Origin of the sequence: Nonomuraea soli, from assembly GCF_013761175.1 — a bacterium.
Classification (GTDB): domain Bacteria; phylum Actinomycetota; class Actinomycetes; order Streptosporangiales; family Streptosporangiaceae; genus Nonomuraea; species Nonomuraea soli.
Window position 1 is genome coordinate 199,875 of the sequence record NZ_JACDUR010000008.1, and the last position, 57,671, is coordinate 257,545.

Consider the following 57,671-nt stretch of genomic DNA (forward strand, 5'->3'; position numbering starts at 1 on the left):
TGTCGCGACGGCGATGCCGTGTCCGGGTGGCCGGGCCGGGCCGGGGGTGGCGTCAGCGGAAGGCCTGGACGGCGCGGAGCATGCGCGCAGCCGCCTCCAGGCTCCTGGCGCCCTCCAGGGCGCGGCCGGCGGCGGTGGCGAAGCGGCCGAGCAGGTGCTCGTCGATGTCGTCGAACGCCCGCCCCGCCACCCACAGGTAGGCCTGCGCGTGCGTGGCCAGCGGCATCGGCACCGCCAGGAAGCCCGGCTCACCGAACTCCGGGTCGGCGCCCAGCCGTACCGCGCCGCAGGCGGTGGCGAGCGTCTTGAGCGCGCCCGACTCGGCCAGCCAGCGCCGTACCCGCTGCGGATCACCCGGCGGCACGTGCACCCGCACCGGCCACGCGCAGTCCTGCAGCGGGTCCACTTCCACGAATCCGGCGCAGCCGGCGCCCGTGATCGCGGCCGCCACGCGCGCCATGCGGTCGAGCAGCTGCTCGGCGTTCACGCGCGACAGCTCGGCGACCAGGCCGCCGACGCCGGAGGCGGCGCACACGCTCGGCGGCGCCGTGGCCTGGGCCTGCGACGTGGCCTGTGCCTGCGACGTGGCCTGTGCCTGCGCCGTGGCCTGGGCCTGCGACGTGGCCTGTGCCTGCGACATGGCCTGCGCCTGCGCCGTCGTGCCCGGGAGGGAGGTGCCGCCGCCCGGGCGAGGGGCGGCCGGCGACGGGGCCGATGCGGGCATGGCGGAAGGGACGGACAAGGGCATGGTCATGGGCGATCCTCTCGGCGGCACGCCGGTTGATCACTGGAACCTCATGGGCGGTGACTCAGAGTCTTCTATGCCGATTCGCCCTTGCCTAGCCCCGAACCGGAAATTCGGATTTTTCACATGTTCTCGTCATTCTTCGGTCGAAGCCGCAGCCATGACAGGTCATCCGACCGTTTCCCGTCCTCGCGCGGGAACAGCTCCCGCTCGACGAACTCCCGCGTGAACCCCGCCCGCTCCAGCACCCGGTGCGAGGCCGTGTTCGCCGTGTCCGTGCCCGCGATGACCCGATGCAGCGGCGTGGCCTCGAAGGCCCACTCCACCAGCATCCGCACCGCACGCGTCATGAACCCGCGCCCGCGGAAGGCGGGCATCAGGCTGTAACCGACCATCGCCTGGCCGAGCGGCTGGGCCACGTTTGCGAGCTGGATGTGCCCGGCGAACGCGCCGCTCGCGGCGTCGCGCACGGCCAGCTCCACCCGCTGGCCGGTCGCCCACCAGAATCCGGTGCTCCGCAGCCGCCGCAGCAGCCCCTCCATGGGCGGCACCGGGAAGACGGAGAACCGCGCGGTCTGCTCGTCCTCCAGCAGCGCCTTGAACAGCTCCGCGTCGTCCGGCCCGATCGGCTCCAGTCGCACCACGCCGTCGTCGAGCGCGTCGAAGAAGGGCAGATAGGGCTTGGTGTCGGGCACCGGCTCACCGGCCAGCCTGGCGAAGCCCGCCCAGTCGGCCCAGCGCCCGTCGCGCAGCCGCTTGGCCTCGCGCTGCACCCCTTCCAGCGTGAACCCCGCCGCCAGCGCCGTCCTGATCGAGGCCACGTTCTCGATCTCGGCCTTCAGCCCCACCCGGTGCAGGCCCTGATCGAACAGCCAGTCCGTCACCGCCCTGGACGCCCGCGCGGCCACACCCCTCCCGCGGGCCCAGGGGGCCACCAGGTAGCCGATCTCCACCACACCCCACCGGTCGGGCCGGGGCACGCCGACGGCCCCCAGATAGCCCCCAGAGGCGTCGGAGATCACGAAGTCGGCCCCGCCCTCGTCCCACCGGTCCCGGGTCTTCTTGATCCACTCACGCGCGTCCTGGGCCGTGTACGGCTGGGGCAGCAGGGGCAGGAATCGGGCGGTCACCGGGTCGTTGGAGGCGCGCACCACCGCCTCGGCGTCGTCGTCGGAGGGAGCGCGCAGGATCAGGTCTCCGGTGGAGATCACGTCACGGGGCAGCATGGGAGTATTGCTACCAGGCGGACGGCCCGGCCACGCAACCGGTTACCGCACGGGACACCCCCGATTTGGCCCTAGCCTTTACGCCATGGGTTTCCGCAGGCACGGGCCGTTCCAGCCCGGGGATCAGGTGCAGCTCACCGATCCCAAGAACAAGCGCCACACGATCACGCTCAAGGAAGACGGGATCTTCCACACCCACAAGGGGGCGATCCCGCACGCCGACCTGATCGGGCAGCCCGAAGGGTCCGTGGTGCGCTCGTCGGGCGGCACGCAGTACCTGGCCTTCCGTCACCTGCTTCAGGACTACACCCTGGCGATGCCGCGCGGTGCGGCCGTGATCTACCCGAAGGACGCGGCGCAGATCGTCGGCATGGCCGACATCTTCCCCGGCGCCCGGGTGATCGAGGCCGGCGTCGGCTCCGGCGCGCTGACCTGCTCGCTGCTGCGCGCGGTCGGACCCGAGGGTCACGTCACCAGCTACGAGCGCCGCCAGGACTTCGCCGACATCGCGCGCAAGAACGTCACCAACTTCTTCGGGCCCATGGACGACAACTGGCGCCTGGTCGTCGGCGACCTGGTCACCGAGATCGACGAGGTCGACGTCGACCGGGTCATCCTCGACATGCTGGCTCCGTGGGAGTGCGTCGACGCCGTCTCCAAGGCGCTCACGCCGGGCGGAGTGATCTGCGTATACGTGGCCACAACCACCCAGATGTCGAAGACGGTCGAGACGATTCGGGATCATGGAAGTTTCACCGAGCCCCACGCGTGGGAGACCCTGAGTCGCGACTGGCATGTCGAAGGACTCGCGGTCCGGCCCGATCACCGGATGATCGGCCACACGGGTTTCCTCGTCATGGCCCGCCGCATGGCGGACGGGGTCACCCCGCCGCCGCGCCGCCGCCGTCCGAAGGGGACCACTGAAGAACTGTGACAATTCGGCCACGAGAGCGTATAGATCCACTACGCGGGAACAGATCACATCCCGCGTACGCTGCAAGGACTAAACGCTCTTATGGGGATTAATTACCGAATACTTAGTGTCATTGTACGAATACTGCCCGGCCAGGTTACGGAGGGGCCCGAGATAGGTAAGGTCCTTAGTAGTCGCCCTCGACTGGGAAGGAGGTGACGGGGCGTGGCAGCTCGCGATGATGAGGCTAGGCACGCGCAGCGCGATCGGGAGGTCGCTGACCTCAACACACAGGTCTCCTTCCTCCAAGAGGAGATCACCGCGCTGAGGCGGAAGCTCGCAGAATCTCCCCGTCAGGCCAGGGTTCTCGAAGAGCGTCTTCACGAGACACAGGCGAATCTCGCTGCGATCACTTCGCAGAACGAGCGCCTGGTGTCGACGCTCAAAGAGGCCAGAGACCAGATCGTCGCCCTGAAGGAAGAAGTCGACCGGCTGGCCCAGCCGCCCTCCGGTTTCGGCGTCTTCCTCGAAGCGCGTGAAGACGGCACCGTGGAGGTGTTCACCGGCGGCCGCAAGCTGCGCGTGAACGTCAGCCCCGCCGTCGATGTCGACAACCTCAAGCGTGGCCAGGAGGTCATGCTCAACGAGGCGCTCAACGTGGTCGAGGCGCTCGGCTACGAGGATCTCGGCGAGATCGTGATGATGAAGGAGCTGCTCGAAGACGGGCAGCGGGCCCTGGTCATCTCCCACGCCGACGAGGAGCGGGTCGTCAGGCTCGCCGAATCGCTGCTCGACCAGCCGATTCGGGCCGGCGACTCGTTGCTGCTGGAGCCCCGCTCCGGCTACGTCTACGAACGCATTCCCAAGTCCGAGGTCGAAGAGCTCGTGCTCGAAGAGGTCCCCGACATCTCCTACGAGGAGATCGGCGGCCTCATGCGGCAGATCGAGCAGATCAGGGACGCCATCGAGCTGCCCTACCTGCACGCCGACCTGTTCCGCGAGCACAAGCTGCGGCCCCCCAAGGGCGTGCTGCTGTACGGCCCGCCCGGTTGCGGCAAGACGCTCATCGCCAAGGCCGTCGCCAACTCCCTGGCCAAGCAGGTCGCGGAGAAGACCGGCCAGTCCGGCAAGAGCTTCTTCCTCAACATCAAGGGTCCGGAGCTGCTCAACAAGTACGTCGGTGAGACCGAGCGGCACATCCGCCTGGTCTTCCAGCGGGCCCGTGAGAAGGCCTCCGAAGGCACCCCGGTGATCGTGTTCTTCGACGAGATGGACTCGATCTTCCGTACCCGTGGCTCGGGCGTCTCCTCCGACGTCGAGAACACCATCGTCCCGCAGCTGCTCAGCGAGATCGACGGTGTCGAGGGCCTGGAGAACGTCATCGTCATCGGCGCCTCCAACCGCGAAGACATGATCGACCCGGCGATCCTGCGGCCCGGCCGCCTGGACGTCAAGATCAAGATCGAGCGGCCGGACGCCGAGGCGGCCAAGGACATCTTCTCCAAGTACCTCATCTCCGACCTGCCGCTCCACCCCGACGACCTGGCCGAGCACTCCGACTCGCGCGAGGGCACCATCCACGGCATGATCCAGAGCGTCGTGGAGCGTATGTACACCGAGAGCGAGGAGAACCGCTTCCTCGAGGTGACCTACGCCAACGGCGACAAGGAAGTCCTGTACTTCAAGGACTTCAACTCCGGCGCGATGATCCAGAACATCGTCGACCGGGCCAAGAAGATGGCGATCAAGCAGTTCCTGGAGAGCGGCACCAAGGGCCTGCGGGTGCAGCACCTGCTGTCGGCCTGCGTCGACGAGTTCTCCGAGAACGAAGACCTGCCCAACACCACCAACCCCGACGACTGGGCCCGCATCTCCGGCAAGAAGGGCGAGCGGATCGTCTACATCCGCACGCTGGTCTCCGGCAAGACGGGCACCGAGGCGGGGCGCTCGATCGACACCGTCGCCAACACCGGTCAGTACCTCTGACACAGCTTCACGAGAAGGCCCCGCGCTCATCCCGAGCGCGGGGCCTTTCTTTCGCGCCGGTCGAAAGCCGCTTTCCGCAACCGGGCCATTTCGTGCCCGAGCCGCCTTCCGCAACCGGGCCGTTTCCGTGCCCGAGCCGCTTAACGTGGCTGGGCCGTTTTCCGCGCCTGGCCCGTTCCCGCGCCTGGCCCGTTCCCGCGCCTGGCCCGTTCCCGCGCCTGGCCCGTTCCCGCGCCTGGCCCGTTCCCGCGCCTGGCCCGTTCCCGCGCCTGGCCCGTTTCCGGGCCCGGGCCGCTTTCCGCGCCCACGGCGGCGTCGTTAGCGTGACCCCATGCGACTGCGGCACCTGGCCCTCCCGGTACACGACCGGGAGCGATCACGCACGTTCTACGAGACCTACTTCGGCTTCGACGGCGGCCCCGCCTCCGACTACCCCGACGGCACCCTGATCATCCGCACCGCCGACGGCTTCGACCTCGCCCTGCACCCCGACCCCCAGCACGGCCCCGCCCCCGCCTTCCTCCACTTCGGCTTCACCTGCGCCGGACGCGACGAGGTGACCCGCGCCAAGGCCCACCTGCGCTCCGGCGGCGTAGAGATCGTCGAGGAGGACGACGAGGACGATCTGGTGAGCTTCAAATGCCTCGACCCCGACGGCTACCGCATCGAGGTGTACTGGGAAAGCGTCTGAGCCCGGCCGGACCAACAGCCGCCACATAAGTCACAAAAGCTGTCACACTGGTCTCTCCTGTCACAGCAGTCCCAGGGAGAACGGTGACCGACCAGCCGCGCCTGCGCGAGCTCGACGCCCTGCGCTTCCTCGCCGCCTTCGCGGTGATGGCCTTCCACTACCTGTCGGCGTTCAAGTCGATCTGGGTGACCGAGCCGAACCACATCTTCGCCCCCGTCGCCCCGGTGACCACCCTCGGCATCCTCGGCGTCGAACTGTTCTTCCTCATCAGCGGATTCGTCATCCTGATGAGCGCCTGGGGCAGGACCCTCGGCGGCTTCGCCGTCTCCCGCTTCGCCCGGCTCTACCCCGCCTACTGGTTCACCGTCCTGGCCATCTGGGCGCTGTACTCCTTCACCGACGTGCAAGGCTTCCGGCCCAAGTTCGAGCTCTCCGACTACCTGTGGAACCTCACCATGTTCCAGTCGGCGGCCAAGGTCGGCCACGCCTCCGGCGTCTTCTGGTCCCTCTGGGCCGAACTACGCTTCTACATCCTCATGGCGATCTTCGTCATCATCGGGATCACGCTCAAACGCTGCTACGCCTTCATGGGCCTGTGGTCCCTCGGCGCGCTCGCCGCCGAATTCACCACCAAGACCTGGCTCGTCGACCTCTTCGGCATCACCCCCGAGCGCTGGCTCGTCAAAACCAACGAATGGCTCACCCTCATCTTCATGCCACGGCAGATGCCGTACTTCATCGCCGGCATGAGCTTCTTCCTCCTGTGGCGCTACGGCCACTCCTTCCTGTCGTGGTTCTTCGTCGCCCTCAGCTTCTACCCGGCCGTCTGGGTAGCCCTGGAGAGGGTCGGCAGCCGCGTCAAATCCAAGGGATACGAGGACTTCCCCGCCTCCGACATCGGCGTCGTCATCGCCATCACGCTCATCTACCTCCTCATCGCCGCCGTCACACTCGGCTGGCTGAAATGGATGACCTGGAAGGGCCTGACCATCCTCGGCGCCCTCACCTACCCGCTCTACCTGGTGCACCAGACCCTCGCGGCCATCGTCATCCCGCCGCTGAAGGACTCGATGAACCCCTGGCTGCTCGCCGCGCTCACCATGGTGATCGCCATCGCCGTCTCCTACCTCGTCTACGCGCTCATCGACAAGCCCGGCCAACGCCTCCTGCGCAAACTGATGCCCCGCGACAAGACCCGCGGACGACGACGTAAGCCCTCGTCGGAGCCCATTCCGGAGATGTCTCCGCGAACGCATCAGGCATCTGTGCCATAACGGAGTGCTGGCCGGGCATCAAGAAAGGGCTAGGCTCGGGAACGAACGGACTGCCGCTAGACATGGGGTGCGCATGACGGTGCGTCGGGTGATGGGCATCGAGACCGAGTACGGAATCTCCGTACCCGGCCAGCCAGGCGCCAACGCGATGGTGACATCGTCACAGGTCGTCAACGCCTACCTGGCCGCTTCGGCCGCCAGGGCGCGCAGAGCGCGCTGGGACTTCGAGGAGGAGAATCCGCTGCGCGACGCGCGCGGCTTCGATCTCGCCCGGGAGGTCGCCGACCCCAGCCAGCTGACCGACGAGGACCTGGGGCTGGCCAACGTCATCCTCACCAACGGCGCGCGGCTCTACGTCGACCACGCCCACCCGGAATACTCCACGCCCGAGTGCACCAACCCTCGCGCGGCGGTCATCTGGGACAAGGCCGGCGAACGCGTCATGTACGACGCCGCCGTACGCGCCTCGGCGATCCCCACCAACGCGCCCATCCAGCTCTACAAGAACAACACCGACGCCAAGGGCGCCTCCTACGGCTGCCACGAGAACTACCTCATGCGCCGGGCCACCCCGTTCGCCGACATCGTGCGGCACCTGACGCCCTTCTTCGTCTCCCGCCAGGTCGTCGTCGGCGCCGGCAAGGTCGGCATCGGGCAGGACTCCCGCAGCGAAGGCTTCCAGATCAGCCAGCGCGCCGACTTCTTCGAAGTCGAGGTCGGCCTCGAGACCACGCTCAAGCGGCCGATCATCAACACCCGCGACGAGCCGCACGCCGACCCCGAGAAGTACCGGCGCCTGCACGTCATCATCGGCGACGCCAACATGTCGGAGATCTCCACCTACCTCAAGCTCGGCACCACCGCGCTCGTCCTGGCGATGATCGAGGACAACTTCCTCACCCGCGACCTCACCGTCGACAACCCCGTCCAGGCCCTGCGCGCCGTCTCCCATGACCCCACCTGCCGCTACGAGATCGCCATGCGCGACGGGCGCAAGCTCACCGCCATCCAGCTGCAGATGGAATACCTGGAGCAGGCCCGCAAGTACGTCGAGGAACGCGGCACCGCCCAGGAGGAGATGACCAAGGACGTCCTCGACCGGTGGGAATCCGTGCTCACCCGCCTGGCCGACGACCCCATGCAGCTGTCACGCGAACTCGACTGGGTCGCCAAGCTCGAACTCCTCGAGGGCTACCGCACCCGCGACAGCCTGCCCTGGTCCCACCCCCGCCTGCAGCTCGTCGACCTCCAGTACTCCGACATCCGCCCCGACCGCGGCCTGTACAACCGGCTCGTCGCCCGCGGGCGCATGCAGCGCCTGGTCACCGAGGAGCAGGTCCTGCGGGCGGTGGAGAACCCTCCCAACGACACCCGCGCCTACTTCCGCGGCCGCTGCCTGGCGCAGTACTCCGAGTCCGTCGCCGCCGCCTCCTGGGACTCGGTCATCTTCGACATCCCCGGCCGCGAGTCGCTGCAGCGCGTGCCCACCCTCGAGCCGCTGCGCGGCACCAAGGCCCACGTGGGCGAGCTGTTCGACCGCTGCCGCACCGCCGCCGACCTCGTCGCCGCCCTCACCGGCGGCGAATGACCCCGGCCCCCCGCTCCGCCGTACCCATCCCGGTACGGCGGAGCTGTACGGCCGAGCTGGGAATCTACAAAGTAAAGGCGCTGGGCTCTTAGCGACCCTGGGGCTCCAGGTTTCTCCGGTCCGGTGCTTCCCCGGGCCTGTCTGACCTCGATGGCGGCAGCATCCCGGGAAGTGGCGAAGATCGCCGGGTCGTCCGCGCGAAATGTCGGCCGGTTCGGGGAAGATATAGGTCAGAGGCAGTTCCCCCAACCGGAGGTAAGAGATGGCAGCGAAGGACACGGGCGGCCAGAAGCAGGCCGGTCGGCGCGAGGGCGAGGTCGAGGAGGTCGAGGCGACCGCCGGGGCCGACGTCCAGGAGCGGCACGAGAAGCTCACGGACGACGTCGACGCAATTCTGGACGAAATCGACGAAGTTCTCGAAGAGAACGCAGAGGAATTTGTCAGAGGTTACGTGCAAAAGGGCGGAGAGTAGGGCAAAAGGGACATTGAAAATCGGGTTAAACCGGTGGAAAGTGCTCCTGGGGTGAAGTGGTGCCCGGATTGTGGGGAGGCTAAGGCCGTCTCGGAGTTCGGGCTCAACAAGCGTATGCCCGATGGGCGGGCGCGCTACTGCAAGGCCTGTTTCGGAGTTCGCTCGAAGAAGAGTTACCGCAAGCGGGCGGCCGAGCAGGGGCGAAGTGTACGCGAGCGGGTTGAGGCTCCGGAGGGCCACAAGTACTGCCCGCGTTGTCAGGAGATCAAGCCGACTGCCGAGTTCGGTAGGAATCGGTCGGACAAGTCGGATGGGCTCACGTCCTACTGCAAGCCGTGCCACACCTTGGTGGGGCGAGAGAACCGCGTCAAGAACCACGGTAGCGAACGCAACTACAAGCTCAAGTATCTGTACGGCATCACCGAAGACGACTACGAGCGCATGCTCGCCCAGCAGGGCGGGCTCTGCGCCGTCTGCCGGGAGAACGCCGGCACTCATGTCGACCACTGCCACAGCACCGGCCGGGTGCGTGGCATTCTCTGTTTCAACTGCAACAACGGCCTAGGGCACTTCCGTGACGACCTGACGGGTCTGGCCCTGGCCGCGGCGTATCTGTGGGATGTGGAGGTCTGGGCCGACCGGCCCGCGGTGCCGGGGCCGCGGCGGGCGGAGGTGGCGCCGACGCGTTCCTCCCACCTGTCCCAGCGGTACGGCCTGCGTCATGCCGACGTGGAGCGGATGATCGAGGCGCAGTCGGGGCTGTGCGCGGCCTGCTGGGAGCGGGAGCCGGAGCATGTCGATCACTGTCATGGCACCGGTGAGGTGAGGAAGGCGCTGTGCCTGCCGTGCAACACCGGGATCGGCCAGTTCCGCGATGACGCCCGGTTCGTGTGGCGGGCCCTGGAGTATTTGGCGCCGCCGATCGCGTGGGAGGATTACCTGGCTCTGGTCACGCATGGTTAACAGGGGTAGGCGCGGTCATGCTGATTCGTCATCGGGGTCATGAGCCGAAGGTCGACCCGAGTGCTTTCGTGGCGCCGACGGCGACGTTGGTGGGGCGGGTGAGTGTCGGGCCGCGTGCGAGGGTGATGTACGGGGCGGTGCTCGACGCCGAGGACGGGGCGATCGAGGTGGGGGAGTCGTCGATCGTCTGCGAGAACGCCGTGTTGCGTGGTGACGTGTCGTTGGGTGATCACGTGTTCGTGGGGCCGCAGTCGACGTTGCTGGGGTGCCGGGTGGGGCGGTGCTCGTATCTGGCGACCGGGGTGACGGTGTTGCAGGAGGCGGTCGTGGGGGCGGGCGCCGTGGTGGCGATCGGGGCGGCCGTTCACGCGCGGGCGGTGGTGGCGGAGGAGTTCTTCGTGCCGCCGATGACGGTGCTGGTGGGGGAGCGGGTTTTCGCGCCGGGGGATCCTGGGTTGCCGGAGGCGATCAAGGAGGTGGGGTTCGCGAAGGTGGCTTTCGGGGTGGAGGCTGACTGGGAGGATCGCATTTCCCGGTATGAGCGGATCGCTGAGGTGCGCTCGGCGCAGTTCGCCGCCCACGCGGACGACGAGATCGTGGGCTGAGGGTTCCGGGACGAGGCGCCTCGGGTGCGCGGCGCGTGCGTCGGGTGTGCAGCGCGTACGCGGCTGTGAGGCGTCTGCGCTGCGGTTGTGAGGGAGGCGCCAGGCCCGCGAGAAGGGAACTCACCAGTCAGCGGGGCAGCGGGGCGAATTCGACCGCGACCCCGATGAGCCGCACAGGCCGTCGTAGGTCGAAGCGGTCGAGGAGGTCCACGGCCGTGGTGGCGATGACGTCGGGGTCGGTGGTGGGCTGGGCGAGTTTGGCCTGGCGGGTGCGGGTGAAGAAGCTGCTGAGGCGGATCTTGACGACGACGCGCACCGCCGTACGTCCTTCGTCGCGGGTCTCGGCGGCCAGGGTGCGGGCGAGGGTGTCGACGTGGGCGTCGATGGTGGCGCGGTCGGTCACGTCGTCGGCGAGGGTGATCTCGTGGCTGCGGCTGCGCGGCACCCAGGGCGCGTCGGTGACGCTCTCCTCGCCCTTGCCGAGCGCCAGGTAGCGCAGCCAGGGCCCGTTGGTGGGCCCGAAGGTCTTGGCGAGCAGGTCGACGTCGGCGGCGGCGAGGTGGGCGACGGTGTCGATGCCGAGGGTGGCGAGTTTGGCGGCGGTGCGGCTGCCGATGCCCCACAGGGCGGTGACGGGGCGTTCGTTCATGATGTGCGCCCAGTCGGCGGAGGTGAGCCGGTTGACGCCGGAGGGTTTGTCGAAGGCGGCGGCGAGTTTGGCCTGGTGTTTGTTGTCGCCGATGCCGACCGAGCAGGTGAGGCCGGTCTGTTCGGTGAGGGTCTGCTGGATGGTGTGGGCGAGGGTGAAGGGGTCGTTGTCGTAGCCGTCGCCGTTCCAGCCGAGGAAGGCCTCGTCGAGGCCCCAGACCTCGACGATGACGGGGAAGGTGCGCAGGACGCGCATGACCTGGGCGGAGGCTTGCTCGTAGAAGGCGAGGTCGCGGGGGATGAAGACGGCGTCGGGGCAGGCGCGCATGGCGGCGCGGATGGGCATGCCGGAGTGCACGCCGTGGGCGCGGGCTTCGTAGGAGGCGGTGGCGACGACGGTGCGGGCCTGGGTGGGTTCGGCGCCGGTGCCGACGATGACGGGTTGCCCGCGCAGGTCGGGGTTGCGCACGATCTCGACGGCGGCCATGAAGAAGTCGAGGTCGATGTGGATGACCCAGGTCTTCATCCCACCAGTGTGTCATCGGCGTAGAGGAGGGCGCGCCGCTGGCGGGGTACGGCCCAGGCGCGGCTGCCGATGGGGGGTTCGTCGCCTTCGGGGACGAGGACCTGGATGAGGCGGTCGCGGGCTTCGAGGGTGACGAGGGTGGCGGTGCCGAGGTTCTCCAGGACGGCGACGGTGCCGGGGAAGCCGTCTTCGCGTTCGTCGAGGGCGAGGTCGGCGTATTCGGGCCGCATGCCGTACAGGATCTCGCTGCCGTCGGGGAGGGCGCCGGCGGGCAGGACGGCTCCGGCGACGTGCAGGGCGCCTCCGGTGACCTTGCCGGGCAGCAGGTTCATGGGGGTGGAGCCGATGAAGGAGGCGACGAAGGGGGTGGCGGGCCGCTGGAAGATCTCGGCGGGGGTGCCGACCTGGATCATGCGGCCGTGGTCCATGACGGCGATGCGGTCGGCCAGGGCGAGGGCTTCGGCCTGGTCGTGGGTGACGAAGACGGTGGTGACGGCGAGTTCGCGTTGCAGGCGTTTGAGGAAGGTGCGGGCTTCGAGGCGCAGGCGGGCGTCGAGGTTGGACAGGGGTTCGTCGAAGAGGAAGGCGGTGGGGTGGCAGGCGATGGCGCGGGCGAGGGCGACGCGTTGCTGCTGGCCGCCGGAGAGCTGGCTGGGGCGGCGTTCGAGCAGGTCGCCGAGGGAGAGCCGGGTGGCGACCTCGCGGGCTTTGGCGAGGCGTTCGGCTTTGGCGATCTTCTTGATGCGCAGGGGGTAGGCGATGTTGTCGGCGACGCTCATGTGGGGGAAGATCGCGTAGTCCTGGAAGACCATGGCCACGTCGCGTTCGCCGGGCTGGCGGGTGGTGACGTCGGTGGTGTTGATGGCGATGGTGCCCGTGGTGGGGGTCTCGAGGCCGGCGATGGTGCGCAGGAGGGTGGTCTTGCCGCAGCCGGAGGGGCCGAGCAGGGCGAAGAATTCGCCGTCGCCGATGGTCAGGTCGATGCCGTCGAGGGCTCGTACGCCGCCGGGGAAGGTCTTGGTGAGGTCGCGCAGAGAGATCATCGTTTGATGCCTCCGTGGAAGCGGAAGCCGTAGCGCTGGCTGACCAGCAGGTACATGGCCACCACCGGCAGCGAGTAGAGCAGGGAGAAGGTGGAGATCAGGTCGAGCTTGGGTGCGCCGCCTTCGGTGTAGAGGGTGTAGAGGATCACCGAGCCCGGCAGTTTCTCGGGGTCGCGCAGGAGGATGAACTGGAACAGGAAGCCGCCCCAGACGGAGGCCATGGCCCAGACGCCGATGGTGGACAGGCCGGGCCGGACGAGGGGGATGACGATGTGGCGCAGGATCTGCAGGGGTGTGGCGCCGAAGACGCGCGCGGACTCCTCGTAGGAGGTGGGCGTCTCGTCCATGAAGTCCTTGAGGATGAAGATCGCCGCGGGGAGCAGGCCGCCGGAGACGACGAGGATGACGCCGAGGTGGGTGTCGATGAGGCCGAGTCTGGTGGCCAGTTCGAAGATGGGGACCATGGCGGCGGTGCCGGTGACGACGCTCGACATCAGCAGGAGCAGGTAGAGGAGCAGGTCGCGGCCTGGCACGTGGACGCGTGAGAGGGCGTAGGCGGCCAGGGCGGCCAGGACGACGACGAGGACGGCGGCGCCGCCCGCCTGCAGCAGCGAGTTGACGATGGATCCGGCGGCGTAGGGGTTGTCGAGGATGGCCTGGAAGTTGCCGAGGGTGAACTGGGGGATGGAGACGGTGATGGTCGGTGTGTCGTCGAAGGGGGCGGCGGCCAGCCAGAGCATGGGGAGGGTGAAGAAGCCGATGACGACGGCGATGAAGGCGGTGGCGGCCAGGCGGCCGAGTACGTGCCGGGTCATGCCGGTGGTCCTCCCGCGGCGGCTTCCTGGCTGCGGCGCCGGCCGCGTAGCAGGCGCAGGTAGGCCAGGGCCATGATGAGGTTGATCAGCAGGATGAGGAAGGAGATGGCGGCGCCGGCGCCGAGTGAGCCTCCGCGCAGGGCGACGTTGTAGACGTAGACGGGCAGGATCTCCGAGCGCCCTTCCGGCCCGCCCGCGGTGAGCAGGAACGGGGTGAAGTCGTTGAACGTCCACAGGCTGATGAGCAGCAGGTTCGTCAGGATGTGGCGGCGCAGCAGGGGGAAGACGACGTCGCGCAGCTGTTGCGGCACGCTGGCCCCGGCCAGGCGGGCGGTCTCCAAGTGGGAGGGCGGCACGTTCTCGAGGGCGGCGGAGTAGAGCATCATCGAGAAGGCGGTGCCGCGCCAGGTGTTGAAGACGATGATGCTGAGCATCGGGTAGTCGAGCAGCCAGGCGAAGCCGGGGGTGCCGAGCAGGGCGTTGAGGGTGCCGCCGCTGCGGTCGAGCAGGGCGATCCACAGGAACGCCACGACGGAGCTGGGCAGGATCCACGACAGCAGGACGACGCCTTCGACGAGGCGGCGTACGGGGCCGCGGCGGCTGCGCAGGATCCAGGCGATGGTGAAGCCGAGGACGGCCTGGCCGGCGATGGCGGAGCCGCCGACGAACAGCACGGTCAGCCAGAGCGAGGTGTGGAAGCGGGTGTCGGCCAGGGCGCCGGTGTAGTTGTCGACGCCGACGAGGCGGGGTTGCGCGGCGGCCAGGCCGGTGAGGCGGTAGTCGGTCAGGCCGAGGTAGATGGTCCAGAGGGCGGGGAAGATCAGGAAGACGGCGATGAGGGCCAGGGCGGGCAGGACGAAGGCGCTGGCCCTGGCCTTGCCGAGCCCGGCGGCGTCGGTGGTCATGGGGGCGCCGCCCTGCCGTGGTACGGCACGCGTCTGCGGATGGTCGGGGTGCGTGCCGTACGGGTGGACGGTGCGCGTGCCGTGCCGCCGGTGGGGTCAGCCCGCGATGTTGGCCGCGCCACCGACGAGTCCCTCCAGTTTGCTCTGGTAGGCCGCGGCGGCCGCGTCGGGTGCCTGGCCGCTGACGATGGCCGCGGTGGCCTCCTGGAGCGTGGTCGACACCTGCGGGTAGACGGCCAGGGGCGGCCGGTAGGCGGTGATCGGCAGGACCTCCTCGGCGACGAACTTCAGCATCGGGTCGGCCGTCAGCACCTCGGCGTTGACGTCGTCGCGTGAGCTGATGCGCACCTGCCCGGCCAGCTGTGACTTGATCGCCTCGGCGGAGTGCATGAAGGCGAGCAGTTCCCAGGCGAGCTTGCCGTTCTTGGAGAACGGGTTGAGGGCTCGTACGGCTCCGCCGGACATGGAGACGAAGTCCTGGCCGCGGATGCCGGCGCCGGGCTGCTTGGCGGGGATCTTGGCCCAGCCGACGGCGGTGTCGCGGTCGGCCATGGGGGCGACGCCCGCCTTGGGTTCGATGACCGAGCGCCAGAAGTAGTCGCTCTCGGCCAGGATGGCGATCTTGCCTTCGGCGAACTGGGCGAAGGAGGTGTCGCGGCCCTTGGCCTCCTGCTGGAGTTTGGGGTCGCCGAGGCCGCTGCCGCCGTAGATCTGCTGGTAGAAGCCGAGCACGTCCTTCATGGCCTGGGAGGCGCCGGCCCATTTGCGGTCGGCGTAGATCTCGGCGCCGGCTCCGGCGAGCAGGGGCAGGGCGCCCTGCATGGTGGTGGCCTCGCCCATGGCGGTGCCGGCGTTGATCTGGATGGGGATCGGCACGCCGGCGGCCTTGAGCTTGGTGCCGGCGTCGATGATCTCCTGCCAGCTGGTGGGCTGCCAGGGTTCGGGCAGGCCGGCCTTCTTGAACAGTGTCTTGTTGTAGAACAGGACGCGGCCGTCGGTGCCCTGCGGCAGGGCGTACTTCTTGCCGTCGAAGATGCCCAGTCCTTGGACGGCCTGCGGGATCTGGCCCCAGCCCTCCCAGGTGTCGACGGCGGGCCCGCCGACGTCGGCGAGTGGCTTGATGTATCCGGCCTGGGCGAACTCGCCGACCCAGATGCCGTCGAGGTCGATGACGTCGGCGCCGGTCCTGGACTTCAGGTCCAGGGCGATCTTCGTCTTGTACTGTTCGTCCTCCACGCCGCTGGACTGGAAGAGGACCTTCACGTTCTGGTGGGTCCTCTCGAACTCGGGGATGACCCACTTCTTGATCCAGGCGGCGCTCTCGGAGTTCTTGCCGCCTTCGATGGAGTTGGCGGCGATCGTGAGCGTCACGCTCTCCGGTCCGGCCGGGGTGCTGGACCCGCACGCGGTCAGGGCGATGGCCAGGGCAGCCACGAAGACACGTCTCACAGCGGCCTCCCGTGTGGATGGACGTGCAGACATACCGACAATCGCACGGGGCCCGTGACGCGTAAAGAAACGATCTGATGAACGCCGTTTGATCACAGCCGGTTCGCCGCGAGCTGATCGGGGGAAGTGCAAGCTGCGACGGAAGATGAGTAGGGTCGAGCCTGTCGGATCTATCGTTTGGAGGGAGCCGGAGTGGCAATGCACAAGGATCTGCCCGCCGGATTGACGAACCAACTTTTCACCAACACCGGCAACTCCTCGTTCACCGAGTTCCTCGGGTCGTTCGCCCCGCAGCTGCTGCCGGTGCGCGACGAGAGGCTGGCGACTCCCATCGGTGACCAGGTCCCGCACGCCACCACGATCGTGGCGGCCTCCTTCGCCGGTGGCGTGGTGATGGCCGGCGACCGGCGTTCCACCTCGGGCAACATCATCGCCCAGCGTGACATCGAGAAGGTGTTTCGCACCGACGACTACTCCTGCATGGGCATCGCGGGCACCGCGAGCACTGGCATCGAGATGGCCCGGCTGTACCGGGTGGAGCTTGAGCACTACGAGAAGCTCGAGGGGCGCACGCTGTCGGTGGCGGGCAAGGCCAACCGGCTCGCGGCGATGATCCGCGGCAACCTGGCCATGGCCATGCAGGGCCTGGTCGTAGTGCCGCTGTTCGCCGCCTACGACCCCGACCGCGACGCGGGCCGCATCTTCGGCTACGACGTGGCGGGCGGGCCGTACGAGAAGGAGCGTTACGACGCCATCGGCTCGGGTTCGATCTTCGCCAAGGGCGCGCTGAAGAAGCTGTACCGTGAGGGCGCCTCGGCCGACGACACGGTGACGATGCTCATCCAGGCGCTCTACGACGCCGCCGACGACGACTCCGCCACCGGCGGCCCCGACGTGACCCGTAAGATCTGGCCGGTCGTCTCGGTCATCGACGCCGACGGCTTCCGCCGGCTGGGCGACGACGAGGTCGCGGGTGTCGTGCAGCGCATGCTCGACGAACGCATGATCTCCCCTGACGGCCCCATCGCACCGCTGCGCTAGAAAGGATCCTCGAAGGTGACCATGCCTTTTGGATACGCCTCTCCCGAGCAGATCATGCGGGACAAGGCCGACTACGCGCGCAAGGGCATCGCCCGCGGGCGTAGCGTCGTGGTGCTGCAGTACCAGGACGGCATCCTGTTCGTGGCGCCCAACCCGTCGCGGGCGCTGCACAAGATCAGCGAGATCTACGACCGCATCGGCTTCGCGGCCGTCGGGCGTTACAACGAGTTCGAGGAGCTGCGGCTCGGCGGCATCCGCTACGCCGACATCAACGGCTACACCTACGACCGTTCCGACGTGACCGGGCGCGGTCTGGCCAACCTGTACGCCTCCAACCTGGGGCGCATCTTCACCGAGTCGATCAAGTCGCTGGAGGTCGAGGTCGTCGTCGCCGAGGTGGGCGACACGGCCGACGATGACGCGATCTACCGGCTGACCTTCGACGGTTCCGTCTTCGACGAGCACGGCTTCACGGTGATGGGCGGTCAGGCCGAGGCGGTGCTGGGCCGGCTGAAGGAGCGCTACCAGGAGGGTGCTCCGCTGGCCGACGCGCTCGACGTGGCGCTCACGGTGCTGACGGAGCCGGGCGGCGAGCGGCCGGCGGTGGGGCAGCTGGAGGTGGCGGTCCTCGACCGTAACCGGGAGCACCGCAAGTTCCTGCGCCTGGTGGGTCCGAGGCTGGAGCGGCTGTTGCAGCGTCCGGCCGGGGAGGCGCCGGCGGCTCCGGCGTCCACCTCGCAGGAGGGTGACGACGACGGCGCGCCGACGGCTCCGGAGGGTCCGCTCGACGACGGTTCCTGACCTGCCGGAAAGGACGACGGTTCCTGAGCTGCCGAAAGGACGGCGGGCGTGCTGCCCGCCGTCCTTTCGCATGCCGTACGGCCCGCCGCGCCATGACGCGGCGGGTGTCAGCCGCTCGGCACCCGGGCGAGCGGTTCGCCGGTGAGCCACCGCTCGCCCGGGATGAGCCGCGCACCCAGGGCCTGGTCGATCCTGTCCTTGGGGCAGTGGTGTGCCATGCCGGGGATGAGGCACTGGTGGTCGCGCTCGGGCCCGTAGAAGCGGGTGCGCACCAGGTCGGCGGGGTCCAGGGCGGGGGTGAGGCAGACGACCTCGGCGACGCCCGGTTCGAGGGCGCCGGCCAGGCGGGCCAGGAAGGCGCCCTGTCCCGCGCCGACGAGCCGGATCGGCAGCCCGCCACCAAGCCCGCCATCGTGCCCGCCGCCTAGCCCCGGTTCGGAGCGTGCGAACTCCACGGCCCGCAGCACGTCGTACACCCGGGCGGCGCCGAGGCTGTCCGCCAGGCCGATCAGGTCGGAGACGAGTTTGAACGTCGTGCCGTACATGGCCTCGGGGGCGAACTCGTTGAGGCGGTGCGGCGTGAGCGCGCCGCTCGCGCGCACGTCCATGACGACGACGTGCCGCCCCGACCGGGCGGCGCGGCGGCAGGCGTCGGCGTGGGCGGGCAGGTCGTCGGTGCCGCGGTCGAGCAGCACGATGTCGACGCCGGTGGCGGGTCGCGGGGGGTCGAAGACGACGGCGGCCGAGACGATGTCGTGCTCGGCCCACCACAACGCCTTGCGCACCCCCGGCTCCTGCGCCTCCCACCAGCGCGGGTAGAACTCCTCGCGGGGCCGGCGGCCGGCGTTCACGCGGGCGCGCAGCCACGGCAGCCCGCCTCCCGCCTCCCGGCGGTCCAGCTCGGCCAGGCGCCGCATGTTGAGGTCGAAGACCTTCGCCGAGCCCGGCACGTCGGTGGAGATCTGCCCGCTGACCGTGCACTGCAGCGCCTCGTCCGGCTGGAGCGCCGGCTCGTCGCTCAGCACGGTCGCGCTGCCGCCCAGGTGGCGCTGGAAGAAGGCGGAGGCGGCGACGGCGAGTTCGGGCGACAGCCCGTGCCCTCCGTCGGCCCGCACGTGCTCCAGCGCCGACGATCCCATCACCTGGTAGAAGCGCCGCCCTCGGGCCACGGTGCGCACCGCTCCCTCGACGGGGAAGAAGTCGTAGTTCGCCGACATGACCAGCGCCGGCCGGGGCGCCATCGCCAGCAGGAAGTCCTCGTGGTCGAGCCCGTGCAGTGCCCCGCCGGGGATGATCTGCTCGGGGTCCTGGGCCTGTCCCGAGCGCTGGTAGTCCTCCCGCGAGGACACGAAGCAGCTCGGCGCGGCGGCCGCCAGGCGGGGTTCGACGAGCATGAGCCACGTGGTCAGCGTCCCGCCGCCGCTGTTGCCCATCACCCCGACGCGGCGCGGGTCGACCTCGGGCCGGCCGGTCAGGTAGTCGAGCATGCGCCGGGCGTCGGAGACGAAGTAGCGGGCCAGGGAGTCGCCGGTCCACCAGCACTGCACGCCGGCGTGCGAGTGCTCGGGCACGTTCGCCGGGATGATCTCCCGGCCGGACGCGTCGAGGTAGCTCTTGCGCTCGCCCTGCCCGATGGTGTCGAAGCTGAGCGTGACGAGCCCGGCCCTGGCCAGCCGGGCGCACATGGCCTGGTAGCGGGGGGCGGCCTTGCCGGAGGGCGCGTGGCCGCACAGGAACAGCACGGCGCCCGCGGGCTGGGCCAGGCCGTCGGGCAGGTACAGGTTGGCCGGGATGTGGACGCCGTCGCCGACGTCCACGATAAGCCGCTCGACGAGGTGGCCGTCGCCGCGCACCGACCCGGTACGGCGCGCCACGGGGGCCGGGCGGTCTGGCGGCAGGTCGCCGCCGAGGGCGTCGAGGGCGAGGCGGCGCAGCGCCTCCTGGCGCCGCCGTACGTCATGAGGGGTCAGCAGCAGGTCGTTGGCGGCGCGTCCGGCGGCCAGCGCCTCGGCGGTGCGCCGGTAGACGTTCTGCTGCACCTGGGTGGAGGCGTCCCACAGGCCGTCGAGAAAGGGGGCGAAGCGCGGTGCGGCCTCAGCCATACGTGCCCACAGGGATCACGCCCACCGCGCCGGTGGGGCTGCCCCAGCGGACCGTGGGGCCGGCCACCGTGGTGGGCGTACCGTCCGGGCTGGGGTCGACGACGACGCCGTTGAGGTGGACGTACCAGCGGGAGGTGGTGGTGCCGGTGCTCTCGGTGAAGGCGCAGGCCACGAACCTGGCTCCCCACGGGTGGCTCTGGATGCCGCCCTCGGCGACGCCCGCGTAGCGGTGGTCGAAGGTGCAGCGCAGGAAGGTCTTGACCTTGGTGTCGGTGTTGGTCCAGACGCTGCGGACCTGGCGGGCGACGAAGCGGCAGTCGGCGAACTGGACGTTCTGCCCGGAGTCGGCCGAGGCCTCGTCGGTGACGAGGTAGCCGTCGCGGTAGACCTGGCCGTTGGTCCAGGGGCGGTCCTCGAACAGGCAGTCGGCGTACTTGGTGGCCAGGGCGGCGTCCGCTCCGCCGTACCCGAGGTTGTTCCTGCCGTAGAAGTTCGACCACTTGAAGACCAGGCCTGGCTTGTTGGTGTAGGCGCTCCACGTGGTGGTGCCCCAGAAGGTGCAGCCTTCGAAGCGGGTGTAGCCGCCGTCGCCGTTGGTGGCGATGACGCCGGGCCCGCCGTTGTCGACGAACTCGCACCGGGTGAACAGGCCGTTCCTGCAGACGCTGCTCTCGGCCTCGATGTCGAGGCCGGAGGTGGGCGCGGAGCGTACGGCGCCGCGTCCGGTGTGGTTGAACTGGCTGTCGGTGACGGTGAGGGAGTTGCCGCCGGTCCACGACAGGCCCTGGCGGCCGTTGTATTCGCTGCGCACGCCGGTGACGGTGTGGGGTTTGGGCGGGTCGGCGGTGGTCAGGCCGCCGTAGCCGATGGTGAGGCCGTCGAGCCCGTGGTGGTGGGTGTGCACGTCGGAGATGGTCACGTTGGTGTTGCGCAGCAGCCGCATGCCGGTGGCGGTGGCCTGGATGCCGGTGTCGCCCCATCGGCCGCCCAGGACCAGCGTGCCGTTGCGGCCGTCGAGTTCGAGGTTCTCGATGGTGACGTCGCTGCTGTCCTCGACCTGGATCATGGCGCCGACGCGTGCGCGGTACAGCTCGTTGTAGTCCTCGCCGGCCGGAGGCGCCTGCGCGGTTCCGTCGTCGGGGTTGAAGGAGCCGTAGTGCAGGCCGGCGGCCAGCCGCAGGACCGCGCCCGCGCTTCCGCGGATGTGCAGGAAGGCCAGGTTCTTGAACTCCAGCATGGTCCAGTAGCGGTAGTAGGGCTGTCCTGCCACGCGTCCCTGGTTCTGGCCGCCGATCTTGTACACCCCAGCCGGGATGTCGAGCGTCCCGCCTCCGGCGGCGGTGATCTTCTCCACGGCTCTCTGCAGGGCGCCGGTGTCGTTGCCGACGCCGTCGCCCTTGGCGCCGCAGTCGGTCTTGAGGTTGATGACGGGGTAGGCGGCGGCGCGGGCGGGCAGCGGTAACGCGCCTGCGGCGGCGACGGCGGCGGCGCCGAGCAGGACGGCGCGGCGGCGGAGCGGGGGATGGGACACGGGGACTCCTCCGAGTCGGGTGATCACTTGAGGGCGCCGGCGACCATGCCGGTCTGGATCTGCCGCTGGAAGCTGAGGTAGACGACGAGCACGGGCAGGATGGAGATGGTCAGCCCGGCGAACAGCGCGCTCCAGTCGCCCGCGTAACCCTGGCTGACGGCCAGGTTGGCCAGGCCCTGCGTCAGGACGTACTTGTCGGGGCTCGACTGCAGGATCAGCGGGAGCAGGTACTGGTTCCACTGGCCGAGCACGACGAAGATGCCGACGCTGACCAGGCCGGGCCGCGCCACCGGCAGCATGATCCGCAGGAACGTGCCCCAGTGGCCGCAGCCGTCGATGAAGGCGGCCTCGGCCAGGCTCGTGGGCAGGGTGCGGAAGTAGGCGGTCAGGAAGAAGACCGCGAACGGCAGGCTGTAGACGGAGTAGATGAGGGCCAGCCCGAGCAGCGAGTCGGCCAGGCCCAGGCCGCGGGCGATGAAGAACAGCGGCACGATCGCCAGGAACGTCGGGAAGGTCATCCCGGCGACGAACAGGTAGTAGACGGCGCGGTTGCCGCGGAAGGTGTAGCGGGCCACGACGTAGGCGACGAGCGCTCCCATGCCGAGGGTCAGCGCGGAGCCGACGGCGACGACGATCGTGGTGTTGAGGAAGTAGCGGCCGATGTCGGCGGTGGTCCAGGCGTTGACGAAGTTCTCCCAGCGCGGGCTGGACGGCAGGCTCCACGGGTCGGCCAGCACCTCGTCGCTGGTTTTGAGCGACGACAGCACCGCCCAGGCCAGCGGCAGGACCACCATGGCGGCCCAGGTGAGCAGGATGCCGTGGGTGAAGACGTTCAGCACGGCCCCGCCCGCCCGCTCGCGCACCGGCGGTGACGCGGGCGGGGCGGTGGTGGCGGCGGGCCGGGGGACTTCCAGCAGGGTGCTCATCGTGGTCCTAGTACTCGATGCGGTCGCGGCGGGTCACCTTCAGCGACACCCAGGCGAACACCAGGGTGAGCAGCAGCAGGGCGACGCCGATGGCGGTGGCGTAGCCGAACCGGCTGTCCTGGAAGGCGGTGAGGTAGAGGTGGTTGCCCAGCACCTGGGTGGCGTTGTCTGGTCCGCCCGAGCCGCCGGCCGCCGACATCACGTTGACGATGGCGAACATGTCGAGGGCGTGGATGCCGAGGTAGACGCCGGCGACCTGGACGGTGTCCCAGATGAGCGGCAGGGTGACGCGGTGGAAGATCTGCCAGCGGGAGGCGCCGTCGAGGCGGGCGGCCTCGTAGATCTCGGTGGGGATCGAGCTCATCGCGCCCATGAACAGCACGACGTAGAAGCCGACCGACAACCACACGATGACGGCCAGGATGGCCGGGTAGGCGGTCTGCTTGTCGCCGAGCCAGTTCACCGGGTCGATGCCCACCACGCCGAGCAGGCCGTTGGCCAGCCCGCTCGCGGTGGGGTCGTAGACGTTGGAGAACAGCACGCCGATGACGGCGATCGACAGCACGTGCGGGAAGAAGTAGGCGATCCGGTAGAACGCCGCGCCCCGCACGCCGGTGGCCCCGCCGCGGGCGCGGTAGCGCCCGACGCGGATCATGGTGGCGAAGAACAGGCCCAGCGCGAGCGTGGCGACGGGGATGACGACCACGGCGATCACGTTGTGCCACAGCGAGATCCAGAACACCTCGTCGTCCAGGAGCCGGGCGTAGTTGGCCAGCCCGACGAAGTTCCGCTCGGGTGAGAGCCCGTTCCAGTCGGTCAGGGAGATGTAGAACGACTGGAGGTAGGGGGAGACCACCAGGACGCAGTAGAGGAGCACCGGCACCGCGAGCGCGGTGATGATGAACCTTCGGCTTCCCGCACGCATCGGCTCACACCTCGTACTTGGGGACGGAGGGGTCCTCGCGCAGCGTGTCGGCCATCTTCTGGCAGCGTTCGCTCCACTGGTCCGGGTTGATCTCGCCGGTCATGAGCGCGCTGGTGGCGGCGGCCGCCTCGGTCTGCAGCTTGGCGTACCAGGTGCCGTACCGCCAGTGGAAGGTGTCGTCGCCGGAGGCCGCCAGCGCCTCGCGCAGCGACTTCAGGCCCGAGCTCTCCTGTTCGGGCGTGTATCCGGCCAGGCTGGTGAGGGTCTGGGTCTGGCCGGTGAAGTTCTTCGACGCCTGCGGCGACAGCAGGATCCGCATGAGCTCCAGGCCGCCGTAGGGGTTCTTGGCCTGGGCGGGCACGATGTAGCCCTCGTTGCCCATGCCGCGGATCGCGGCCTGCGGCAGCGCGTCGTCGGCGCTCAGCGAGGGGGTGGGGGCGATCACCATGTCGAAGCCGTCGGGCGTGACGTCGCCGAGTTCGCTCTCCAGCCAGGAGCCGCACGGGATGAACGCCGCCTTGCCCTTGGCCCAGTAGGTCTGCGCCTGGATGTGGGTCAGGCCGGAGGTGCCCTCCATGATGTAGCCCTTCTCCACCAGCTGGTGCAGGGCTCTGGCGGCGGCCATCACCGGCTCGCTGCGCCAGCTGCCGGGGGCCAGGGTGTCGAGCGCCTTGCGGGTCTCCAGGCCGCCGGCCTTGATCGCCATCATGATGAGCGGGGTGAGGATGTAGCTGGGCACCTTGCCCTGGTAGGTCCAGGGCGCCATGCCGGTGGCCGACTTGATCTCGGCGCACAGGTCGAGCATCCCGTCCCAGGTCGTCGGGTAGGTCCAGCCGTGCTTGGCGAACAGGGAGCGGCTGTAGTACAGGCCGTGCACGGTGTAGGTGTAGTAGAGGACGTACGGCTTGCCCTTGAAGGAGCCCTGGTCGACGATGCCGGGCAGCAGGGTCTCGCGCACGGTCTTGCCGCCGCCGTCGAGAGCGGGGGCATCCAGCAGCGGGGTGAGGTCCATCAGCTGGTCGTTGTCGACCAGGGGGGCCAGCGCCAGCGCGCCGGCTCCGGAGTTGTCGATCAGGTCGGGCACGTCGCCGGAGACGAACCGGGGCTGCAGCTGCTTGCCCAGGTCCTGGCCGCCGGTGTGCTTGAACTGCGCCTGCGGGAAACGCTGCTTGAAGATCGCCTGCGCGTCGAGCACGTACTGGTCGCCGTAGCCGCCCTTGAAGATGACGGTTTCCACGGGCTTGTCGGCCAGGACTCCCAGGGGGTTGTCGGGGGTGAGCCCGCCCCGCGTGGGAGCCGCAGCGGGGGCGGTGCCGGTGGAGGTCGTGGCGCAGCCCGACAGCAGGGCGGCGCCCAGGCCGGCGCCCAGGGCGAGAACCGATCGGCGGGTGGGCCGGGAGGTGGGGTCGATCATCGTCACTGCCTGCCTCTCACGGTGATGGTCAGCGTGTCGCGCCCGGCCACGCTCGTTCCCGGCAGGGGGCGCAGGGTCAGGGTCAGCTCGCACGCCGCGGCGTCGGGGCGGATCCTGACGGGGATGTCGGCCGTGCGCCCGCCCGCCGGGATGACGGCCACGCCGGGCAGGCCGTCGTAGTCGACGCGGTTGCGGGCGCTGCCGCCGGTGTCGTAGCGCAGCACGAGGGGGGCGGCGGTGTCGGGCCCGAGGCGGCGGACGGTGACCGTGATGGTCTGGCCCGCCTGGCCGACCGGGCGGCCGGTCAGCGCCACCTGGGCGGCGCCGTCGTGGGGGCGGATGTCGAGGTCCACCTCCTTGGTGGCTCCGGCCGTGTCGATGATCGGCTGCCGCGGGCGCAGCGCCCACAGGGTGCCGGTGACGTTCGACAGGACCGGGTCACCGGCTCCCTCGACGCCGGCGAGGAACGGCCCGGCCAGGTCGGCCAGGACGACGCAGTCGTCGAAGCGCGCGTTGCCGTACTCGGGCAGGACCGTGACCAGGCCGGACCAGATCTTGACGAACGGGTCGGTGCGCGGCTGCTCGCGCAGCGCGGTGAAGGCGACCCGCTCGAACGTGGTGCGCAGCCCGTCGTAGCCGCGCACGCCGTACAGGTTGACGGTGCCGGGGGAGTCGCCGGCGTCGAAGACGCAGTCGCGGAAGGTGATCGAGCCGGCGGCCGGGCCGCGCACGCCGGGCTGGACGTGCACGACCGCGTCGCCGGTCGGACCCATGTAGCAGCGCTCGACCAGCACCGAGGCCGGGGTGCTGTCGGCGTTGTAGCGCATGAGGTTCATCTCGAAGCTGTACTTCTTGTTGCCGGCGAAGACGGTGTCGCGGATGACGACGTCCTTGATCAGCTGGGGCGCCGAGTCGGGCTCCAGGTCGATGCCGGCCTCCGGGGCGGTGCCCTGGGTGTTGATCAGCGCGCAGCCCTCGATGAGCAGGCCGTCGGCGTAGATCACGCTGATGGCGTTGCGCTTGTTGTCGTCGCAGACCACGTTGCGGATGACGACGTTCTTGGAGCCGCCGCCGAGGATGACGCCGTCGCCGGGGGCGCCGCGCAGGACCAGGCCCTCGACGGTGATCGACTCGCTGGTGCCCATGCGGACGATCGAGCGCCACTCGCCGGTGTACTCGGGCTTGTTCATCACGCACGTCGCGCCGTACCCGATGAGTTTGACGTTCTTGCGGCCGTGGATGCGCCAGATGCCGTCGCGCGTGTCGGGGAAGCCGCCGGCCAGGCCGCGCAGGGTGACGCCGTCCTCGAGGATGACGGTGAGGTCGTCGCGGTTGATCCACAGCGGGCGGGTGATCCAGTCCTGGCCGACGTCGTCGATGATGACGACGTCCGCGCCGCTGGCCAGGGCGGCCGTCAGGGCCGGGGTGGCGTCGACGGGGTCGAAGCCGAAGTCGGAGGCGCGCACGGCGGTGGCGTCGGGGGAGGCGTGCGCGGCGGCGACGCTGGCCTGCGTGGCTCCGTAGAGCACCGGGGCGAGCGCGGCCATGCGCAGGAGGGTCCTGCGGGTGAGGGGCATGAGGGTCTCCGGGGGGTTCTCAGATGATCTTCGTGCGGATGCGCTCCGGCCAGGACAGCTCGAAGCCCAGCCGGGTGCTGAGCAGGCGCTGGAAGTCGGCGAGCAGCGCGGGCGTGCCGCGTACCGCGCGGGGGCTGTGCCCGGTGCGCAGGCAGTGGGCGGCCAGGGCGCCGGCGGCCTCGCCGATGTTCCACTCGACCGGGTGCATGCGGTAGCAGCCGTTGGTGACGTGGGTGGTGGCGATGTTCTTGGCGGCGGGCAGCAGGTTGGCGGCGCGCACCGGGATCAGCGCGCCGAGCGGGATCTGGAAGGGGTGGCAGGCGATGTCCACGTAGGTGCGCGGCTCGCCGGAGCCGGTGCTCGGGTGCAGGTCGATGCGGTAGCAGCCGATCCCGACCGAGTCGGGGAAGAGCTCGGAGCCGGCGCCCTGGCGGGACTCGGCGCCGATGTGGGTCTCCAGGACGGTGAACTCGCCGACGATGCGGCGCGATTCGCGGACGTAGGGGCGCAGGGCCAGCTCGTCGGGGGAGCCGAGCAGGTCGCCGCGCGGGCGCAGCTCCGGGTAGCCGGTGCCGCCGTCGTGGCGCGGGGCCTCGGTCTGCATCCAGTGCAGCAGCGACAGGCTGAGCTGACGGGAGGCCTCCAGATGGTGGAGGCGCTCGGCGTCGGTCACGCCGATCAGCGGGCCGAGCCAGTAGTCGTTCTGCGGCCAGTTGACCAGGGTGACGTCACCGGCCGCGAAGGCGGGCTCGAAGGTGCGGGTGCTGCGGATGCGGCGGTAGGTCCACCGGTCGATGGCGTGGCCGCCGGTGAGCGACTCCTCCTCGCGCAGGAGGGGGTGGGTGCGCGGGGCGAGGGTGTCGGGGCGCACGTCGGTCCACGACAGCAGCGGGCCCGGCCAGAAGGCGGGGGTGTAGGCGCGCCAGGTGTCGTAGTCCTTGGGGCGCTCGACGGTCCAGTCCTCGCCGTGACGGTAGTCCATGGCGAAGCACCAGGTGAAGGCCTGCTGGTCGAGCGGCTGGGGCGGGCCGGGCACGGCGTGCGGCTCGCCGGTGTCGTCGCGGCTCTCGGCGCCGCACACCCACTCGACGCCGCAGAGGTCGAGCAGGTCGCCGAGCTCGGTGGCGTCGAGGTAGTAGGAGGCCTCGACGTGGACGTCGCCGTGCGTGGCCGAGGCCAGCCGTACGCCGGTGATCCGGTCGCCGTCGGCCGCGACCTCGCGCAGCTCCGTTCCGGTCAGGACGGTCAGCCGCCCGGCCGACACGTACGGCGCGAGCAGGCCCTCGATGGCGGCCAGGGCGGCCCGGGGTTCGTGGCACAGCGGGCTGACGCGTCCGCCGCCGGGGTTGAGCGCCGCGGCGGCCCTGGCCGACTCGGTGAGGGGGTAGAAGCGCCGGTAGTGATCTCTGATCTCCTGGCGCAGCCTGCGGTAGGAGCTGGTGGCGCCGGTCGTCTCGATCCAGGCGTTCTCGTCGGGCGGGACGGCCTGGCTGGTCAGCTGGCCGCCCAGCCAGGGCGACTCCTCGGTGAGGATCACGTTCTCACCGAGGCGTAAGGCCGCCAGCGCGGCGGCCACGCCGCCCAGACCGCCGCCGGCCACGAGGATTCCGGTGCCGAGATGCATAGTGAAGCTCGTCCCAGTTATGCGCTTAAGCACCCTGCTTAAGCGCTTTAGCGGATGCTAGGCTTGCCCCAACGACGTTGTCAACGGAGGCAAGCGGAATGAGCGAGCGCAAGGCCGCCGGGCGGCGACGGGTGACCCAGCAGGACGTCGCCCGCGCGGCGAACGTCTCCATCGCCGTGGTGTCCACCGTCGTCAACGGCAAATCCGACACCCTGCGCGTCAGCGAACAGACCCGCGCCCGGGTCATGCAGGCCATCCACGACCTGCAGTACGTCCCCAACGTGGCCGCGCAGAGCCTGGCCGGCGGGCGCAACCGCATCATCGGCGCCTTCACCTACCAGCGGATGTTCCCGTGGGAGAGCGGCGACTTCTACTACGACTTCCTGCTCGGCATCGAGGAGGAGGCCGAGAAGACCGGCCACCACTTACTGCTGTTCACCGGGGCCCGCAACGAGGCGGGCGAGAGATCGATCTTCAACCGCAACACCAACGTGCTGGAGGTCGCCGACGGCTCCATCCTCGTCGGCGGGCGCATCGACGGCGAGGAGATCAGGCGGCTGGCCGAGGAGGGGTACCCGTTCGTCATGATCGGGCGCCGCAACGCCGCCGGCGGGAACGTCTCCTGGGTGGCCGCCGACTACGCCGCCGCCACGCAGGACGTCGTCGACCGGCTCCACGAGCTCGGGCACCGGGCGATCCTCATGATCGTCGGCTCCCGCACCCACGAGACGATCGTCGAGCGGCGCGAAGGATACGCGAGCGCCTGCGCCCGGCACGGGCTCGAACCCCGGATGGTCGCCTTCGCCGCGCCCAACCCGGACGTGCCCGAGGCGACGCCATGCCTGGCCGACGAACGCGAGGTGCTGCGCTTCGCCGCCGAACAGGGGGTGACGGCGGTGATCGCGGAATCGTCCTACGTGGCGCACCGGCTGTACGAAACGGCGCAGGAGCAGGGGGTGGCGGTGCCGGGGGCGCTCAGCGTGGTGGGGCTGGGCGACCACGGGGACCGGCAGAACGTGCTGGCCCCGGACCCGGCGGTCACCGTCGTACGCACGCCCAGCCGGCTGATCGGGGCCACGGCGGTGCGGATGCTGCTGCGGCGCCTGGAATCGCCCGCGCGGGACGGGGGGACCGAACACCTGCGCCTCACCTGCGACCTCACGGACGGCACCACCCTCGGCCCGGCGCCCGGATTCCGCTGACCCGACTTCTATGACCCGGCCCGCCGCCTCTCCCGGCCCGCCGCCTCTCCCGGCCCGCCGCCTCTCCCGGCCCGCTGCTTCTTCGGGCCTGCGGTCTTCGGGCCCGCCGTTTTCAGGCCCTCCTTTACGGCAAGCGGGCTCGCCCCCACTCGCCGGCCGGGGCCGGGGGCCCTCCAGGGTGACGCTCACCGGCCGCGCCCGCTGGGCCGCCGTCACGGACGGCGTGGTTCGTAGGATGGTCGAGCGCGTCCCCCGAAGGGGCGCACCCCCCGGGGGAGGCGTGGTGGCGGTCGAACGGTCCGGAGCGGTGCACGACTGGCTGGCCGCTCGTGCCGTGCCGCTCGACGACGAGGCGCGCCTGCGGGCGGCGATGGCGGGCGCGATGACCGGTGTCCGGGTCGTGGGCCTGGGCGAGGCCACCCACGGCAGCCGCGAGTTCTTCGAGCTCAAGCACCGCCTGCTGAAGATCCTGGCCGAGCAGGGGTTCACCACGCTCGCCATGGAGGCCAGCATGTCGGCGGCCGAGCGGGTCAACGACTACGTCCTGCACGGCAAGGGGGATCCGCTGCGGGCGGTGGCGGAGATGGGGTTCTGGACGTGGCGCACCGCCGAGGTGCTGGCGGTGGTGGAGTGGCTGCGCGAGTACAACCGCGACGGGCCGCGGATGACCTTCGCGGGGATCGACCCGCAGTATCCGGGCGACTCGCTGGAGGCGTTGGGCGAGAGGCTGCCGGAGGAACTGCGGGCGCTCGGCGGCTTCCGCCTGGGGGACCCGCCGCTGCCCCCGGCCGTGGCGGAGGCCGCCGGACGCCTGGCCGCCGACACGCCGGACGTGCCGATCGGCGGGCCGGCTGTTCCCTCCGATCGGCACGTCCGGGCCGTCCTGCAGAGCGCCGAGCTGTCCGTCCGGCCGTTCCCCGAGGTCCCGGCGCTGCGTGACCGCTTCATGGCCGACAACGTCGGCCTGCTCCTGGCCGACCCGGCGGCAAGGGTGGCGGTGTGGGCGCACAACGGGCACGTGATGAAGGGCAGGGCCAAGGGCGGCCTCGTCGCCGCCATGGGACATCACCTGGTCGAGCGCCACGGCCCCGCGTACTACGCCCTCGGCCTGCTGTTCGGCCAGGGCGAGTTCCTGTCCAGGCGCCGGCGTTTCGGCAGGGCCGTACGGACCAGACCGCCGGTCCGCAACCGCGTGCCCTTCGCCGACACCCCCACCACGGTCGAGGCGTGGCTGGCGGCCGCGCACCCCGGCGACCACCTCCTCGATCTGCGCGGCGACGGCGCCAGGCCGCCCGAGGTGGAGGCGTGGCTCGGCGAGCGGCGGCACCTGCGCTCCTTCGGCGGGGTCGTGGGCCGTTTCACCTACAAGACGTCCTTCTCCTCGACCGTGCCGGGCGACGACTTCGACGGCCTGGCCTACATCCCGCGCACGACCTGCTCCACGCTCCTGCCCGATCCGCGATGAGCTCCCACCCCGCCTGACCGGCCGAATCGAGCGCCGTTCGGCGCAGGCCGCATGCCGTACGGCAGAAATCCATCGCCAAGATCTCTCCCTAGCCCGCTTTCGGGGAACTAGTGTGAGGTGATGGATCGTCGCATCTTCGGGCTGGAGAACGAGTACGGCGTGACGTGCACGTTCCGGGGGCAGCGCAGGCTGTCGCCGGACGAGGTCGCGCGCTACCTGTTCCGGCGAGTGGTGTCCTGGGGCCGATCGAGCAACGTCTTCCTCCGCAACGGCGCACGCCTGTATCTCGACGTGGGCAGCCATCCCGAGTACGCAACCCCCGAGTGTGACAACGTCATCGAACTGGTGACCCATGACAAGGCGGGCGAGCGCATCCTCGAGGGGCTCCTGGTCGACGCGGAGAAACGGCTACGCGAAGAGGGCATCGCCGGTGACATCTACCTGTTCAAGAACAACACCGACTCAGCGGGCAACTCCTACGGCTGTCACGAGAACTACCTGGTCGGGCGGCACGGCGAGTTCGGCCGCCTGGCCGACGTGCTGATCCCCTTCCTGGTCACCCGCCAGATCATCTGCGGCGCCGGCAAGGTGCTGCAGACGCCGCGCGGCGCCGTCTACTGCGTCTCCCAGCGCGCCGAGCACATCTGGGAGGGCGTCTCGAGCGCCACCACCAGGTCCAGGCCGATCATCAACACGCGGGACGAGCCGCACGCCGACGCCGAGCGGTTCCGCCGCCTGCACGTCATCGTCGGCGACTCCAACATGAGCGAGACCACCATGCTGCTCAAGGTCGGCGCCACCGACCTGGTGCTGCGCATGATCGAGGCCGGCACGGTGATGCGCGACCTGTCGCTGGAGAACCCGATCAGGGCCATCCGCGAGGTCTCCCACGACATGACGGGAAGGCGTCGCGTCCGGCTGGCCAACGGCAGGGAGGCGTCGTCGCTGGAGATCCAGCAGGAGTACCTCACCAAGGCCAAGGACTTCGTCGACCGGCGCGGCGGCGACCCCGTCTCCCGCCGGGTGCTGGAGTTGTGGGAGCGCACCCTGCGCGCGGTCGAGACCGGCGACCTCGACCTGGTCAGCCGCGAGATCGACTGGGTGACCAAGTACCAGCTGATCGAGCGCTACCGCAAGAAGTACGACCTGCCGCTGTCGTCGCCGCGCGTGGCGCAGCTCGACCTGGCCTACCACGACGTGCACCGCCGCCGGGGCCTGTTCTACCTGCTGCAGAAGCGGGGCGCGGTCGAGCGGGTGGCCTCCGACCTGAAGATCTTCGAGGCCAAGTCGGTGCCGCCGCAGACGACCAGGGCCAGGCTGCGCGGAGAGTTCATCCGCAAGGCCCAGGAGAAGCGCCGCGACTTCACCGTCGACTGGGTGCATCTCAAGCTCAACGACCAGGCACAGCGCACCGTGCTGTGCAAGGACCCGTTCCGTAGCGTCGACGAAAGGGTGGACAAGCTCATCGCGGGCATGTAGGTGCGCTTATCCGGGGCCTACGGTGAAGTCCGGTAGTGTGGCGCGGACCGAAGCCGTCTGTCCCCGAGGATGACCCCATGCGCCGCCGACTGGCCGTCCTGGCCGCTGTGCCCTTGCTGTTCGCCGCCGCCTGCGGCTCAGGCTCCGCAGACTCCCTGCAGATCAACGGGAAGCTCGGGGCCAAGCCGGAGGCGGTCTTTCCCGCCGGCGACCCGGTGAAGGTCTCCTCCTACCAGATCATCGATCCCGGTAAGGGAGCCGCGTTCGCCAAGGGGCAGACCGTGAACGCCCACTACACGGTCTGGGACTGGGACGGCAAGGAGAACAAGCAGCGCATCTCGTCCTACACCTCCAGCGACACCTCGCCGATCAAGATCGACGACCGGCTGCCGAAGGTCATGCTGGAAGGCTTCACCAAGACCAAGGCGGGCGGCCGCTTCCTGGCCGTGGTCGGGCCCGACTCGATGAGCAAGGAGGCCGCCGAGGCGGCCAAGCAGGCCGGCGAGGACCCGAACAAGACCCAGGTGTTCGTGATCGACCCGATCTCCGCGATGCCCAGCGCCGCGAGCGGCACCGAGACGGGTGAGAAGGTCGACGGCGTCACGGTCGTCAACCCCGGCGGCGACAAGGCTCCGACGCTGACCACCAAGACCGACCTCAAGCCGCCGACCGAGCTGATCTCCAAGGTCCTCATCACCGGCACCGGCGCCAAGGTCAAGGAGACCGACACCGTCCTGGCCCACTACACGGGCAAGATCTGGGGCACCGACAAGCAGTTCGACTCCAGCTGGGAGCGGGGCGAGTCGGCCGAGTTCAGCCTCGACGGTGTCATCCCCGGCTGGAAGCAGGGGCTGAAGGACGTGCCGGCCGGCAGCCGGGTGCTGCTGGTGATCCCGCCGGCTCTCGGCTACGGCGACCAGGAGCAGAACGGCATCCCGGCCAAGAGCACCCTGGTGTTCGTCGTCGACGTGCTCTACGGCGGCTGACAGGCGATCGCGAGAACGGCCCCGGGCTCCGGCCCGGGGCCGTTCTCATGCCCGGCCGGCGCCTCCCCGCCCTTCCCGGCGTGGACTGACAACGCGTCCAATAGGCCGGTACCATCCCCTCCATGCGCCCCTGGGCCCCGCTCCTCCCGGCCGTCCTCCTGCTGCTCGGCGGATGCGCCCAGCCCGCGCAAGGCGGCGGGCTCAAGGTCGGCGGACCCTTCGGCGCCCGTCCCACCGTCGTCTTCCCCGACGGCGCGCCCGCCACCGGACTGCAGATCGACGAACTCACCTCCGGCGACGGCACCCGCCTCGGACGTGACAGCGTGGCCGTCGTCCAGTTCACCGCCCACGTGTGGGACGGCGCCGACAACCGCGTGGTCGACTCCACCTTCGACCGCGGCGCCCCCGCCGCCCTGCGCCTCGGGAGCCTGCCGGAGGGCCTCGACACCGCCCTGCGCGGGCGGCGGGCGGGCAGCCGCGTCGTCGTGGCGCTGCCGCCCGGCGACGGGTTCGGCCCCAATCCGCCGCAGGGCGTCCGCCCCGGCGACGAACTGCTCTACGTCGTCGACATCCTGGCCGCGTACGGCAAGGGCGCGGCGGCCGGGCGAGCCCGGGGCGGCACGCTCGACGGCGTCACCGTCAGCCCCGGCGCACCGCCGCGCGTCGTGATCCCCCCAGGGCCCGCGCCGGCACGCTTCGCCGCCAAGGTCGTGTCGAGGGGGGACGGCCCGAAGACCAGGGCCGGGCAGCTCCTGGTCACCCAGCACGTCACCCTGCTGTGGCGCGGCGGCCGCGTCGTGGAGGGGTCGTGGTCCGACGGCAGGCCCAGGGCGGTGCGGCTGGGCGACGGCAGCGTCGTCGCAGGCTGGGAGCGGGCGCTCACCGGCGTTCCGGTGGGCAGCAGGGTCGTCTTCGTCGTGCCGCCCGCCCTCGGTTACGGCCGTGGCGGCGTGCCCGCGCTCGGGATCCGGGGGAACGACACCCTGGTCTTCGTCGTGGACGTGCTGGGCGCCCACTGACGCGGTTCGCCGAAACCGTGACGGCTGTTTCGGCTCGGGTAACGATTCGCGCATTCGACCAGGAAGCGGAGCTCTCGTGACGGGGGCGGCGCACCGGGCGCCCGCGAATCAACAATAATCTTCCTATGTCGTTAGTGTCTGACCTGCGCGCGGATGATCCCCAGCGAATCGGTGCGTACGAACTTCGCGGGCGCCTGGGTCAGGGTGGGCAGGGCGTGGTCTACCTCGGCGCGGACCCCTCAGGGCAGCTCGTCGCGCTCAAATGGCTGCACCCCCACCTCACCGACGACGCCGTCGCCGCCGAGCGGTTCGCCCGCGAGGTGGCCGTCGCCCAGCGGGTGGCGCCGTTCTGCACGGCCAAGGTGATCACCACCGGCGTGCACAACGACCGGCCGTACATCGCCAGTGAATACGTCGAGGGACTGTCCCTGGCCGCCGTCGTGCGCGCGGAGGGCCCGCGGACCGGCGCCAGCCTGTCGCGGCTGGCCATCGGCACCGCGACCGCGCTGGCCGCCATCCACCAGGCGGGCATCGTGCACCGCGACTTCAGCCCCGGCAACGTGCTGCTCGCCTCCGACGGGCCGCGCGTGATCGACTTCGGCATCGCCAGGGCCCTGGAGGGCACCTCCACGATCACCTCGACGCCGATGGGCACGCCCGCCTTCATGGCGCCTGAGCAGATCATGGGTGCGTTGGTCTCGCCCGCGGCCGACATGTTCTCGTGGGGCAGCACGATCGCGTTCGCCTCCAGCGGGACGGCGCCGTTCTTCGCCGACTCGGTGCCCGCGGTGATCAACCGCGTGCTGAACGCCCAGCCCGACCTGTCGGCCATCGAGGGCGATCTGCGCGACCTGGTGGCGGCGTGCCTGGCCAAGGACCCGGCCGCCCGGCCGACGGCCCAGCAGGTCATCATGCGGCTGCTGCACAGCCCCGGCGCCGCCCTGCCGGAGGCGCCGGTGGGCGCGCCCGCGGGCCCCGCGCCGTGGTCGCCTCCCGGCCCGCCGCAGGTCAGCGGCCCCCAGCAACCACCGGCCGGGTACGGCCAGCAGCCCCCGTACGGCCGGCAGCCGTGGGGCGGGGCCCCGGCCGCCACCCCGCCGCTGTACTCCACCGGCCCCCAGGGCGGCCCCCCGCCGCAGCAGCCGTACGGCAACGCCCCCCAGTACGGCGCGCCCGCGCAGCACAGCGGCGCCCAGTTCGGCGGGCAACAGGGAAGCGGTGGCCAGTTCGGGGGCCAGCAAGGCAATGCCGCGCACTACAGCGGGCCGCAGGGTGGCGGCGCGTTCGGTACGGGCGCTCCCCAGCAGCCCTGGCACCCCGCCACTCCCCAGGAGCAGAGGAAACGCCCCTGGCTCATCGCCGTGATCGCCGCGACGGTCGCCCTCGTCGCCACCGTCGCCGCGGTGGTGTTCGTGGTCAACAACACCGGCGAGCCCGGCAAGCAGAACGTCGCCGCGACCTCCCCCGCCCCCAGCGCCCCCGCCACCACGAGCGCGCCCCCGGCGACCCCCGACCCCACGCCCACCGAGACCCCGCAGCCCACCGCCACCGGCGTCCCGAAGACGGACCTGGCCAAGGCGGTGCTCCCCGACGCCAAGGCCAGCGTGTTCTCCCACGCCGACGACCCCATCACCCTGCTCGGCTTCTCCTACAAGAAGACCAAGAACGGCGACTGGGTCGACTACGTCAAGACCTCGAGCTCCTTCCGGGCCTACAACAACTACCTGGCCGCCCGCATGTCGCCGAACGGCAAGTACACGGCGCTGCGCACCACGAAGTACACCAGCGACAACTGGGACACCGTCGAACTGCGCGACAACTCCACCGGCAGGACCACCTCGATCAGGACGGTCAAATCCCCCCAGCAGGCGTACGTGGAGAGCTGGTCGCTCGACAGCACCCGCATCCTCATCAACGTCGGCAAGTACGTCGGCGACGACTTCCACTCCAGCGGCTTCGCCATCATCGACGTCTCCGACCCGGACGCGCCCGTGCGTCCCCGCGTGATCAAGGGCCTGCACAAGGAGACCAACTTCGGCTTCGACCACCAGCAGCGGGGCGTCGTCGGCATCACCAACACCGTCTCCAAGCAGGCGCTGCGCTTCTACTCGCCCGACGGCAAGCTCACCAGGACGGTGAAGAACGTCGGCGAGGGCGAGGCCGAGGTGCTCTTCTCGCCGTCGGGCCAGAAGTTCGTCACCGACTGTCCCGGCGGCGACAACAACAGCCACTGCGTCTTCTCCACCGCCTCGGGCGCCGAGGTCACCCGCTTCGCCTCGGCCTGCACCTTCCAGAGCGGCTGGTACGACGAGGAGCACCTGACCTGCTGGTCCGACACCGACTTCCGGGTGATCGACTTCGAGGGCAACAAGGTGCGCGAGCTGGCCACCTTCCCCGAGGCGGTGGGCGACAGGCTCAACCTGTACTACACGCGCAAGGCCGGTTTCTGATGCTCGACCTGCGATGCGACGTCCTCACCGACGCGGTCGCCGCCCAGGACCCCGGCGCCGTCCTCGCCGCCATCCAGCCCCTGTTCGAGGCCGCGCGGGGCACGGGCGCCGACGAGCTGACCGGGGCGCTTGGGCGGGTGTGCTCGTTGGTCGCCCGGCCCGACGTGCCCCTGGGGCTGCGGGCCGAGCTGGCTCTGCTCTGCGGCGCCCTGGTCGAGGAGGGGGCCGACCCGCTGCCCCTGGTGGAGCCGGTGGCGGAGGGGCTCGCGCAGACGCTGGAGAAGGCGGCGGGGTTCGCCGAGGCGTGGCGGGCGGCCGGCGGCAAGGACCTTCCCGGCCCGCCGCCGAACGACCGGCGGACGTCGGCGCTGATCAGGACGCTGAGCGGTGGCCTCCTGCACCGCCCGAAGCGGCGGATCTCGCGAGAGGAGGCGAAGGACCTGGTCGTGGCCTGGTCGGTCGCCGAGCGGTGGAGCATGCCGGCCGTCACGCTCCTCCAGCGGTCGGCCGAGCTCAGGGCCGACCTCGCGGGACGGGCGGCGCGTCGTGGTGCTGGACGCCTCGCCGTACGTGCGGACGTGGAACCTCGGGCGGGCCTATCCGATGATGCGCCCGACGATCACCCTGGAGCGCGAGCTGCCGGGTGACGAGGCGGCGCGGTGGATGGGCCTGGTCAGGCCCGCGACCAGGTACGGCGTCTGACGTCAGAAGGCCGGGCCCCTGGGCAAGGGGCCCGGCCTCGGGCGGGCGGCGTTCAGCCGGACGTGCCGACCATCGGGTTCGCGTTCAGTCGAGCACGTCGAGCACGTCGAGCACCGTGCCGGCGCCGACGGTGAGCCCGCCCTCGCGCAGCGCGAAGCCGAGTCCCGCCTCGACGGCGACGGCCTTGCCCAGCTCCACCCGCACCTCCACGGTCTGTCCCGGCTCGGCGGGACCGGTCAGGTCCAGGCGCCCCGGCACGTCGGTGGTGCGCAGGTAGAACTGCGGCCGGTAGCCCGGCCCGACCGCCGTGCGGCGGCCGCCCTCCTCCGCGGTGAGCAGGTAGATCCGGGCGGTGAAGGCCGTGCGGGCCCGCTGGCTGCCCGGGGCGGCCAGCACCTGGCCGCGCCGTACCTGCTCGCGCTTGACGCCGCGCAGCAGCACGGCGGCGTTGTCGCCGGCCTGGCCGCTCTCCATGGTCTTGCCGAAGGTCTCGACCCCGGTCACGACCGCGGAGTACGGCTCGCGGAAGCCGGCCACCTCGACGGTGTCGCCGACGCGGACGGTGCCGCGCTCGATGGCGCCGGTGACGACCGTGCCCCGGCCGGTGACCGTGAGCACGTTCTCGACCGGCATGAGGAACGGCGCGTCCACGTACCGCTCGGGCACGGGGATGTGGTCGTCGACCGCCCGCAGCAGCGCCTCGATGGAGGTCACCCACTGCGGGTCGCCGGCCAGCGCCTGCAGTCCGGAGACCCGGACCATGGGCACCTCGTCGTAGCCGTGCGCGGCCAGCAGCTCGCTGAGCTCCAGCTCGACCAGGTCGGTCAGCTCCGGGTCGGCGCCGTCGGCCTTGTTGACGGCGACGACGAGGTGCTCGACCCCGACCCGCTTGGCGAGCAGCACGTGCTCGCGGGTCTGCGGCATGATGCCGTCCTGCGCCGAGACGACGAGGATGGCGCCGTCGAGCTGCGCCGCCCCCGTGATCATGTTCTTCACGTAGTCGGCGTGGCCGGGCATGTCGACGTGGGCGTAGTGCCTGGTGGCGGTCTCGTACTCGACGTGCGAGATGTTGATCGTGATCCCGCGGGCCGCCTCCTCCGGCGCCCGGTCGATCCGCTCGAACGGCGTGTACGTCGCCCCGCCCCGCTCGCTGAGGACCTTGGTGATGGCCGCGGTCAGCGTGGTCTTGCCGTGGTCGACGTGTCCCATCGTGCCGATGTTGAGGTGTGGCTTGTTGCGGACGTAAGCCTGCTTGGTCATGTTCCTGTTCCTTGGAAGCCTGAGATGTCGTGACCCGTGGGCGGGTCGGTCAACCCTCCCTCGCCGGGTCACATCCAGGACTTACGAGGAAGGGTCAGCGCTCCAGGCCGTCGCAGGCACGCTCGAACACACCGGCCGCTGCTGCGGCGGTGGTCGGGAGCGTGTAGCGGAACATGAGCGTCATAGTGCCCGGATCAACCCGTGGGGCGCAACGGATATTCCGCGGGGTGAAACGATTTAACCGTCCTTGACACCTATGCTGCGCCGATTTACGTTCTGCAAATTAAAACGATTTGCCCAGCCAGTCGATGGAGGGCATGTGGTCGTCCTTGAGTTGCGTGACGTGAGCAAGGCCTTCGACGCCGTCCAGGCCCTGCGTGCCGTACGGCTCGGCCTCAGGGCGGGCGAGGCGCACGGCCTGGTCGGAGAGAACGGCGCGGGCAAGTCCACCCTGGTGAAGATCCTCGCCGGAGCGCACCCGGCCGACGAGGGCGCGCTGCTGATGGACGGCCGCGCGTTACGGCTGGCAGGACCGGCCGACGCGCGCGCCGCCGGAATCGCGGTGATCTACCAGGAGCCGACGCTCTTCCCCGACCTGTCGGTGGCCGAGAACATCTTCATGAGCCGGCAGCCGCTGCGCGGCCTGCGGCGCATCGACGCCAGGGCCATGCGGGCCAGGACGACGGAGCTGTTCGACCGGCTCGGCGTGCCCATGGACCCCGACCGGCCGGCCCGCGGCCTGTCCATCGCCGACCAGCAACTCGTCGAGATCGCCAAGGCCCTGGCCTTCGACGCGCGCGTGCTCGTCATGGACGAGCCCACGGCGGCGCTGTCGGGACCCGAGGTGGAACGGCTGTTCGCGGTGGTGCGGGCGCTGTGCGAGGCGGGCAGCGCGGTGCTGTTCGTCTCCCACCGTTTCGAGGAGATCTTCGCCCTCTGCGAGCGCGTCAGCGTGATGCGCGACGGCCGCCTGGTCTCCACCGACCCGGCCGCCGAGGTCACCGTGGCGGAGCTGGTGCGGCGGATGGTGGGGCGCGAGGTCGCCGAGATGTACCCGAAGGCGGAGGCGAGCAAAGGGCCGCCGCTGCTGCAGGTACGCGGGCTGAGCAGGCGCGGCGCCTTCACCGGCGTCAGCCTGACCGTGCACGCAGGGGAGATCGTGGCGCTGGCCGGGCTGGTCGGCGCGGGACGCAGCGAGGTGGCGCGGGCGGTGTTCGGCGTCGACCGCCACGACGAGGGCGAGGTCCTGGTCGACGGCAGGCGGCTGCGCAACGGCGACACCGCCGCCGCCATCGCCGCCGGACTGGCCCTGGTGCCGGAGGACCGCCGCCAGCAGGGCCTGGTCATGGAGCTGTCGGTGGCCCGCAACGCCACCCTCGCCCGCCGCTGGTCCCTGGCCAGGCTGGGCCTGCTGACCGGCGGCGCCGAACGGCGGGCGGCCAGGACCTGGGGCGAGCGGCTGCGCGTCAGGAGCGCGGGCCCCGACGAGGCGGTCTCCGCGCTGTCCGGCGGCAACCAGCAGAAGGTCGTGCTGGCCAAGTGGCTGTCCACCGAGCCGCGGGTGCTGATCGTCGATGAGCCCACCCGCGGCATCGACGTCGGCACCAAGGCCGAGGTGCACCGGCTGCTGTCGGAGCTCGCGGGCCGCGGCGTCGCCGTCCTGATGATCTCCAGCGAGCTGCCCGAGGTGCTCGGCATGGCCGACCGGGTGCTGGTCATGCACGAGGGACGGCTGGTCGCCGACATCCCGCGGGCGCTGGCCGGCGAGGAGACGGTCATGCTCGCCGCCACCGGCCACGGCGGTGCGGGATGACCACGACCCTGGCCAGATCCGCCTCGCGCCGGCTGCGGCAGGAGAGCTCACGGCTGTTCGTGATCAGGGAACTGGGCATCGTCGCGGCGCTGACCCTGCTCGTCGTGGTCACCACGATCGTCAACCCGCGCTTCCTCACCTCACAGGGCATCAAGGACCTGCTGCTCGGCTCCACCATCCTCGCCATCCTCGCGGTGGGGCAGACCGTCGTCGTCATCACCAGGAACGTGGACCTGTCGGCCGGATCGGTGCTGGGCCTGTCGGCCTTCGCCACCGGCAGCCTGTTCGTGGCGGCGCCGGGGCTGCCCATCCCGGTCGCGGTCGTGGCCGGAGTCCTGCTCGGCGCCGCCTGCGGGGCGGTCAACGGCGGGCTCATCGCCGCCGTCCAGGTGCCGTCGCTGGTGGTCACGCTCGGCACCCTGTACGTCTTCCGCGGCATCGACTACACCTGGGCGTCGGGGCGGCAGATCAACGCCGCCGACATGCCCGGCGCCTTCCTGAGCATGGGCAACACCACGCCCGTCATGACGATGTTCGCGATCGTGGTCCTGGTGGCCGCCGGGTACTACCTGCGCGCCTTCCGCAGCGGGCGCGAGCTGTACGCGATCGGATCCCATCCCGACGCCGCCCGCCTGGCCGGCATCCCGGTCGGGCGGCGGGTGCTGGCGGCCTTCGTGGTCTCCGGCGCGCTCGCCGGGCTGGCCGGGGTGCTGTACGCGGCCCGGTTCGGCACGCTCGACGCCAACGCGGGGACCGGGCTGGAGCTGAACGTGGTGGCCGCCGTGGTCGTCGGGGGCGTGGCCATCTTCGGCGGCAGCGGGTCGGTGTACGGCGCGGCGATCGGCGCGCTGCTGCTCACCACGATCGGCAGCGCCCTTCCGGCGCTGGGAGTGAGCCCCTTCTGGCAGCGGGCGAGCGTGGGCGCGCTGATCCTGGCCGCCATCGGGCTCGACAGGGCGCTTGCCGTACGGCTGGCCAGAACGTTGAGGAGCGGCCGATGAGGGGCGTGGTCAGAGGGCTTTCCTCGTGGGAGGCGGTGGTGGTGATCGCGCTCGTCGTGGTGGTCGCGGTGGGCGCCCTGGCGATCGAGGGAGTGGCGAGCCCGCGGTTCTGGCGGTTCGTCTCGCTGGAGGTCATCCCGATCGCCCTCATCGCCCTGCCGATGACCCTGGTGATCATCACCGGCGAGATCGACCTGTCCGTCGCCAGCGTGCTCGGCCTGACCTGCGCCACCATGGGCCAGCTGTGGGTGTGGGGCGTCACCTCGCTGCCGCTGCTGATCGCCGCGGCCCTGCTGCTCGGGGCGCTGCTGGGCGCGGTCAACGGCCTGTTCGTGACCGGGTTCGGGCTGCCGTCGCTCGCCGTGACCATCGGGACACTCGCCCTCTACCGCGGCCTGGCCTACGTCATCCTCGGCGACCGCGCCGTGGCCGACTACCCGCCGGAATGGGCGAGCGCCGCGATCGCCCCCATCCCCGGGCTGACGATCCCATGGATGATCATCGTGGTGGCCGTGCTGGCCGCCGGCTTCGGCGTCGTGCTGCACGCCACGCCGATCGGCCGCGGCCTGTACGCCATGGGCAACAACGCCGAGGCCGCCCGCTTCACCGGCATCTCCGTCAGGCGCACCACGTTCTGGCTCTTCGTCGCCACCGGCGCGATGTCCGCGCTCGCCGGCGTGTTCTGGACACTGCGCTACGCCAGCGCCCGCGCCGACAACGGCAACGGGCTCGAACTGGCCGTGATCGCCGCCGTGCTGCTGGGCGGCGTCTCGATCTTCGGCGGCCGGGGCCGCCTGGCCGGCGTGCTGGCCGCCGTCCTCCTGCTCGGCACCCTGCGCAACGCCCTGCAACTGGCCGACGTGCCCGCCAACACCCTCACCATCATCACCGGATCCCTGCTGATCGTCTCCGTCGTGGGACCCAACGTCGTCGTCAAGCTCCGAGCCAGAAAGGACAGATCATGGCAGCGAGGAGTGCCCTGGCGATTCTCGCCGCGCTGAGCCTTGCCATCGGCGGATGCGCGAGTCAGGAACAACCTGCGACCCAGCCCTCCCCGGGTGGTTCCGCCACCTCCGGGACCACGATCAAGGAGGGACTGAAGATCGCCTTCCTGCCCAAGCAGGTCAACAACCCCTACTTCGACACCAGCGACAACAAGGGCGGCAAGCCCGCCGTCGAGGAGTTCAAGGGCGCCTACAGCCAGACCGGCCCCTCGGAGGCCAGCCCGTCGGCCCAGGTCAGCTACATCAACACGCTCTCGCAGCAGGGCACCGACGTGATCGTGGTGTCGGCCAACGACAAGGACGCCATCTGCGGGGCGCTCACCGAAGCCCGCCAGGCCGGCGCCAAGGTCGTCACCTACGACTCCGACACCAACCCCACCTGCCGCGACCTGTTCATCAACCAGGCCAGCGCCGAAGGCATCGCCGCCTCCCAGATCAAGCTGATCTCCGACGCGGTCGGGCCGGACGGCGGCGAGATCGCGATCCTGTCCGCCACCGCCAACGCCACCAACCAGAACGCCTGGATCGAGATGATGAAGACCGAGCTGGGCAAACCGGAGTACGCCAAGCTCAAGCTCGTCACCACCGTCTACGGCGACGACGACGACCAGAAGTCCTTCCAGGAGGCGCAGGGCCTGCTGGCCTCCTACCCGAACCTGAAGGGCATCATCTCGCCGACCACCGTGGGCGTCGCGGCGGCCGCCCGCTACCTGTCAGGCTCGGAGTACAAGGGCAAGGTCCAGCTGACCGGGCTCGGGACGCCCAACCAGATGCGCGCCTACGTCAAGGACGACACCGTCAAGTCCTTCGCCCTGTGGAACCCCGCCGACCTCGGCTACCTGGCCGCCTACGCCGGGGCGGCGCTGGCGTCCGGGCTGATCACCGGGAAGGAGGGCGAGACGTTCACCGCGGGCAAGCTCGGCGAGTACACCGTCGGCAAGGACGGCACCGTGCTTTTGGGCGACCCGTTCGTCTTCGACAAGGGCAACATCGACACCTTCGACTTCTGAGCCGTACGGCTCACCACGGCGCTTTCCGTGGCCGGTGGCTCACCTCGGCCGTGACCCCGATCAGGTCGTGGAGCCGCCGCGCCACGGGATCGTCAGGGCGGGCGGCGAAGGCGACTGGCAGCGCCCTGGCACGCTCCGTCCGGAGTTGGCACCGCCCGCGCGCCGAGGCGATCGGCAGAAGGCGGGGCGGGGGAACCGTCAGGAGGCGGGGCGGGCGACGCCGTTCTCGTAGGCGAAGACCACCGCCTGGGTTCGGTCGCGCAGCCCGAGCTTGTTGAGGACGCGGCTCAGGTACGCCTTGACCGTCGCCTCGGCCAGATGCAGGGCCGCGGCGACCTCCGCGTTCGACAGCCCGCGCGCCACATGGACCAGCACCTCGTACTCGCGTGAGGTCAGCAGCGCCAGCCGCCGTTCCCGTCCGGCGGGCCCCGGTCGCATGTGCGGCGCGAACGTGTCCAGGACGCGGCGGGTGACACGCGGGGACAATGCCGCCTCGCCCGCGGCGACATGCCGGATCGCGTTCAGCAGGTCCTGCGGGCGGGTGTTCTTCGGCAGGAAACCGGACGCTCCGGCGTTCAGCCCGGCGAAGGCGTACTCGTCCAGGTCGAAGGTGGTCAGGATGAGCACGCGGGAGCGAGGGCTGTCGCGCACGATGCGGCGGGTGGCCTCGATGCCGTCCAACCCGCCCATGCGCACGTCCATGAGGACCACGTCGGGGCGCAGCTGCCGGGCGAGCCGGACGGCCTGCTCGCCGTCACCGGCCTCGCCGGCCACCTCCATGCCGGGCTCGGCGTCGAAGACCATCCGGAAGGCGGTCCGCAGGAGCGGCTCGTCGTCGGCGACGAGAAGCCTGATCATCGCGGCTCGCCCAGATCCAGGACGGCCCGCACCCGCCACCCACCCGGCATCGGACCGGCCTGCAAGGTGCCCTCGTGGACGGCCACCCGCTCCCGCATTCCCGCGATGCCCCGCCCATGGCTCGCGGCGCCAGGGACGGTGGTCGTGAGACCGCGCTGCTCGGGGCGGGGAGTCGTCGCGTCGAGTTCCGGGATCGAGGGGGCAGGGGCGGGGTGGGGAGTCGCGTCGGGGGCGGAAGCCCAGGGCTCGGGGATGGGAGGCTCGGGGATGGGAGGCTGGGGGTCGGTGGGCGTGGCTGGGGTGTGTTCGTCGGTGACCTCGAGCTCGGCCCGGTGCGGTGACAGCGTGAGCCGCACGTAGGCGCGGGCGCCGGGCGAGTGCCGGAGCGTGTTCGTCAGCGCCTCCTGCACCAGCCGGTAGATCGTCACCTGGGCCGCGGCCGGGACCGCTGCGGCTGAGCCCGTCACGTGGACACGCGTCGCCAGCCCGGCTGCGCGCATCCGTTCGGCGAGCGGGGCGAGCTGGGCGATTCCGGGCGTGGCGTGGGTGGGTGCGGGGTGGCTTCGTGCGGGGTCGCTGGACGCGGGGTGGCTGGACGCGGGGTGGCTGGGTGCGGCGGCAGCGGGGGCCAGGGTGTGGCGCATGTCCTGCAGGGCCTGGCGCCCCGTCGTCGCGATCTGCTCCATCGCCCCCTCGGCCAGGTCCGGGGCGGTGGCGCGGACGTGGAGGGCGCTGTCGGCGAGGGCCACCATGACCGACAAGTTGTGGGTGACGATGTCGTGCATGTCGCGGGCGATCCGGGCGCGTTCCTCCGCGGCCGCCAGCCGTGCACGATGCTCGCGGTCGCGTTCGAGGGAGGCCACGTGCGCCTGCCGTACCCGCGTCCATCGTCCGGCCATGACGGCGGCGGCCGTCATGGCGCCCAGGGCGGCCGCCGTGAAGGGGAGCTGGCCGGGTGGCGCCCAGCGGGCGGCGGCGAGCGCGGCTCCGGCCGCGACGGCGAGCGTCGCCGGGAGGGCGTGACGCCACGGGCGGTGGGCGGCGACCGTGTACAGGGCCACCAGCAGGGCGGCGTCGGCGGGAAGTTGCACGTCGAGCGCCCACTGGACGGCGGCGGCCAGGCCGATCGTACCCAGCACGGCCAGGGGAGCCCGTCGCCTCCAGGTCAGCGGAGCCACCAGCGCCACCTGCAGGGCCAGGAGCCACGGCGGGCCCGACAGCACCTGGCCCGGGCCCAAGGTGACCAGGAACAGGGCGGCGGCCACGAGCGCGTCGGCCGGCGGGCCGGTCAGCGCGGCGAGGCGGGCCGCCGGAACGTCGGCTGGTGTCATGATCTTCACCCTAGGCGGGTGAGCGGGGCCTCCCGGCTCCTCCTCGGGGAGGAGCGTCATCCGCAAGTCGCAGGTGTGGACGAGACCTGAGCCGCTGGTTCGCCGGTCACCCCGGGTGCCAGCCTCGTCGGACGTCGATCCGTTCGAGGAGCTCTCATGTCGTTGAAACTCGCCGCGCTGGTCGTGGCCGTCCTCCCGCTTGTCGTGGCCCCGGCCGCCGCGGCCGACGCCAAGGAACCGGTTCAGGTGAGCCTTCCCGCGCCCGGTGGCCCGTATCGAGTCGGGACCGTGGCGATGCGGCTGGTCGATCGTTCGCGGCCCGACCCGCTGGTGCCCGCCAAGCCGTACCGGGAGCTGATGATCAGCCTGTGGTATCCGGCGGCGGCCGGCGGGGACGGGGCCGGGCCGCTCGCGCCGCACATGGCCCCGCTGGCCGCCGCCGACTGGGACCGGCACTCGGCCCCGCCCATGGGCGTGCGCGAGGGCGCCGTCGACTGGGCGGGCACGCGCACCACGGCGCGGGTGGGCGCGCCGGTCGAGCGGCGGGCGGGCAGGCTGCCGGTGGTGCTGTTCGGGTCGGGCGACGGCGGGCCGCGCACGCTGGGCACCGCGCTGGTCGAGGACCTGGCCTCGCGCGGGTACCTGGTCGTCACCGTCGACCACACCTACGAGGCCGACCAGGTGGAGTTCCCGGGCCGGCGGCTGGTGCGCGCCCTGCCGCTGCCCGCGAAGCTGACGCCGGAGGTCATCGAGAGGCTGCTGGCCAGACACGCGCGGGCCCGGCTGACGGACATGCGCTTCGTCCTGGATCAGATCGGCGCACTCGCCCGAGGCCGCGGGGAAGCACACAGACGGGGGATCGCCCCTGAGTTGCCCGAGGGCATGCTCGGGGCGCCCGACATGACGCGGGTGGGGGCGCTGGGGCAGTCGCTGGGCGGTTCGGTCGCCGCGCAGCTGACCCGCGACGACAGGCGGGTGGACGCGGGCGTCAACCTCGACGGCGCCTACGTCGGCGAGGTGGCCGCGCGCGGCGTGGCCAGGCCGTTCATGCACCTGGCGGCGGAAACGCACACGCGCGGCTCCGAGCCGAGCTGGAAGTCGTTCTGGCGGGCCTCCACCGGATGGAAGCGGGAGCTGCGGTTCAAGGGCGCCGCCCACGGCTCGTTCACCGACCTGCAGGCGCTGTTGCCGCAGGTGGCGGCGCGGGTGCCCGGCGTGCCGCTCGCGGACTTCGTGGGCACGGTCGACCCCGGGCGGTCGGTGGCGGCCCAGCGTGCCTACGTGGCGGCCTTCTTCGACCTGCACCTGCGGGGCAGGCAGACCCGGCTGTTCGAGGGCCCCGACGCCCGCTTCCCCGGCGTCGCCCTCATCCCCTGACCTCGGTTAGGGGGACGGCACAACGATGAGCCGCGTCCTTCGTGCGCGGCTCCGAAGAACCATCAGGAACGGGGCCATACGGTTCGACCATGCGCCGCCTCACCCTGGATGACCTCTATCGCCTAGCGACGCCCGCCGACCCGCGTCTGAGCCCGGCGGGCGACGCGGTCGCCTACACCCTGACGACGGCCGATCGGGAGACCGACGCGAACCGTACCGAGATCTGGCTGGCCGCGCCCGGCCGCGCGCCGCGCAAGCTGGCCGACGGTACGGCGCCGCGCTGGTCGCCCGACGGCCGCACGCTGGCCTTCCTGCGCCCGGTCGACGGCGCCGCCCAGCTGCACCTGCTGCCGATGGACGGCGGCGAGGCGACGGTCCTGACCAAGGCGCCGCTGGGCGCGGGGGCGGCCGTGTGGTCGCCGGACGGCACGCGCATCGCCTTCAGCGGTCCCAGCGGCGACCTCGACCCGCACGCTCCGGTGGTGGCCGACCGCCTCGACTACAAGGCCGACGGCACCGGGCTGCTGCGCGGGCTGACGGCGCAGCTGTTCGTGGTCGACGTGGCCACGGGCGCGAGCGCGCGGGTCACCTCGGGCGACTTCCACGCGGGCGAGCCGTCGTGGGAGCCGGGCGGCGGCAGGCTGACGTTCGTCTCCAGCATGGCGCCCGACCGCGACCTGGTGGTGGGCGGCGCGGTCTACGCGGTGGCGGTCCCACCGGTACGGCAGGGCGGCGAGGAGCCCGGTGACGCGAAGGCGGAGGGTGGCGACGCCCGAACAGAAGGCCGCGAGGAGCCCGGTGACGCCAGAGCGGAGGGTGGCGACGCCCAAACAGAAGGCCGCGAGCTGCCCGAGCCGGAGTGTCTCACCGGGCCCGAGCTGATCGCGATGGCCGCCTGGTGGCTCGGCGAGCGTCTGGTCGTCGCGGGCCTGCGCGGCGGGCCCTCCGGCCACGTGCGCCTGTTCGACGAGCACGGCGAGATCGAGACCGGCCTCGACCGCAACGTGATGGTCGGCGGCCCCGGCTACCCGGGCGCCCCGCCGCGCCTGCGCGGTGAGGAGCTGCTCTTCTGCGCCAGGGACAGGGGCCGCACCCACCTGTACGGCCTGGCCGACGGCAAGGCGGCCAAGCTCCTCGACGGCGACCAGACGATCTCCGGCGTGAGCGTCGCGGGCCAGAGCATCGCCTACGTGGCCTCCACCCCGCTCAGTTCGGGCGACGTCTACCTCGACGGCGAGAGGCTCACCGACTACGCCCTGGAGGGCGTCGAGCTGTTCAAGGCGCGCACCCGCACCTTCACCGCGCCCGACGGCACCCAGGTCGAGGGCTTCGTCCTGCGCGATCCCGCGTCGGCGGGCCGTTCGCCGCTGCTGCTCGACATCCACGGCGGCCCGCACAACGCCTGGGCGCCCGACTTCGACGGCGTGCACCTCTACCACCAAGTGCTGGCCGCGCAGGGCTGGACGGTGCTGACGCTGAACGTGCGCGCCAGCGACGGGTACGGCGAGGAGTTCTACACCGCCGCCCTCGGCGGGTGGGGCCTGGCCGACCAGGACGACTTCCTGTCGGCGGTGGACGAGCTGGTCGCCGACGGCATCGCCGATCCCGACCGGCTGGCGGTGACCGGCTACAGCTACGGCGGCTACATGACGTGCTGGCTGACGGGCCAGACGGGCAGGTTCAAGGCGGCGATCCCCGGCGGCGTGGTCACGGATCTGACGAGCATGTCGGGCACCTCGGACGCCGGCTACTACCTGAAGACGTATGAGCTCCTGGGCGACCTGGTCCGCCAGTCACCGTTCACCCACGTGGCGAAGGTGACCACCCCCACCCTGATCCTCCAGGGTGAGAACGACGACCGCTGCCCGGTCGGCCAGGCCGAGCAGTGGTTCGCGGCGCTGCGTGAGCAGGGTGTTCCCGCGCGCCTGGTGCGCTATCCGGGCGGTTCGCACCTGTTCATCCTCAACGGCCGCCCCTCGCACCGTTTCGATTACAACGAAAGGATCGTCCAGTGGCTGGAGCAATGGGTCACCGGCTCGCAGAGCTGATCGCCGAATACGAGGTCCCGGGCTCGAACCTGGCCTACTGGCATCAGGGCGAGCTGCACGAGTACGCCGCCGGCGTGCTCAACACCAGCACCGGCGTGGAGGTCACCACCGACTCGCTCTTCCAGATCGGCTCGGTGACCAAGGTCTGGACCGCCACCCAGCTGATGCTCCTGGCCGAGCAGGGGCTGCTCACGCTCGACACCCCGGTCAAGCAGCTGCTGCCCGAGTTCGAGGTCGCCGACCCCGAGGTGACCGAGCAGGTGACCGTACGCCACCTGCTCAGCCACACCAGCGGCATCGACGGCGACCTGTTCCTCGACACCGGCCGCGGCGACGACTGCGTCGAGAAGTACGTGGCGGCCTGCGCCGACCTGGAGCAGAACCACCCGCTGGGCGTCACCCAGTCCTACTGCAACTCCGGCTTCATCATCGCAGGACGCATCGTGGAGCGCCTGACCGGCAAGGTCTGGGACCAGGCGCTCAGGGAGCAGATCCTGGAGCCGCTCGGGCTCACCCACACCTGGACGCTCCCCGAGGACGTGCTGCGGTTCCGCGCCGCCACCGGCCACGTCGAGGGCGGCGCGCCCGCCCCGGTGTGGGGCCTCATGCGCTCGGCGGGACCGGCCGGGCTGATCTGCGCCCGTCCCGCCGACGTGGTCGCCTTCGGCCGCGCCCACCTGGGTACCGAGCTGCTCAAGCAGCCCGAGGCGATGTGGGAGCCGCAGGTCGCCATCCCCGACCCGCACGCCCTGGGCAGCCACTGGGGCGTCGGCTGGATCCTGGACACCTGGGACGGCAAGCGGGTCATCTCGCACGGCGGCAACACCATCGGCCAGCACAGCATGTTCTGGGTGGTGCCGGAGACCGGCACGGTCGTGTGCGTCACCTCCAACGGCGGCCACTCGGGCGCCTTCACCCACGCGGTGGCCACCGAGCTGTTCGCCGAGCTCGACGGCCTGACGGTGCCGCCGAGGCTGACGCCGCCCGCCGAGCCGGTCGAGGTCGACGTCACCCAGTACACCGGCGTGTACGAGCGGGTCGGCGTCACCATGACCGTCACCGAGGCCGAGGGGGGCATCAGGCTCGTCGCCGAGTCGACCGGCGCCCTGGCCGAGCTCTCGCCCGGCTGGGAGCTGACGATGGTCCCGGTCGACGAGACCACCTTCGTGGGCCGCCGAGAGGGCGACCCCCAGTGGTTGTCCGGAGTCTTCTACCAGCTGCCCGACGGCGCGCCGTACCTCCACCTCGGCGTGCGGGCCACCCCCAAGAAGGAGACGGTGTGAACCTGCAGAATCGCCTCAACGACGCGGTCGACAAGCACGGCGTGCCCGGCGCGGCGATCGCCGTGTGGCACGGCGGCGAGTTGCACGAGGCCGCGTCCGGCGTGCTCAACACCCGCACCGGCGTGCTGGCCACGCCCGACAGCGTCTTCCAGGTCGGCTCCACCACCAAGGTGTGGACGGCGGCGCTGGTCATGCAGCTGGCCGAGGAGGGCCTGGTCGACCTCGACGAGTCCGTCGCCGCCTACCTGCCGGACTTCCCGGTGCAGGGTGCGATCACCGTGCGCCACCTGCTCACGCACACCGGCGGCTTCGACGGCGACCTGTTCGAGGACACCGGGCGCGGCGACGACTGCCTCGACAAGTATCTGGGCTTCCTGAAGGACGCCGGCCACGTCCACGCGCCGGGCGAGCTGTTCTCCTACTGCAACGCCGGGTACTGCGTGCTCGGCGCGCTGGTGGCGCGCCTGCGCGGCACCACGTGGGAGCAGGCCCTGCGCGACCACCTGATCACCCCGCTGGGGGTGACCCAGGCGGCGCTGTTCGGCGAGGAGGCGGTGCTCTTCCGCGCCTCGGCCGGGCACATCGGCCCCGACAACCAGGTCTACCCGCAGTGGCAGATGCCGCGCTCCAACGCCCCCGCCGGTTCGACGTTCTGCCTGGCGCCGCGCGAGCTGGTGCGTTTCGGCCGCATGTTCCTGGCCGGAGGACTCGCCGAGGACGGCACCCGCGTGTTGTCGCAGGCGACGGTCGAGGCGATGCTCACCACGCAGGTCGAGGTCCCGATCCGGCACGGCATGCTGGGCGACCGCTGGGGCCTGGGCTTCGAGCTGTTCGACTGGGGCGGCTACGGCCACGACGGCGGCACCCCCGGCCAGTCGACGTTCTGGCGTGTGGTGCCCGGCAGCGACATGTCGATCGCGCTGACCGTCAACGGCGGCGGCGCGACGGGCGTGATCGTGGATCTGGCCGTGCCGCTGATCGAGGAGCTGACCGGGTTGAAGCTGCCCTCGCAGCCGACGCCCGCGGCGAGCCCCGGCGCCTTCGACGCCTCGGTCTACGCGGGCCGCTACCAGGGCCCGCAGATGGCCTACGAGGTCGGCGCCGCCGGGAGCGAGCTGGAGGTCACCCTGATCCCCGGCGAGCTGATGAAGAGCATGGGCCAGGAGGGCAAGGTCGCCCGCTACGTGCATCTCGCCGACGACACCTTCGTCGCGGTCGAGGCCGAGGACGGCCACCACGAGACGGTCTCCTTCGTCGTGCGCGACGGCCGGGCCGCCTACCTGCACAACAGCAGGGCCCTTCCCCGTGTATGAGATCTTCGTCCACGCGCGTGACGTGGACGGTGAGGCGGAGACCGGCGAGCGGGCCGACGACCTGGTCGTGCTCGCCTCCGTCTTCAAGATCCCGGTCGTGCTGGAGTACGCCCGCCAGGCCGCCAAGGGGCTCATCGAGCGCACCGAGCGCCTGACGGTCACCGAGCGCGACAAGGACGGCGGCATCGGCACCTCGGGCTGCGCCGACGACGTCTCCCTGACGTTGCGCGACCTGGCCCACTTCATGATGACGATGAGTGACAACGCCGCCACCGACGTGCTGCTGCGGCGCGTCGGCTGCGACCGCGTCAACGCCACCCTGCGGGAGCTCGGCCTGGAGCGCACCCACCTGATCGGCGGTTGCGCGGAGCTGTTCGCCCAGATCGGCTTCCCGCTGGAGGAGATCACCGACGACCTGATCCGCGACTGCGCGGTGCGCGACCCCGAGCGCACCACCAGCGGGACCGCTCGGGAGATGACCACGCTGCTCGGCCTCATCTGGCGCGACGAGGCGGGCCCCGCCGAGGCGTGCGCGGAGGTGCGCACGATCATGGGCAAGCAGGTCTGGCCCCACCGGCTGGCCTCGGGTTTCCCCGACGAGGTCAAGGTCTCGGGCAAGACCGGCACGCTGTGGGGCGTGCGCAACGAGGTGGGCGTCGTGGAGTACCCCGACGGCAAGAGGTACGCCGTCGCGGTGTTCCTGCGTTCCGGCGACTTCGGCTTCCGCGACCCGGAGGCCGACCGGGCGATCGGCAGGGCCGCTCGCGAGGCAGTGGACAGGTTGCGTGTATCTTGACGCGATGAGCACCCGGCCGCGAGCCAGCCTGCGCAGGATCCTGGAGGACCTGGGCAGCACTGTGCTGAACGTGGCCGTGGCCGCCGGTGACCCCGATACCGAGGTCACCGGCGTGCACATCTACGACCCGCTCGACGATCTGGCGCCTCCGGCGGGCTCGCTGCTGCTGGCCGTCGGGGTGGAGAGCGCCGCGCGCATCCACGAACTGCTCGCCCTCGCGCCGACCGCCGCCGGGCTGGTGGTCAAGCAGCCGGTCGACGTCGACGACGGCGTACGGCAGGCGGCGGCGAGCACCGGCACCACGGTTCTCGGCCTGACCAGGGCCGCATCCTGGTCGCAGGTCTCGGCCCTGCTGCGCACGCTGCTGGCCGAGGGCGAGCTGGAGGAGGAGCCGCAGGACGACCTGTTCAGCCTGGCCAACGCGGTGTGCGCGCTGCTCGACGCGCCGGTCACCATCGAGGACCGCTCGGCGCGCGTGCTGGCCTTCTCCACCCGCCAGGAGGAGGCAGACCCCGGGCGCATCGCCACGGTGCTCGGGCGCCAGGTGCCCGAGGAGTACCAGCGCATGCTCTTCGAGCGTGGCCTGTTCAAGCAGCTGTACCAGAGCCGCGAGCCGATCTACATGGAGCTCGACGGCGACAGCATGAACCGCGTGGCGATAGCCGTACGCTCGGGAGACGAGATCCTCGGCTCCATCTGGGCGGCGGTCCACGAGCCGCTCAGCGAGCAGCGCCAGCGTGCGCTCACCGACGCCGCCAAGATCGTCGCGCTGCGGTTGCTGCGCGAGCGCGCCGGCGCCGACACCCAGCGGCGGCTGCGCGCCGACCTGCTGTCGACCGTGCTCGCCGGAGGTCAGGGCGCGGCCGAGGCGGCGGGCAGGCTGGGCCTGGCCACCGAGCACCTGTGCGTCCTGGCCGCCCAGCTCACCCAGCCGCAGGAGGCCGACCTGGCCAAGCGCGAGAGCGACCGCCAGCGGTTCTGCGACGCGCTGGCGCTGCACGTCGGCTCCATCCATCCCAAGGCCGCGGCGGCGCTGGTCGGCACGGTGGCCTACGCCATTCTGCCCAGCCACTCCGACGAGCGGGCGGTCAAGGTGGCCGAGAGTTTCCTGTCGAGCGTGAGCCCCCGCTACGAGGCCAACGTCGGCGTCGGGCGGCTGGCCCACCATCTGGCCGAGGTGGCACGCTCCAGGGTCGACGCCGACCGGGCGCTGCGCGTGCTGCAGACCAGGGGAACCTCGGGGCAGGCCGCCGACTACTCGGCCGTGCACGTGGAGTCGCTGCTGCTGCAGGTGGCCGACGCCGCCGCGGCGGAGGAGCAGACCCCGACCGGGCCCTACCAGCGCCTGCTGGCCTACGACGCCGAGCACGGCAGCCAGCTGCTGGCCACCCTGCGCGCCTACCTCGACGCCTTCGGCGACGTCAACGTGGCCTCCGCGCAGGTGATGGTGCACGCCAACACCTTCCGCTACCGGCTCAAGCGGCTGGCCGAGATCGGCGAGTTCGACCTGCACGACCCCGAGGCGCGCTTCGCGCTGCTGTTGCAGATGCGGATCTTCGGGCTCTAGCACGACGGCGGCCGCGCTTTTCGTGACCGGGCACGAAGCAGCAGCATGCCACCAGGGGCGAATGTGGGGCATCACCCCCACGTTCTGGAGTCCGCCCATGAGAAAGACAGCAGCCGTCGCCGCCTTCGCGCTGCTCACCGCCGGATGCGGTAGCTCCCCGTCCGCGGAGCAGCCGGCCACGGGCACCGGCACCTTCACCGTGGCGCTGGCCGCCGACCCCGGAGTGCTCGACCCGGCCATGGGCGTGCTCTCGGCGACCAACACCGCCCTGTCGGTGGCCTACGAGAGCCTTGTCACCGTCGGCGAGGACGGCAAGACCGCGCCGGGACTGGCCGAGAAGTGGGAGATCAAGCCCGACTCGGTCACCTTCACCCTGCGCAAGGACATCACCTGCTCCGACGGGTCGAAGCTGACGCCCGCCGATGTGGCCGACAACGTCAACCACATCGTCAATCCCGACACCAAGTCGCCGATCTACGGTGTCCTGATCCCCGCCGGGATGAAGGCCACCTCCGACGCCACCTCCGTGACGCTCTCCACGCCGGAGCCGTTCGGCTTCATCCTGCAGAGCGCCCAGAACCTGCTGGTGGTGTGCGGCAAGGGCGTCAAGGACCGTTCCCTGCTGGCCAAGTCGACCTACGGCACCGGGCCGTTCGCGCTCAGCGAGGCGGTGGCGGGCGACCACTACACCTTCAGCCTGCGCAAGGACTACTCGGGCTCGACCGACGGGCTGCCCGGCAAGGTCGTCGTCAAGATCGTCCCGAACGAGCAGACCGCCGCGAACCTGATGATGTCGGGCGCGATCAACAACGCCACCTTCTTCGGCCCCGACCGGGCCCGCGTCGAGGCGATCCCCGGCGTCACCAAGGAGGTCATCGCCCCCACCAACGCCCAGTACTTCTACCACCAGGGCGAGGGCAGGCCGGGAGCCGACCCGGAGGTGCGCAAGGCGCTGACGCAGGCGCTCAACCTCCCCGAGCTGGCCGGCATCGTCTCCAGCAACACCGGCAAGCCCGCCACGGGGCTGGTCTCCGAGCCGCGCCCGTGCCCGGGTGACACCGTCACCGGCCACGTGACGCCCACCGACCCGGCCGCCGCGGCCTCCGGGCTCGAGGCGGCGGGCTGGAAGGCCGGCGCCGACGGGATCCGCGCCAAGGACGGCAAGAAGCTGAGCCTGCGGGTGCTGTACGCGACCACGCGTGGCCCCGGCTTCCAGGCGGCGGCGGAGTACATGGCCGCCACGTGGAAGAAGGTCGGAGCCGAGGTCACGCTCAACGGCGTCATCGACACCAAGCTGGCCGAGTCGCTCAACGTCACCCAGGACTGGGACGTGGCCTGGCTGCCGATCGGCGTGACGCTGCCCACGCAGCTCGTCGGGTTCCTGTCGGGCCCGGCCGCCCCCAAGGGCGCCAACTTCGCGCACCTGAACAACCAGCGCTACACCGAGCTGGTCGCCCAGGCCGCGGGCACGCCCGGCGACGCGGGCTGCAAGCTGTGGTCGGAGGCCGAGAGCGCGCTGTTCGACAACCACGACCTCGTGCCCGTCAGCGGCCTGACGATCCTGATCGCCAGCAAGGGCGGCACGGTCCGCCAGGTCGCCGGCTTCTACCAGCCGACCACCTTCCGCCTCACGCAGGGAGGGTGAGTGGCTGAGCTGAAGAACCCGGCCGGCGCGTCGATCGACGCGCCGGCCGCGGCCCGGCCCCCGGCCCGGTCGGCCACGGCCCGCAGGCTCCTACGGCACGCCGTGCGCCTGGTGGTCTCCCTGGCCGTGCTGATGGTCGCCTCCTTCGCGATGATCCACCTGATCCCCGGCGACCCCGTGCGCGCCTCGCTCGGACCCGCCGCCCCGGTGGAGCTGGTCGAGGCACGGCGGGCCGCGCTCGGCCTGGACCGGCCCTGGCCCGAGCAGCTGCTCACCTACACCGGCGACGTGCTGACGGGCAACTTCGGCACCTCCTTCATCACCGGCGAGCCGGTCGGCCAGATCATCGCCACCCGTCTGCCCAACACGCTCGTCCTGGCCCTGCTGGCCACGCTGCTGGCGCTGGCCGTGGCGATCCCGCTGGGCATGTGGGCGGCGGTGCGCACCGAGAACGGACGCAACCGCGGCACCGAGGCGGGCTTCGGCGCCGCCACCGGGGCCGCGGTGGCCGTGCCGGAGTTCCTCTACTCGATCGCCCTGGTGGCGGTCTTCGCGATCTGGCTGAAGTGGCTGCCGCCCGCGAGCAAGGCGGGACCCGAGTCGTACATCCTGCCGATCCTGGCGATGTCCATCGGCCCGACCGCGATGATCGCCCGCATCTCCCGCGCGCAGACGCTGCGCGAGCTGGGGCAGGACTACGTGCGGCTCGCCCGCGCCAACCGCCTGCCGGTCGTGCGGCTGCACCTGCGGCACGTGCTGCCCAACACGCTGACGGCCACCCTCACCGTCGGCGGCCTGCTGCTGACCTCCCTGATCGCCGGCAGCGTGCTGGTGGAGTACGTCTTCGCCTGGCCGGGCCTGGGCCAGCGCATCGTGGAGTCGATCACGATGAAGGACTATCCCGTCGCCCAGGGCGCGATCCTCGTCTACGGCGCCCTCGTGCTGATCGTCAACTTCCTGGTGGACGTGCTGATCGGCGTGCTGGACCCGACCTCTGCCCTCAAGGAGAACTGATGCGCGCCGGTCTGGCGATCGTCGCCGCCCTGATCGTGCTGGCGATCATCGGCCCGCCCCTGTGGGGCGATCAGGCCGAGGCGATCAACTCGGCCGCCATCCTGCAGGGCGCCTCGGCCGCGCATCCGCTGGGCACCGACAACCTGGGCCGCGACCTGCTGGCCAGGGTGCTGGTGGCGGGGCGGTTCACGCTCATGCTCGCGCTGCTGGCCACCGCGATCGGCGCCGTCGTCGGCACCGTCCTCGGCGCGCTGCCCGCGGTCCTGCCCAGGAAGGGCGCGCGGTTCGTGACCGGCCTGGTCAACGCGCTGGTCGCCTTCCCCGGGCTGCTGCTGGCGATGTTCGTCGCGGTCATCGCCGGGCTCGGCGCCAAGGGCGCGGTGCTGGGCATCGGCGCCGCGATCGCGCCCGGCTTCGCCCGCCTCACCCAGACCCTGGCCGCCTCGGTCGCCGGGGCCGACTACGTCAGCGCCGCCCGCATGCTCGGCGTGCCGCGCGGGCGCATCCTGGCCCGTCACGTGCTTCCCAACATCGCCGAGCCGCTCATCCTCAACCTGACCCAGGCGATGGGCGGGGCCCTGCTGGGCCTGGCCGGCATGTCGTTCCTGGGACTGGGCGTGCAGCCGCCGTCGTTCGACTGGGGGCGGCTGCTGTTCGACGGCTTCGCCCGCATCTACCTCACGCCGGAGGTCGCGCTCGGGCCCGCCGTCGCGGTCGCCCTGGCGGGCATCGGCTTCAACCTGCTCGGCGACGGGCTGGTCAAGAAGGCGCGCAGGGCACGCCCCTCGACGGACAAGGCCGTGGCGCCCCGGCCGGAGCCGGTCGCGGCCGACCCCGAGGCGGTCCTCGACGTGCGCGAGCTGACCGTGGCCTTCCCCGGCGGCGTCACCCCGGTGCGTGAGCTGTCGCTGACCATCCGCCCCGGCGAGATCGTCGGGCTGGTGGGGGAGTCGGGCAGCGGCAAGAGCCTGACCGCCGCCGCCGTCGGCGGGCTGGTGCCGTACCCGGGTGTCGTCGGCGCGAGCCTGCTGCACCGCGGCGGCGAGGTCGCCATGGTCTTCCAGGAGCCCGCGCTCAACCCGGCGCTGAAGGTCGGCGGCCAGCTGGCCGAGGTGGCGATCGTGCGCGACGGCCTGTCGAGGGCCGAGGCGCGCGAGCGGGCGATCGACCGGCTGGGACGCGTGCACCTGCCCGACCCGGCCCGCAGCGCCAAGTCGCACCCGCACGAGCTGTCGGGCGGCATGCGCCAGCGCGCGGT

General features: G+C 71.0%; 47 protein-coding genes (1 of these 47 only partly in view). 30 read left to right on the forward strand and 17 right to left on the reverse strand.

From position 1 onward, the window contains the following. Positions 1 to 52: 52 nt before the first annotated feature. Both HNR30_RS37145 and HNR30_RS37150 read right to left on the reverse strand, forming a co-directional pair. Positions 53 to 754 (reverse strand): hypothetical protein, encoded by a 702-nt coding sequence (locus HNR30_RS37145; protein WP_181614822.1) that lies wholly within the window; start codon positions 752 to 754, stop codon positions 53 to 55. A 113-nt stretch (positions 755 to 867) separates the two neighbouring features. Beyond that, a complete protein-coding gene (locus tag HNR30_RS37150; protein ID WP_181614823.1) occupies positions 868 to 1,971 on the reverse strand; it encodes a GNAT family N-acetyltransferase in 1,104 nt (367 codons plus the stop codon). Positions 1,972 to 2,056: 85 nt separating this feature from the next. Between HNR30_RS37150 and HNR30_RS37155 the strand changes: the two genes are divergently transcribed. From HNR30_RS37155 to HNR30_RS37190, 8 genes are all read left to right on the forward strand, one after another. Continuing rightward, positions 2,057 to 2,905, forward strand: coding sequence for a tRNA (adenine-N1)-methyltransferase (locus HNR30_RS37155; RefSeq protein WP_181614824.1), 849 nt, complete (start codon positions 2,057 to 2,059; stop codon positions 2,903 to 2,905). Positions 2,906 to 3,109: 204 nt separating this feature from the next. Continuing rightward, complete coding sequence (gene arc, locus HNR30_RS37160; RefSeq protein WP_181614825.1) at positions 3,110 to 4,870, forward strand: proteasome ATPase; 1,761 nt, start codon at positions 3,110 to 3,112, stop codon at positions 4,868 to 4,870. 331 nt (positions 4,871 to 5,201) lie between these two features. Continuing rightward, positions 5,202 to 5,561 carry a VOC family protein gene (locus HNR30_RS37165; RefSeq protein WP_181614826.1) on the forward strand — a complete coding sequence of 120 codons (360 nt, stop codon included), beginning with the start codon at positions 5,202 to 5,204 and terminating at the stop codon, positions 5,559 to 5,561. Between the two features lie 83 nt (positions 5,562 to 5,644). After that, positions 5,645 to 6,835: an acyltransferase family protein gene (locus HNR30_RS37170; RefSeq protein WP_312894917.1), complete on the forward strand. Its 1,191-nt coding sequence runs from the start codon at positions 5,645 to 5,647 to the stop codon at positions 6,833 to 6,835. Between the two features lie 73 nt (positions 6,836 to 6,908). Continuing rightward, entirely contained in the window at positions 6,909 to 8,423 is a 1,515-nt protein-coding gene (gene dop / locus HNR30_RS37175) for a depupylase/deamidase Dop (RefSeq protein ID WP_220134436.1), read from the forward strand. A gap of 262 nt (positions 8,424 to 8,685) precedes the next feature. Next, positions 8,686 to 8,895 carry a ubiquitin-like protein Pup gene (locus HNR30_RS37180; protein ID WP_181614827.1) on the forward strand — a complete coding sequence of 70 codons (210 nt, stop codon included), beginning with the start codon at positions 8,686 to 8,688 and terminating at the stop codon, positions 8,893 to 8,895. A gap of 51 nt (positions 8,896 to 8,946) precedes the next feature. After that, a complete protein-coding gene (locus HNR30_RS49670; RefSeq protein WP_220134437.1) occupies positions 8,947 to 9,858 on the forward strand; it encodes an endonuclease VII domain-containing protein in 912 nt (303 codons plus the stop codon). Positions 9,859 to 9,875: 17 nt separating this feature from the next. After that, positions 9,876 to 10,463: a gamma carbonic anhydrase family protein gene (locus HNR30_RS37190; protein WP_181614828.1), complete on the forward strand. Its 588-nt coding sequence runs from the start codon at positions 9,876 to 9,878 to the stop codon at positions 10,461 to 10,463. 127 nt (positions 10,464 to 10,590) lie between these two features. Here HNR30_RS37190 and HNR30_RS37195 read toward each other — a convergent pair whose 3' ends face one another. The 5 genes from HNR30_RS37195 to HNR30_RS37215 form a co-directional block, all read right to left on the reverse strand. After that, positions 10,591 to 11,637, reverse strand: a complete 1,047-nt coding sequence (locus HNR30_RS37195) for a DNA polymerase IV (protein WP_181614829.1) — start codon at positions 11,635 to 11,637, stop codon at positions 10,591 to 10,593. Further along, positions 11,634 to 12,680 (reverse strand): ABC transporter ATP-binding protein, encoded by a 1,047-nt coding sequence (locus HNR30_RS37200; protein WP_181614830.1) that lies wholly within the window; start codon positions 12,678 to 12,680, stop codon positions 11,634 to 11,636. Before HNR30_RS37200 ends, HNR30_RS37195 begins: the two co-directional genes overlap by 4 nt. After that, a complete protein-coding gene (locus HNR30_RS37205) occupies positions 12,677 to 13,495 on the reverse strand; it encodes a carbohydrate ABC transporter permease (RefSeq protein WP_181614831.1) in 819 nt (272 codons plus the stop codon). Before HNR30_RS37205 ends, HNR30_RS37200 begins: the two co-directional genes overlap by 4 nt. Further along, complete coding sequence (locus tag HNR30_RS37210; protein WP_181614832.1) at positions 13,492 to 14,400, reverse strand: carbohydrate ABC transporter permease; 909 nt, start codon at positions 14,398 to 14,400, stop codon at positions 13,492 to 13,494. The genes HNR30_RS37205 and HNR30_RS37210 overlap by 4 nt, the downstream gene beginning before the upstream one ends. A 96-nt stretch (positions 14,401 to 14,496) precedes the next feature. Continuing rightward, positions 14,497 to 15,849: an extracellular solute-binding protein gene (locus tag HNR30_RS37215; protein WP_312894918.1), complete on the reverse strand. Its 1,353-nt coding sequence runs from the start codon at positions 15,847 to 15,849 to the stop codon at positions 14,497 to 14,499. Between the two features lie 198 nt (positions 15,850 to 16,047). Between HNR30_RS37215 and prcB the strand changes: the two genes are divergently transcribed. Then, positions 16,048 to 16,890: a proteasome subunit beta gene (gene prcB / locus HNR30_RS37220; RefSeq protein ID WP_181615199.1), complete on the forward strand. Its 843-nt coding sequence runs from the start codon at positions 16,048 to 16,050 to the stop codon at positions 16,888 to 16,890. 21 nt (positions 16,891 to 16,911) lie between these two features. Beyond that, on the forward strand, positions 16,912 to 17,691 hold the full coding sequence (gene prcA, locus HNR30_RS37225) for a proteasome subunit alpha (RefSeq protein ID WP_181614834.1): 780 nt from the start codon (positions 16,912 to 16,914) through the stop codon (positions 17,689 to 17,691). A 107-nt stretch (positions 17,692 to 17,798) separates the two neighbouring features. On the opposite strand, the gene HNR30_RS37230 is transcribed toward prcA, so the two are convergent. The 7 genes from HNR30_RS37230 to HNR30_RS37260 are packed head-to-tail and all read right to left on the reverse strand — an operon-like array spanning position 17,799 to position 27,790. Continuing rightward, complete coding sequence (locus tag HNR30_RS37230; RefSeq protein ID WP_181614835.1) at positions 17,799 to 19,793, reverse strand: acetylxylan esterase; 1,995 nt, start codon at positions 19,791 to 19,793, stop codon at positions 17,799 to 17,801. After that, entirely contained in the window at positions 19,786 to 21,324 is a 1,539-nt protein-coding gene (locus HNR30_RS37235; RefSeq protein WP_181614836.1) for a right-handed parallel beta-helix repeat-containing protein, read from the reverse strand. The genes HNR30_RS37230 and HNR30_RS37235 overlap by 8 nt, the downstream gene beginning before the upstream one ends. Positions 21,325 to 21,347: 23 nt before the next feature. Beyond that, complete coding sequence (locus HNR30_RS37240) at positions 21,348 to 22,250, reverse strand: carbohydrate ABC transporter permease (protein WP_181614837.1); 903 nt, start codon at positions 22,248 to 22,250, stop codon at positions 21,348 to 21,350. Positions 22,251 to 22,257: 7 nt separating this feature from the next. Continuing rightward, complete coding sequence (locus HNR30_RS37245; protein WP_181614838.1) at positions 22,258 to 23,175, reverse strand: carbohydrate ABC transporter permease; 918 nt, start codon at positions 23,173 to 23,175, stop codon at positions 22,258 to 22,260. Positions 23,176 to 23,179: 4 nt separating this feature from the next. Then, on the reverse strand, positions 23,180 to 24,589 hold the full coding sequence (ngcE, locus tag HNR30_RS37250; protein ID WP_220134438.1) for an N-acetylglucosamine/diacetylchitobiose ABC transporter substrate-binding protein: 1,410 nt from the start codon (positions 24,587 to 24,589) through the stop codon (positions 23,180 to 23,182). A gap of 2 nt (positions 24,590 to 24,591) precedes the next feature. Continuing rightward, the gene (locus tag HNR30_RS37255; RefSeq protein ID WP_181614839.1) at positions 24,592 to 26,166 is read right to left on the reverse strand and encodes a right-handed parallel beta-helix repeat-containing protein; all 1,575 of its coding nucleotides are present in this window, start codon (positions 26,164 to 26,166) and stop codon (positions 24,592 to 24,594) included. 19 nt (positions 26,167 to 26,185) lie between these two features. Next, positions 26,186 to 27,790: an FAD-dependent oxidoreductase gene (locus HNR30_RS37260; RefSeq protein WP_181614840.1), complete on the reverse strand. Its 1,605-nt coding sequence runs from the start codon at positions 27,788 to 27,790 to the stop codon at positions 26,186 to 26,188. A 98-nt stretch (positions 27,791 to 27,888) separates the two neighbouring features. Here HNR30_RS37260 and HNR30_RS37265 point away from each other — a divergent pair, with 98 nt between their 5' ends. The 7 genes from HNR30_RS37265 to HNR30_RS37295 all read left to right on the forward strand — a co-directional run bounded on the left by HNR30_RS37265 (position 27,889) and on the right by HNR30_RS37295 (position 37,038). After that, complete coding sequence (locus HNR30_RS37265) at positions 27,889 to 28,992, forward strand: LacI family DNA-binding transcriptional regulator (RefSeq protein WP_181614841.1); 1,104 nt, start codon at positions 27,889 to 27,891, stop codon at positions 28,990 to 28,992. A 283-nt stretch (positions 28,993 to 29,275) separates the two neighbouring features. Further along, a complete protein-coding gene (locus tag HNR30_RS37270; RefSeq protein ID WP_181614842.1) occupies positions 29,276 to 30,457 on the forward strand; it encodes an erythromycin esterase family protein in 1,182 nt (393 codons plus the stop codon). A gap of 120 nt (positions 30,458 to 30,577) precedes the next feature. Further along, the gene (gene pafA / locus HNR30_RS37275) at positions 30,578 to 31,936 is read left to right on the forward strand and encodes a Pup--protein ligase (protein ID WP_181614843.1); all 1,359 of its coding nucleotides are present in this window, start codon (positions 30,578 to 30,580) and stop codon (positions 31,934 to 31,936) included. 77 nt (positions 31,937 to 32,013) lie between these two features. Beyond that, positions 32,014 to 32,922: an FKBP-type peptidyl-prolyl cis-trans isomerase gene (locus HNR30_RS37280; protein WP_181614844.1), complete on the forward strand. Its 909-nt coding sequence runs from the start codon at positions 32,014 to 32,016 to the stop codon at positions 32,920 to 32,922. A 122-nt stretch (positions 32,923 to 33,044) separates the two neighbouring features. After that, positions 33,045 to 33,941 (forward strand): FKBP-type peptidyl-prolyl cis-trans isomerase, encoded by an 897-nt coding sequence (locus tag HNR30_RS37285; RefSeq protein ID WP_181614845.1) that lies wholly within the window; start codon positions 33,045 to 33,047, stop codon positions 33,939 to 33,941. Between the two features lie 125 nt (positions 33,942 to 34,066). Next, a complete protein-coding gene (locus HNR30_RS47030; RefSeq protein WP_220134439.1) occupies positions 34,067 to 36,391 on the forward strand; it encodes a serine/threonine protein kinase in 2,325 nt (774 codons plus the stop codon). Next, positions 36,391 to 37,038 (forward strand): hypothetical protein, encoded by a 648-nt coding sequence (locus HNR30_RS37295; RefSeq protein WP_181614846.1) that lies wholly within the window; start codon positions 36,391 to 36,393, stop codon positions 37,036 to 37,038. The genes HNR30_RS47030 and HNR30_RS37295 overlap by 1 nt, the downstream gene beginning before the upstream one ends. A 139-nt stretch (positions 37,039 to 37,177) precedes the next feature. Here the strand turns inward: HNR30_RS37295 and tuf are convergent, their stop codons facing one another. Continuing rightward, entirely contained in the window at positions 37,178 to 38,353 is a 1,176-nt protein-coding gene (gene tuf / locus HNR30_RS37300; protein ID WP_181614847.1) for an elongation factor Tu, read from the reverse strand. Positions 38,354 to 38,696: 343 nt separating this feature from the next. Here tuf and HNR30_RS37305 point away from each other — a divergent pair, with 343 nt between their 5' ends. Genes HNR30_RS37305 through rhaS form a run of 4 tightly spaced genes read left to right on the forward strand, consistent with a single transcriptional unit; the run spans position 38,697 to position 43,181 of the window. Beyond that, complete coding sequence (locus HNR30_RS37305; RefSeq protein WP_376771779.1) at positions 38,697 to 40,166, forward strand: sugar ABC transporter ATP-binding protein; 1,470 nt, start codon at positions 38,697 to 38,699, stop codon at positions 40,164 to 40,166. Next, on the forward strand, positions 40,163 to 41,167 hold the full coding sequence (locus tag HNR30_RS37310) for an ABC transporter permease (RefSeq protein ID WP_181614849.1): 1,005 nt from the start codon (positions 40,163 to 40,165) through the stop codon (positions 41,165 to 41,167). The genes HNR30_RS37305 and HNR30_RS37310 overlap by 4 nt, the downstream gene beginning before the upstream one ends. Further along, positions 41,164 to 42,168, forward strand: a complete 1,005-nt coding sequence (locus HNR30_RS37315) for an ABC transporter permease (RefSeq protein WP_181614850.1) — start codon at positions 41,164 to 41,166, stop codon at positions 42,166 to 42,168. The genes HNR30_RS37310 and HNR30_RS37315 overlap by 4 nt, the downstream gene beginning before the upstream one ends. Next, positions 42,129 to 43,181, forward strand: a complete 1,053-nt coding sequence (gene rhaS, locus HNR30_RS37320) for a rhamnose ABC transporter substrate-binding protein (protein ID WP_181614851.1) — start codon at positions 42,129 to 42,131, stop codon at positions 43,179 to 43,181. Before HNR30_RS37315 ends, rhaS begins: the two co-directional genes overlap by 40 nt. Positions 43,182 to 43,379: 198 nt before the next feature. Here rhaS and HNR30_RS37325 read toward each other — a convergent pair whose 3' ends face one another. Together HNR30_RS37325 and HNR30_RS37330 are read right to left on the reverse strand one after the other, a co-directional pair. Next, entirely contained in the window at positions 43,380 to 44,039 is a 660-nt protein-coding gene (locus HNR30_RS37325) for a response regulator (RefSeq protein ID WP_181614852.1), read from the reverse strand. Next, on the reverse strand, positions 44,036 to 45,370 hold the full coding sequence (locus HNR30_RS37330) for a sensor histidine kinase (RefSeq protein ID WP_181614853.1): 1,335 nt from the start codon (positions 45,368 to 45,370) through the stop codon (positions 44,036 to 44,038). The genes HNR30_RS37325 and HNR30_RS37330 overlap by 4 nt, the downstream gene beginning before the upstream one ends. A 156-nt stretch (positions 45,371 to 45,526) precedes the next feature. Here HNR30_RS37330 and HNR30_RS37335 point away from each other — a divergent pair, with 156 nt between their 5' ends. The 9 genes from HNR30_RS37335 to HNR30_RS37375 form a co-directional block, all read left to right on the forward strand. Beyond that, positions 45,527 to 46,747: an alpha/beta hydrolase family protein gene (locus HNR30_RS37335; protein ID WP_181614854.1), complete on the forward strand. Its 1,221-nt coding sequence runs from the start codon at positions 45,527 to 45,529 to the stop codon at positions 46,745 to 46,747. An 89-nt stretch (positions 46,748 to 46,836) separates the two neighbouring features. After that, positions 46,837 to 48,795: a S9 family peptidase gene (locus tag HNR30_RS37340; RefSeq protein WP_181614855.1), complete on the forward strand. Its 1,959-nt coding sequence runs from the start codon at positions 46,837 to 46,839 to the stop codon at positions 48,793 to 48,795. Beyond that, positions 48,759 to 50,078, forward strand: coding sequence for a serine hydrolase domain-containing protein (locus HNR30_RS37345; RefSeq protein ID WP_312894920.1), 1,320 nt, complete (start codon positions 48,759 to 48,761; stop codon positions 50,076 to 50,078). The genes HNR30_RS37340 and HNR30_RS37345 overlap by 37 nt, the downstream gene beginning before the upstream one ends. Further along, the gene (locus HNR30_RS37350) at positions 50,075 to 51,391 is read left to right on the forward strand and encodes a serine hydrolase domain-containing protein (protein ID WP_181614856.1); all 1,317 of its coding nucleotides are present in this window, start codon (positions 50,075 to 50,077) and stop codon (positions 51,389 to 51,391) included. The genes HNR30_RS37345 and HNR30_RS37350 overlap by 4 nt, the downstream gene beginning before the upstream one ends. Then, the gene (locus HNR30_RS37355; RefSeq protein WP_181614857.1) at positions 51,384 to 52,187 is read left to right on the forward strand and encodes a serine hydrolase; all 804 of its coding nucleotides are present in this window, start codon (positions 51,384 to 51,386) and stop codon (positions 52,185 to 52,187) included. The genes HNR30_RS37350 and HNR30_RS37355 overlap by 8 nt, the downstream gene beginning before the upstream one ends. 4 nt (positions 52,188 to 52,191) lie before the next feature. Next, a complete protein-coding gene (locus HNR30_RS37360) occupies positions 52,192 to 53,754 on the forward strand; it encodes a PucR family transcriptional regulator (RefSeq protein ID WP_181614858.1) in 1,563 nt (520 codons plus the stop codon). A 97-nt stretch (positions 53,755 to 53,851) separates the two neighbouring features. Beyond that, a complete protein-coding gene (locus HNR30_RS37365) occupies positions 53,852 to 55,399 on the forward strand; it encodes an ABC transporter substrate-binding protein (RefSeq protein WP_181614859.1) in 1,548 nt (515 codons plus the stop codon). After that, on the forward strand, positions 55,400 to 56,413 hold the full coding sequence (locus HNR30_RS37370) for an ABC transporter permease (protein WP_312894922.1): 1,014 nt from the start codon (positions 55,400 to 55,402) through the stop codon (positions 56,411 to 56,413). Then, on the forward strand, positions 56,413 to 57,671 hold the 5' portion of the coding sequence (locus tag HNR30_RS37375) for a dipeptide/oligopeptide/nickel ABC transporter permease/ATP-binding protein (protein ID WP_181614860.1). 472 nt of this gene lie beyond the right edge of the window; 1,259 of the gene's 1,731 nt are visible here — the first part of the coding sequence; it begins with the start codon at positions 56,413 to 56,415; its stop codon lies beyond the right edge, outside the window. Before HNR30_RS37370 ends, HNR30_RS37375 begins: the two co-directional genes overlap by 1 nt.

Excerpts from the sequence above, each read along its gene's own strand:
- HNR30_RS37195 (WP_181614829.1), bottom strand. The coding sequence starts at position 11,637 with ATGAAGACCTGGGTCATCCACATCGACCTCGACTTCTTCATGGCCGCC.
- tuf (WP_181614847.1), bottom strand. The coding sequence starts at position 38,353 with ATGACCAAGCAGGCTTACGTCCGCAACAAGCCACACCTCAACATCGGC.
- HNR30_RS37245 (WP_181614838.1), bottom strand. The coding sequence starts at position 23,175 with ATGCGTGCGGGAAGCCGAAGGTTCATCATCACCGCGCTCGCGGTGCCG.
- HNR30_RS37150 (WP_181614823.1), bottom strand. The coding sequence starts at position 1,971 with ATGCTGCCCCGTGACGTGATCTCCACCGGAGACCTGATCCTGCGCGCT.
- HNR30_RS37205 (WP_181614831.1), bottom strand. The coding sequence starts at position 13,495 with ATGACCCGGCACGTACTCGGCCGCCTGGCCGCCACCGCCTTCATCGCC.
- HNR30_RS37325 (WP_181614852.1), bottom strand. The coding sequence starts at position 44,039 with ATGATCAGGCTTCTCGTCGCCGACGACGAGCCGCTCCTGCGGACCGCC.
- dop (WP_220134436.1), top strand. The coding sequence starts at position 6,909 with ATGACGGTGCGTCGGGTGATGGGCATCGAGACCGAGTACGGAATCTCC.
- HNR30_RS37145 (WP_181614822.1), bottom strand. The coding sequence starts at position 754 with ATGACCATGCCCTTGTCCGTCCCTTCCGCCATGCCCGCATCGGCCCCG.
- HNR30_RS37295 (WP_181614846.1), top strand. The coding sequence starts at position 36,391 with ATGCTCGACCTGCGATGCGACGTCCTCACCGACGCGGTCGCCGCCCAG.
- HNR30_RS37210 (WP_181614832.1), bottom strand. The coding sequence starts at position 14,400 with ATGACCACCGACGCCGCCGGGCTCGGCAAGGCCAGGGCCAGCGCCTTC.
- HNR30_RS37280 (WP_181614844.1), top strand. The coding sequence starts at position 32,014 with ATGCGCCGCCGACTGGCCGTCCTGGCCGCTGTGCCCTTGCTGTTCGCC.
- HNR30_RS37200 (WP_181614830.1), bottom strand. The coding sequence starts at position 12,680 with ATGATCTCTCTGCGCGACCTCACCAAGACCTTCCCCGGCGGCGTACGA.
- HNR30_RS37285 (WP_181614845.1), top strand. The coding sequence starts at position 33,045 with ATGCGCCCCTGGGCCCCGCTCCTCCCGGCCGTCCTCCTGCTGCTCGGC.
- HNR30_RS37310 (WP_181614849.1), top strand. The coding sequence starts at position 40,163 with ATGACCACGACCCTGGCCAGATCCGCCTCGCGCCGGCTGCGGCAGGAG.
- HNR30_RS37230 (WP_181614835.1), bottom strand. The coding sequence starts at position 19,793 with ATGGCTGAGGCCGCACCGCGCTTCGCCCCCTTTCTCGACGGCCTGTGG.
- HNR30_RS37240 (WP_181614837.1), bottom strand. The coding sequence starts at position 22,250 with ATGAGCACCCTGCTGGAAGTCCCCCGGCCCGCCGCCACCACCGCCCCG.
- HNR30_RS37165 (WP_181614826.1), top strand. The coding sequence starts at position 5,202 with ATGCGACTGCGGCACCTGGCCCTCCCGGTACACGACCGGGAGCGATCA.
- HNR30_RS37315 (WP_181614850.1), top strand. The coding sequence starts at position 41,164 with ATGAGGGGCGTGGTCAGAGGGCTTTCCTCGTGGGAGGCGGTGGTGGTG.
- HNR30_RS37190 (WP_181614828.1), top strand. The coding sequence starts at position 9,876 with ATGCTGATTCGTCATCGGGGTCATGAGCCGAAGGTCGACCCGAGTGCT.
- HNR30_RS37265 (WP_181614841.1), top strand. The coding sequence starts at position 27,889 with ATGAGCGAGCGCAAGGCCGCCGGGCGGCGACGGGTGACCCAGCAGGAC.
- prcB (WP_181615199.1), top strand. The coding sequence starts at position 16,048 with ATGCACAAGGATCTGCCCGCCGGATTGACGAACCAACTTTTCACCAAC.
- HNR30_RS37155 (WP_181614824.1), top strand. The coding sequence starts at position 2,057 with ATGGGTTTCCGCAGGCACGGGCCGTTCCAGCCCGGGGATCAGGTGCAG.
- prcA (WP_181614834.1), top strand. The coding sequence starts at position 16,912 with ATGCCTTTTGGATACGCCTCTCCCGAGCAGATCATGCGGGACAAGGCC.
- HNR30_RS37360 (WP_181614858.1), top strand. The coding sequence starts at position 52,192 with ATGAGCACCCGGCCGCGAGCCAGCCTGCGCAGGATCCTGGAGGACCTG.
- HNR30_RS47030 (WP_220134439.1), top strand. The coding sequence starts at position 34,067 with ATGTCGTTAGTGTCTGACCTGCGCGCGGATGATCCCCAGCGAATCGGT.
- ngcE (WP_220134438.1), bottom strand. The coding sequence starts at position 24,589 with ATGATCGACCCCACCTCCCGGCCCACCCGCCGATCGGTTCTCGCCCTG.
- HNR30_RS37180 (WP_181614827.1), top strand. The coding sequence starts at position 8,686 with ATGGCAGCGAAGGACACGGGCGGCCAGAAGCAGGCCGGTCGGCGCGAG.
- HNR30_RS37330 (WP_181614853.1), bottom strand. The coding sequence starts at position 45,370 with ATGACACCAGCCGACGTTCCGGCGGCCCGCCTCGCCGCGCTGACCGGC.
- pafA (WP_181614843.1), top strand. The coding sequence starts at position 30,578 with ATGGATCGTCGCATCTTCGGGCTGGAGAACGAGTACGGCGTGACGTGC.
- HNR30_RS37255 (WP_181614839.1), bottom strand. The coding sequence starts at position 26,166 with ATGCCCCTCACCCGCAGGACCCTCCTGCGCATGGCCGCGCTCGCCCCG.
- rhaS (WP_181614851.1), top strand. The coding sequence starts at position 42,129 with ATGGCAGCGAGGAGTGCCCTGGCGATTCTCGCCGCGCTGAGCCTTGCC.
- HNR30_RS37340 (WP_181614855.1), top strand. The coding sequence starts at position 46,837 with ATGCGCCGCCTCACCCTGGATGACCTCTATCGCCTAGCGACGCCCGCC.
- HNR30_RS37365 (WP_181614859.1), top strand. The coding sequence starts at position 53,852 with ATGAGAAAGACAGCAGCCGTCGCCGCCTTCGCGCTGCTCACCGCCGGA.
- HNR30_RS37335 (WP_181614854.1), top strand. The coding sequence starts at position 45,527 with ATGTCGTTGAAACTCGCCGCGCTGGTCGTGGCCGTCCTCCCGCTTGTC.
- HNR30_RS37260 (WP_181614840.1), bottom strand. The coding sequence starts at position 27,790 with ATGCATCTCGGCACCGGAATCCTCGTGGCCGGCGGCGGTCTGGGCGGC.